The following is a 57671-nucleotide window of genomic DNA, read 5'->3' on the forward strand; positions in this document are numbered from 1 at the left end:
GAGATTTTTTTGTTCAAATAACTGTTTTGTTTCCATCTTTCCTTTAGCCCTTCAATATTTAATTTTGGAGTACGGATGAATTCACTTTTTTTACCACAAAGTCCTTCTAAAACCGCTACCGTATTATGGAAAGAAAATCCCATAGCGATGGTGTAAAAGGTGATAAATAACTGAATGTATTTTAAGAAATTCCAAAATCCTCCGCCATGAATATTTTTGTAAGTCACCCAATAACTGATGAAAAACAACACAGAGGTAAGGATAAAAAACAGCAGAAAATTAAACAATAAATGAAACTGCGGAAAAGTCTGCTTGATATACAGAACAGGAATACTCAAAATAGACATGACAAAAATAGCCATGAACATGGAACTGTTTAAGAGATGCAGAATTCCGTGGGTTTTGGTCTTAAACGAAATAGAATTTGATTGCAAGACTCTTTTGGCATTTTTACTAAAATTTTCAGCACCCCCTTTATTCCATCGAAATTGTTGGGAACGCGCAGCACTAATAATGGCAGGCAATTCAGCAGGTGTTTCCACATTTTCAAGGTATTTGAATTTCCAGTTTTTTAGCTGTGCACGGTAACTTAAATCCAAATCTTCGGTCAAGGTATCACTTTGCCAGTTGCCAGCATCCAGAATACAACTTCTACGCCAAACGCCAGCAGTACCATTAAAATTGATAAAATGAGATTGTGAGTTACGGCCTACCTGTTCTAAGGTAAAATGAGCGTCAAGCGCAAATGCTTGAATCTTTGTCAAAATAGAGTAATTGCGGTTCAAATGTCCCCAACGCGTTTGAACCACACCAATGTTAGGATCTTTAAAATAAGGAATGGTTTGTGATAACCAGTTTTTTTGAGGTACAAAATCAGCATCAAATATGGCAATGAACTCACCTTGTGCAACTGCTAAACCTTCCTTTAAAGCACCTGCTTTAAAACCCGTTCTATTGGAGCGACAGATATGTTTGATATTTAAACCCGTTTTAGCCAATTCATTGATTAACTCACGGGTCATAGCAATACTTTCATCGGTGCTGTCATCTAGGACTTGGATTTCCAATTTGTCTTTTGGGTATTCCATAGCAGCAACAGTACGCAACAACCGTTCTACAACATATTTTTCGTTGTACAAAGGCAGCTGAATGGTGACTTTTGGGTAGCTGTCTCCGTTGTCAAAATGGAATTTTAGGTCGTTAGCTGTCGTTTTTTTACTTCTTATATAATTAAATAGTAAGTTGAATTGCGATAATCCGTAAAAGAAAATCAAAACAATGGCCAGACAATAAATGATTAAAACAAGGTATGAAATGAATAACATAGAATTATTTGAAGGTGTATTTAAAAATCCAACTTATGATTTTGATGCCTGCCATCAGGGTTCCTTTAACAGTTCCGGAGACTTTTGAAACACCTATTCGATTTTTATAGCGAACAGGGATTTCCACATAAGTCATTTTTTGTCGGAGGACTTTTAATTGCATTTCCACAGTCCATCCATAGGTTTTGTCCTCCATTTTCAAAGCTAGCAATTTTTTATATTTGATAGCACGAAACGGACCTAAATCAGTAAAATTAGCTTTGAAAAACAATTTCATTAAAAAGGTAGCGAGCCAATTCCCAAAAACCTGTTGGGGTGTCATTGAATGTTTTTCGCGCAATTCAGCCACTCGAGCTCCAATAACAAAATCCACATCATTTTCAATAATTGGTGTGACTAGTTGGGTTAGTTCTTCTGGATAATCGGAATAATCGCCATCTAAGAAAACCACAATATCGGGTTTGGGTTCCTTTTGCGCTAGGTATTCTAATCCTTTCAAGCAAGCGTAACCATAGCCTTTTTTGGCTTCAGATAAAACGGTGGCACCAGATTTTTGGGCTACTGCAATAGTATTGTCATTTGAATTGTTATTGACCACAATCACTTCGCTAACGATAGATGGTATCTCACGAATAACATGACCGATGGCATTTTCTTCATTAAAAGCGGGTATAATTACCACAATTGTACTCATTCTTTGTTGTCTTTTTGGTAATCCATTAAGTTGTGCCATTCTTTTATTTTGATACCCATTTTATATTTTTCTGCCTTACAAATTTTTCCACTTTTGTAGAGTATAGAAAGTCCGTTTTGTTTGTTGTCTTTGTATTCACTTTTCCGAATAATTTCCTCATTCGAATTGTAAAAAATCCACCATTTGGTTTTTTTATTACCTAGATAATGGCCTTCCTCTTTTTTGAGTCCGTTTTCATAATAATAAAACCAATAATCGACTTTTTCATTTTGGTTCAGCCATCCTTGCGATTTTAGCTTTCCATTAGAATAATAATCTTTCGAATATTGTTTTTGTTCTGAAATCCCGAAAAAACAGAGGAATAATATAGGAATTATTGCGTTTGTCATTTTATATCCATATTTGAACTGATACTGGTTTTTTTAATTGTTTGAAAATTTTAATTTACCAGTTTGATCCTTTTAATCTGTGTTTCAAAACGTAATGTTTATTTATTGGTCCCTGAAATAGTTAAAATTATGTACTTGAGTACTTTTAGCTATTAAAAATGCGCTCTCTGATCCTGTAGACTTTAAGTCTGTAAGCCAAATCTATGGACTTTGAGTCTATTGTGGTTTAGTTTTGATTCACTAAATCCATTAAATCTACATCATTTCCTAATAAGATTTCGTTAGCGTTGATACGACCAGCCGGACTATCATTTTCTAGTTTCAAAACCCCACGAGGACAAACAGCGGCACAAATGCCACAACCTACACAGGAAGAACGCACAATGTTTTCACCTTTTTGAGCATAAGCGCGTACGTCGATACCCATTTCGCAATAGACGGAACAATTTCCGCAAGAGATGCATTGTCCTCCGTTTGTGGTAATTCTGAACTTTGAAAATAAACGTTGTTGCAAACCTAAAATGGCAGCCATAGGACAACCAAATCGGCACCAAACACGGCTTCCCATTATAGGATAAAAACCCACCCCAATCACGCCACTAAAAGCAGCTCCAATAGCAAATCCGTACCATTCTCTCAATTTATAACTATCGATAAAAAAGATGTTTTGATTGCCTGAAAAATAATTCATTAAGATTGAAATTATCATAATTGCTACCAAAGATAACATCGTATAAACAGCATCAGAATCCAAATCTTTTCTTTTGAAATAATACAAGATGGAAGTAAATACAGCTAGAAAAATGGTGATTCCCCAAACGAATTGCCCTCTGCTGATAAAACTCATTTCGGGATTATTGGACAAAAAAGTAAAGATGACCGCAATCGTACTCACGAAAGCAAAAACCAAAACCAAATGGATCATCCAACGTTCAATTTTCCAAGCTTTTACCGAGTTATCGCTCAAATGACGAAAGGAATCACCAGCAGTTTCCGCCAATCCTCCACAACCACATACCCAAGAACAATACCAGCGTTTACCGTAAAAATACGTCAGAATAGGGGAGATGATAAAGATTAGAGCTACCCCAAAAACCAACATGAACATTCCTAAATTCCCACCTTCAATCATGTTTTTCAAATGCCATTCGTCAAAAAAGTAATAATTCAACGGCCACATATTTTTCAAATCTTTGGTAAAATAGGCTTTGTCAGGATTTAGTTTTTCCAGTATTTCTGGAATCAAAAATGCAAATCCCAACTGAAAGAACATGACCGAAATGGTGCGTACCAATTGGTATTTATTATGGCGGTATTTTAAGATGAATTTATAGCCTAAACCTATAATCGCTATAGTATAAAGCGTTCCATACACAAACCATTGACTCGCTGGTTTTCCGTTTAAGAATAAACTCAATGGGTCAAAAAAGCCTACAATTCCACTGTTTGTCCCACCATCTTCATTCAGTCCTAAGTATTTTGGAAACCAATACAAAACCACATAAAAAGCGGTCAATACAAGCCCGATCATCCAGCCAATAGTTCCTTTGTGGGTGAGACTAGAGGTCCAGACATGATTGTTTTTGATGCCTTCGGGTTGGTTCAAATAGGTGCTGTTTGCATATAAAATGATGCCTGAAAAGATTGCAATAATGGAAGTAGTTAGCCAAATTTCTTTATTTGGGAAAGTCACATTAAAAAGTGCCAAAGTCAAGATGAATAGACCAATTAATCCCATGATAATTCCTGCTTTTTGTTTGCCATTCAATGGATTGTTATCGTGGGCGGCTAGCGATATGTTTTTGGGTGCTTTACTCATAATGATTTGGTTTTAGTTGGTTCACAAAATTGGGCGAAGGCTAGCTGAATTTCTTTGGTATGGGAACGAAATAATTCAGGGTCAAATTGGGCTTTTTCCAACTGATGTACTACTTCTTCCACGGATTTTTTGGTACTAAGCATGCTGTCAAAAAATTCATGGCGCATTCGAATTCCAAAAGTGTTAATCCCTAAAAATGTTCGGTCGTTTTTGTCAAAAGCAATCCGGATGGCTTTTTTGCCTCCTTTATGTTCCCAGTAAAATTGAGATTCATTTTCTTTTGGAGTTGCCCAAACCCAACCATAGGTTTGGTATTCGATGTCTAAAAATTTAGCCGAATTGAACCAATGTCCCGGTTTGTATTCCATAGGGTTTCCTGTTAAGGTTTGTGCCAAAGTTTCGCCCATCATTCTGCCTGTGTACCATACGGCTTCAACTGGTCTTCGGTCACCAATGGCTTCATGTTGTTCAGCACAATCACCGATGGCGTATATATCTTTGTGATTCGTTTCTAAAAACCGATTCACTTTCACACCACGACCTAGTTCAATTCCGGACTCATTCAAGAAATCGATATTGGGAGAAACACCAGCGGTTAAACCTACGATTTGACATTCGATAGTTTCATTTTTGTCTGTAATTATGGCTTTAGCACAACCATTTTCGTCTGAAATGATTTCTTTTAGGTTGGTGTCTAAGCGCAAATCAATATGATGTTCTAGGATATGACGATTAATCATTTGGCTTTCGTTCAAAGGTAAAACGCCACTCCAAAAACTTTTTTCACGAACCAAAAAAGTGACTGCGATATTTCGAGCTCGCAACATTTCGGCTAATTCAATTCCGATTAATCCACCACCTACAATTACGGCTCTTTGAGTTGTAGGAGCCCATTGTTCTAGGTTTTCTAAATCTTGTTTGTGGTACAAACCAGTTACACCTTTTAAATCTTGTCCTGGCCAGCCAAATTTGTTAGGTTTTGAACCTGTGGCAATTACTAATTTGTCAAATTGTAAAACCGTATTGCCGTCTAAGACAATTGATTTTTCTTTTGGAAAAACTTGAGTAACCGTTTTATGGATGAGGTTGATATTGTTTTTTTTCCAAAAATCATTTTCATACGGCTGGGTATGTTCAAACTTCATATGTCCCATAAACACATACATCAAAGCTGTTCGGGAGAAGAAATATTCCGTTTCTGAAGAAATAATAGAAATTTTCACCTCCGATTTTTTCCGAATGTGACGGGCTAGCGTCACTCCAGCGATGCCGTTCCCAATGATGACAATATGTTCCATTTTCTTAGTTTCAGTTTTTAGACTTGGTGTGTTCTTTCTGCAAGGTCTTTTTTAATCTTGTAGGTATTATTTAAATTGCCCTTCTGCTTAAATCGTCTTAAAATCTTTACCAGGAGTAAAAGTATCCGCTTCTACAGTAATAAATTTGATATTTGTAAGACTCGCATTTCCAATGTTTTCTCCAAATTCTTTCTCTTCACTCCAACCACAAAACTGCCATTCTGTGGCAAACGGAATACCATTTACCGTTTGGAAGTTTTTATATTGAATACCGTGAGGTTCTTTCTCGGCTTCGGTTTTTGATGCATTTGCAGTTACTATGTAAGCCAATTGTTCTACCAAGTGGGTTTCTTGGTTGGTATAAACCACATACCAATCTTCGGGAGCATCACCAGTTCCTGATGCAAAGGTTAGTTTTTGAGTTTCATATTGCTCTTTGTTGGTTGCGGGATTGTTGTATGGAGACCAAATGGTCCCGCCATCACTCATTTTGTAAGGGAATAAGAAAAAGTAAGACCAAGTATAAGCATCAAAACGAACCGATTTTTCTGAAGGAACGTCTGGGGAATAGAATACTTTGTCATGGTCGTAAATAATTTTAGCACCATTTCTAAATTCAATCAAACCTTTACTCGAATTGGTTAGCAAAGTTAGAGTAGCGTCCATGCGTTCTTTTCCTCCAAAAAAGAGTTTAAAATCAAATTGGATGGCTTCTTGACTGTTGAAGGCCTCTTTTTGATGTGCTTTCTCAGCTTTTGCTACAAAAGTTTCTTCTTTTTGCGGAGATTTACAGCCGGTCATAAAGAAGGTAAGGGCGATAATCGCAATTGTAGTTTGTTTGAGTAAATTCATTTTTGTGTATTTAATTTAGATAATATTTTTTTTGTAATAATCCAGTAAACTTGTGGATGAATGTCCCATTTTACGTTTGATATGGATGATGCCAAAATGGTATTGCAAGCGCCAAACGCCATTTTGTTGGTATTTACGAGCTGAGGTAATCACATATTGCGGGATGACAACAAATTGCTTTTTGGCATAGAGTCGTTCTATAATTTCATTGTCTTCATAAATAATGTAATTTTCATTAAAGCCGTTGATAGAAACAAATAATTTTTGGCACACAAACAACGATTGGTCACCACCACGGCAGATGATGTGGTTGAAGCGTGTAAACCATTGTGAAACAGATAAAACGGGGTGATTCCAGTTAAATTTCATGCGGAAACAACCTGCTAAATTGCCTTTTTCTATTTCTTTTACGATGGCTTTATCAAAGTTTGCAGGAGGAAAACTATCGCAATGCAAAAAATACAAAATGTTTCCCGAAGCTACTTTTGCCCCTCTGTTCATTTGCTTGGCTCGGCCTTTATATGATTGTATTAATTTAATAGTTTCTGAAGTTTTTACTTTTTCAAGCGAACCATCAGTGCTGCCACCATCTACTACAATAATTTCGTATAGAGTGTCTTTTGAAATTATCTTTTCAAGATACGACAAAAGCTGTTGAATGTTTTCAACCTCATTGTAAATCGGAATGATGATGGAAATTTTATTCATTCAAATTCCAGTTATAGTCTTTAAATGAAGTTTTTGCTTTCGAACTAATTTTGATGTTGCTATATTGATTTAAAAAATCAATTAAGGAACCTTTGGTTTTGAAATCAGCTGCAAACCAATTAAAGATTTCAGAGATTTCTATTTGGTTGGGGCTAATGCTGTTTTTGGACTTGTCATTGATGAAATCTTTGGCAACTTCGGCCAGTTGTTGGCTCAATTTGGCTTCCGTATAAGCTTCATTTAAAAGATTGGGACAAGAATAGGAGGCACAGTTGATAGCGAAATGAATTCTAGGCTCGTTCATTTTTCGAAGAATTTTATGTTCAACTTCTTCCAGACTGTATTTTTCGCCACCCAGACTAAAGAATTTCTTACCCCATGGATTGCTTATTTCTTTGATACTTTTGACAGGGTAATTGTCAATAATTAATTTTACCGTAAAAGCATTGTACACATTAATCCAATAGGCTAAAGTTGCATTTCTAGACCATGATTTTGAAGGAGTGCTTTGCGACAAAATTGCCAAATAGGCGTCTAATTCCTTTTGGTCTTTGATAAAGCCTTTGTAATTTACTTTTCCCGAATTTGAAACATGTTTTTTTAGTAGCACATCCCATTTAGCATGATCAACGGCTTTGATAGCTTCGTTAGAGCTTAAGAATATTTTTTTAGCGGTACTATTTGAATTTGTAACATTGTTACACATGGATATAAAAGGGGTTAATACTAAAAGTAAGAGTAACTTTTTCATGTTTGTTTTATTTGTTGTTTGTATATATAGTCGGTATTAGTGTCTTTTCCTGACACTATAAACTCATTTTTTTAGTGGATAAAGCTCTTGTTTTATAAAATCTTCTGGAAATTGATCGTCGTTTTCAAAGCCTAATTCGATGTTTTTACCATCAGTTGGAATGTAATTAGTGTCAAACAAATAATCCCAAAGACTCAATGAAATTCCGAAATTCACTCCGTATTTATTGGGGATTTTTTTGCTGTGGTGCCAAATGTGCATTTTAGGATTGTTGATGATGTACTTTAGGAAACCATAATCCCAACCAATATTGGCATGGTTCAAATGTCCAATAGCAATGCTAATGAAATGTACTATAAATACATCTTGAAGATTAACGCCTCCAATGATGATGATAGGAAGATACAAGAATGATTTGTATACGATGGGTTCCATCCAGTTGTATCTAAAATGGGCTGCAAATCCCATTTCTTTCACACTATGATGGGTTTGATGGATTTTCCATAAAAATGGAACGGTATGTAGCAATCGGTGTACATTCCACTGAATAAAATCGCTAATGAGAAAGAAAATTACTAACGACCAAGGACTTGGTAAATCAGAGAGAGAAAAGAGTTGGATAGAGGCTAATTCCAGTCCCCATAGGCCCAAAAAGTCGTTAATCAATTGCGCTGTTAGATTAGATAAGGCAATCAATAAAATAAGGTTGAGGAGAAAAAAATTAAAAAACAAATAGAATAAATCCAACCAAAAATCTTTGCGCAATATGGCTTGTTTTTTGCGCCAAGGAAAAAGCAATTCTAAAATCCATACTACTAAAGATATCGCTATTAAACCATAGAAATAATTATCCCAATTAGGAAATTGGATTTCATTGATCAAGTAATTATAATAACCTTGATAGGATTCAAGAAGGATGTGAAAATACTTTTCCATTTATTTTAAAATATATTTGCTTTTTTTTAAATCTTCAAAGGTGTCAATATCATTTAACGTTTTTAAAAAATAGATGTTAGCAATATTCAAATCACTTAAAGTATCAGCCATGATAGAGGCGGTACCCCATTTTTTATTTTTGAATAAGGATTTTTTTATTTTTTTTAAACCTAGTAAATAATAACCTCCATCTTCAGATGGGCCAATTATGATTTTCTTTTTTTCTAATGAATTGAAAGCTTGGTTAATAATCTCTGTCTCTAAATCAAATAAATCGCTGCCAATAATAACGCATTTTTGGTAGCCTTGGTCAAAGAGTGACTCAAATGCAGCTTGCATTTTCATTCCTAAATCACCATCAGTTTGCAATCTTTTATGAAAGTGTTTGTTGTCCCATATATCATTCTCAATGATTTCAGTGTCATAAAACACATATTTATCACAATCTAAACTTATAGTTTGTTCCATAGTGTGTTGCAACAAGTCTTTGTATACTTGTAGTGCTTTCTCGTTTCCAATTGATTTTGCTAATCGGGTTTTTACCTTTCCTAGTTCAGGATTTCGAGTAAAGATTATTAGGGCATTATTCATATATTTTGATTCCTTTGTTTAGATAAACACTCCATTGTTTGTTGAAAGCATGAATACTATCGGTTTCTTGTTTTTTTAAGTTGACTACTTTACCGCCTTTATTTTTGTATTCAAAAATACCGCCATAAAGATTGTATACTTGAGTGTATCCCATTTTTTGTAATTTTTCGCCAATTTGTTCTGACCGAACACCAATGGAACAATATACGATGATAGGTGTATTAAGGTTTTTGATCAGCTTGCGAATATTTTCGGGTTTGAAGTTTTTAAATCCTACGGGAATAGCATTGGGAATGTGACTCACTTTAAATTCTTCGGGCTCTCTTGCGTCCAGTAAAATAGAGTTGGAATTCTTTATAGCATTGATTTTAATATAAGGCACAGACTCCTTGTTGTATTTTTTTAATACATTTGGAATGCTTTTTTGTGCCCAACTGGATAAATTGAAGCACATTAAAAGTAATAATAAGAGAACCCGCGTCATTTGTTTTTGTATAAAGATATTAATTTAACAGACGAACATTAGTATTCTCCTGACATGTTTTTTAGGTTTTAACAAAAAATAAACCTTTGTTTACTTTAGAATTAACAAATGTAAAGTTGCTGTTTCTGTTGGTCTTTTGTTTCTTTTTGCAACGAAATATTAGAACCCATTTCCATAACATCTAACCAATTAGTTAAAATGGTTTAATTGTCATAAAATGAAGATGCAGGAACTCTTGAAAAATAATTGTTTGCTGTAACTTTTATTTTCATTTTGAGAATAATTTGGGACGGAATCCAATAAATCTGTAAAAGATAAAAACGGTAAAATAAACGTAAAATTTGAATATTTATGAATTTTTTCAAAAAGGCAATTTTTAGTTCGATATTTTTATTGAGCATCGGGAGTGTATCTGCACAAGACAAAGTGATTAAATTGTATCAGGGAATTGTCCCTAATAGCAAGGCTTCTGCGGGTTATAAAGAAACAGCTGAAACTTCAGAAGATGGAAGTATTCGAATTAAAAAAATAAGTCAACCTGAATTATTAGTTTTTTATCCTAAAAAAGAAAAAGCAACTGGAGCAGCTGTATTAATTTGCCCTGGAGGGGGGTATCGATTGCTTTCCATGACTAATGAAGGTTTTTCGATTGCTAAGAAATTGAATGAAAATGGCATCACGGCCTTTATTCTAAAATACCGATTGCCTTCGGATGAAATCATGATTGACAAAACAATTGGTCCTTTGCAAGATGCGCAACAAGCCATAAAGTTAATTAGAGAAAATGCTTTGGAACATCATATTAACTCAAATAAAATTGGAATTATGGGGTTTTCAGCAGGAGGTCATTTGGCTTCTACAGCAGGAACTCATTTTGTTAAAATGGTTATTGATAATCCCAATAATACTAGCCTAAGACCAGATTTCATGGTGCTGGTTTATCCGGTTATCTCTTTTGGGGAATTTCAACACAAAGGTTCTAGAGAAAATTTAATAGGGACGAATCCTAACGAAGAATTGGTTAAATTATATTCTAATGAATTGCAAATAAGCAAAGGAACTCCCATTACTTTTTTAGTTCATGCCGCAGATGATAAAGCGGTACCTTACCAAAACAGCGTTAATTTTTATACGAATTTGAACCAAGAGGGAATTAAAAGTGAAATGCATATTTATCAATCTGGCGGACATGGTTTTGGTCTAAATAATAAAACAACAAAAGATTCATGGTTTCAGTCGATGATTTATTGGTTAGAAAATAATAAGATGATAAATGGCATTTAAACACCTTTTTAAAGCTCAGTTAAACTGGTTTTCAACTCCAAAAGAATCAACAAGGTTTGTGAAAAATCACACGATTTCAATTCATGGAAAAGAAATTCTACAAGTTTCAGCAGCCAAAGTATTCAAGGGAGATCCAAGTTTATACAATCCCGAAGATTTATTACTCAGCAGTGTGGTTTCCTGCCACATGATGTCATACTTGTATGTATGTGGTCAAAATGGGATTGAAGTGCTATCTTATATTGATGAAGCTGAGGCTACACTTGAAGTGAATGAAAACGGTTCAGGTCGTTTTGTAGAAGTTCGATTGTTTCCTAAAGTTGTCATTAGACAAAAAGAAAAAATAGCTTTAGCTAATGAATTGCACACCAAGGCCAATGAATTGTGTTTTATAGCTAATTCGTGTAGTTTTCCAATTGTTCATGAAAGTTGTTGTGAAGTAGTGTAAATAGTGAAGCATAAACCTGACAGCCGTTTGATTGTCAGGTTTTTTTTTCTTTCAAAGTAGGATCAGTATAAATATTTTGAGGCTGCTGAATTGGTTAAATTAAGTTTTTATTACGAAACCATTTTGCTGAAAAGTGGTACCTAACATATGCGAGAGTGCCAATACATACAAGCTTTGCAGTTGCAGATGTTCATTAGGATGACAATATTGAAACGGTTTTGAAATGATTGTAATGTAACATCAATGTGTTCTATAAATAAATATTAGTTTTTAAATAGGTAAGTTTTCTGCTTTTAAAATTAGCGATTAGTCAAAGATATCTATTAATCTAGTGCTAGGAATTTCTGGTTTCTTTCAGCTTATGGCCAACCATCCCAAAATACAGAATAATCACAAAACACACTAGCGGAATAATATACCCAGACTGGATATCATCGTGTTTCATATCAATCAAAGTTCCCATTCCGTAAGGAAGAATTGCCCCACCTACAATGGACATGACTAACCATGATGAACCCGTCTCTGTATTCGATTGTAAGCCTACTAATCCCAAAGAGAAAATGGTAGGGAACATAATCGACATAAAAAATCCTAACCCACCAAGGGCATAAATTACTTCAATACCACTTCCGTAAATAGCGATTACACACAAAACAATACTGATAAGGCAATAGATAGATAGCAAAATGTTATCTTTTACAAAACGCAAAAAGAAAGTCCCTATAAAGCGTCCTGCCATGAACAAGAAACCATAAATTCCAAGGTAATATCCTGCCGTTTTTTCATCCAGTCCAGCGCCTTGTTGTGCGATTCGGATAAAGAAACTCGTCACACATACTTGTGCTCCCACATAGAAAAATTGTGCCACAACCGCCCAGCTCAAATGCGAAAATCGTAAAACAGAAAAGAAACCTGGCTTGATTTCTATTTCAGTATGTGCTGGTTTCATTGAAGGCAAGTGCATGAAATAAAATAAGATGGCTACCAAAACCAAGACTGTTCCTAAAATGATGTAAGGCAGTTTTACCGCCGAGGCCTCTTCTAGTAAATAGGCAGCTCTTGTAGCATCTGGCATGGCGTCCATTTGCATAGGCGTAAAACTCTTTCCCGATAAAATAAACATAGAGCCAACAATAGGAGCGACCATTGCTGCTAAGCCGTTAAAAGAAGCTGCTAAATTCAATCGTTTGGAAGAGGATTCTGCTGGTCCTAAAATAGCTGCATACGGATTGGCACTCGTTTCTAAAATCGTCAAGCCACACCCGATCACAAATAAGGCAAACAAGAACAATTCATATGTTCTAGTATTAGCGGCGGGAACAAATAGAAAAGCACCTGATGCAAAAACTAATAGCCCCGTGATGATACTGTTTTTATACCCAAAACGCTTGATTAACATCCCGGCAGGAATTGCCATGATGAAGTATGCAAAAAACACAGCTGTATCAATCAACGTCGATTGTCGGTTATTTAATTCACAGGCTTTTTTAAGGTGTGGAATTAAAATGGAATCCAGATTGTGAGCCATTCCCCATAGGAAAAACAAACTGGTAATAAGGATAAAAGGCAACAGATAATTGGATCTTTTGCCTTGTTCTGTAGCCACTTCGTGAGTGTCTCCCATTTGGTTAGTAACTTGCATAATAACAGTTTGTTTGGATTAGATTTTCTTTTTAACGAGCAATAAATGGTCACATACAAGTACTACTTCTCCTCTTTGGTTGATGATTTCTACATGTTCTGTCACCGTTCCCATTTCAGGTTTTTTGGCTTCCCCTTTTTCTGAAATCGTAATTTCCGAATGGATTGTATCCCCGATGTGAACCGGTTTTACAAATCGCATGCGGTCATAACCTTTCGAAAAAGCTTCAGGATTAATTTCAGAGGCGGTCAAGCCAATACCGATGGCAAAAATCATTGTTCCATGTGCAATTCGTTGTCCAAAAGGTTGGGTTTTACACCATTCTTCGTCCATATGGTGCGGAAAAAAATCACCCGTATGTCCAGCATGAACTACAAAATCGGTTTCGGTTATCGTTCTCCCCAATGTGATACGTTTGTCATGGAGCTGGTAATCTTCAAAAAAAGTGGATTTAAAATACATGTTTTTTAATTAAAGGTTATAAGTTAAAAGTCATAAAGTCAAGTATATTTTTCCTTTATGATTTTCGTTTTTAGACTATTCTATTTGGGCGTTTTAACACGCTTTCCGCTGTATCTTTTTATTTTGTCATCCTGAGCTTGTCGAAGGACAAAATAAAAAGGATGCCGCTTCAATCGTTAACGCAGGCAGTCGGTATTAGAATTCGTTTAGTGGAATTCCAGCGTGAGTATTACTTCGGTAGCAGGCTTCTACTACTTTCATTGTGTCCACCACGTCTTGCACGCTAGTATGCAAAACAGTGTCTGACCCTTCTTTGTAACGCATTAAATTTGCCATCGTGCCTACAAAAGCTTCAGGAAACCAAGAACCTTCTAGCACTATTTTTCTCCATTCGTATTTTCCTTCGGCATTAGCAACAGCATACTCAAAAACGTCTTCTAAACCTGCGGGATAATTCATTAGTAATCCCATTTTGGCCTTGATAGCGCCTTTGGTGCCTTCCCATTTGATGTAGCTTTCCTCATGTTGCGAACCAAAATGATGGTCGTGATTGGTGTTGATTACCGCACGCATTGTATCGCCATAATCCATAATGATTGTAGAACGGCAAGAAGACAAATCTTTTAAGGGATGTTTCCAAGTCTTAGCTAAAACGGATGTAGGGTTCCCTACAAACGAGCGGATGCAATCTATATAATGTACTGAGTGGAACAATATTTCCAATCGCGGATGCACTTTAATCAATGGAAATAATTCCCAAGGGGTGTTTACCGTGACTTTGACTTCCATGTCATACAATTCACCAATAATTCCTTCCGAAATCAAATGTCTTGCAGCGGCGACAAACGAGGCAAAACGCAATTGGAAATTAATGGCTCCTACCAGTTTTTTTCTTTCGCAGACCTCTAGGATTCCTTTGGCTTCGACCAAATCATTTCCCATCGGTTTTTGAATCAAAACCGCAGCACCATCAGGCAATTGCTCTAGTATTTCAATGTACTGCTCAGGTAAAACGGTAATGTCATATACTGCATTATCTGGAGCTTTTTTTACAGCTTCAGCTAGGTTTTCAAACACATGTGGAATTCCATATTCTTCAGCCATTGCTTCAGCTTTGGCTCGCGTTCTATTGGTAATTCCAAAAACTTCAAATCCGGCCATTTTATAAGCAGGCAAATGCGCATCTTTTACGATACCGCTGGCTCCTATGATGACAATGGGTTGTTGGGTTTGGGGTAATTCAGGTTTATACTGTATTTGCATATTTAAATATTTTATAATCGCTAACATTTAACTTTTTTAAAGTCAGTGTTTAGATTGAATTTATTTGGTTAATCAATAGTTGGGTCGTTTTTAAAAGTTCTTGTGATGAAATATCAGAATTGATGGCCTTTAATACCATTTGGTCAATCAATTCAGCCACTTTTGGCCAATGCGGTGTTTGAGGTAAGGTCAAAGCGTTTTCGTGTAACATTTCCAGTTTGTGATAAAATGGAATGGAGGCATTGATTTCAGGATGGTTCCAAGTTGATTTTCTACAACCTATTCCGCCTTCTTGCGTCAACAGAGCATCTGATTCAGGAGTAATGGCAAAACGTAAAAAATCATAAGCCAGTTGCTGGTGTTTGCTTCCTGTTCCAATCGTGTACAACCAATACACGTTCAAAGATGCTGTATTACAATGCCTATCGTGAGGTAAATAAGTAATATCTACCTTGCCTTTTACTTTGGATTCTTTAATCACTTCGCACATCGAAGCAAATCCAAACCAATTAATAGTCAAAGCTGCTTCTCCTTTGGCGAAAGCCATGCCTGCTTCAACCGAATCAAATTGCTTGGATTTCGGATGCGTAGTTTCTGGATTGTTGACTATTTTTCGATAATAATCCAAAGCCTGTACTGCTTCAGGATGATTAATGCTAATTCGATTTTGTGCATTTAATAACGACCCCCTGCGAGTCCACAATTGCAGACAAAAATCAAAAACCATATTGTGACCATCAGGATAATTGGCAAACACACAACCGTATAAATTTTCATCTGGTCGGTTAAAAAAAGTAGCAATTTGGGTAAACTGCTCCCACGTTTTTGGCGGATGCAATTCGTAGCCAAACTGCTTTTGGAAATTTTCTTTTTCAATGGTATTTTCGAACAAGTCTTTTCGATAAATCAAACATTCTGGCCCGTCATGAAATGGCAACCCAAAGGTTTTTCCGTCGATTTGCTGCAAATGCAATAGCGACTGATGCCAACCTTCAGGGTAATTTTGGGGTGCTTTTTTTTCGATTAAAGAAGTTAAATCAACAACTGCTTTTTCATTAGCTGCCTCTAATATCCAGTCGGTGTTGATATCGGCAATATCCCAATCACCGTTTTTTAATCCTTCATTAGTAATGGTTTCTTCATACAAATCGTGTAATTCCATCGGAATCATTTCGGCTTCAATACTGAGATTGTTTCTTTGACAAAATAAATTCCATAGCTTTTGAAGAGTAGTTTCAAAAGGTTCAAATTTTCGAACAGCGATTCTTATTTTTTCCATAGCTAGAGGTTAAATTCTTTAGTAATTTGGTCGTTGTCTTGTCCCAATTTTGGTGAACCTTTGGTAGAAGTAAAACATTCCCCATCTATTTTGATTGGACATCTAGTGGTTTCATAGTTATAACCGTCTAGCATCTGTACTTTTTGAGTAAAATCTAAAACTCGAAAACCTTCTTCGGTAAACAATTCTTGATAGTTTAAAACTTTGGCACACCAAATATCGGCAGGTTCTAATAGGTTTAACCAATGCTCGTTATTTTTTGTTTGAAGATGTTTTGCCAAAATATTCTTGATGTCGTCTCTTAAATCAAATTTATTTTCAGGAAATTGTAATAATGCATCACATTGTAGGAGGGAAGCTAAAACAGGAATCGAGCCCATGGCTAAAGCCAAATACCCATTTTTAGTTTGATAAATTCCATAAGGTGCACCCAAATAAGCATGTGCATTGTTGGATTTGGTTCGCACTGGCAATTCGCCACCATCATTAAAATAAGTGGTCAACGTTTCAAACTGAAAATCAAAAGATGATTCCAGCATGCTGATTTCAACTTTTGCACCTATATTTTGGGTTACTTTACGGTACAAAGCGGCTAAAATTCCTTGTGCCAAATGGGCTCCAGCTAGCATATCCACAATAGACAATCCCATAGGAACTGGGCCATCTTCTTGATTACCACTCAACCAAGTCAAAGCCGTAAGCGATTGTAAAAGCAAATCTTGTCCGGGTAAATCCTTCAAATCTGGATGATTGCCATAGCCCGAAATGGAGGCATAGACTACCGTTGGGTTTATTTTTTTGACTTCTTCATAACTTAATCCCACGCGTTCCATAACCCCGGGTCTAAAGTTGTGCATAACGACATCGGCTTTGGCTAATAATTTTTTTAATTTTTCAAGTTCATGAGGTTGTTTAAAATCAATAGCAAACGATTCTTTGTTTCTGTTGATGGTATGAAAAACAGATGATTCTCCATTCATAATCAAATCAGAAGTATATAATGTACGGCAAATATCACCTGTATTAGGTTTTTCAATTTTGATGACACGAGCACCTAAATCCGCCAAACGCAAACTTGCCGATGGTCCCGAGAGGAACTGACTGAAATCTACAATTATATAATCTTCAAGTGGTTTCATGTTATTGTTTAACTGTTTAATCGTTTAACTGTTTAATCGTGAGATGCAGATTGAAAAATATTTTTTGTTTTTAGCCAAACTAAATACCATTCAAAAAATAAGTAAATCAACAAATAAATTCTTTCTGTATCTTTTTATTATCTGCACCTACTTTAGGTGCGGGTTTGGTACTTACAAGTATTTTACCGTCCAACTGAATAGGGTTTCGAGTAGTTACCATGGTTTTACCAGCTGCGTTTTTGACCGTTTGTTTCAGTTTCAAATCACGTACAAATGGTAGTATATTGAGGTCGTTGTAATTCAATATTTTTTCACACCAAATCCCTTTTTTTTGTAAAAGTGCTAACCAATGCTCGGTTGTATGTCGAATCAATCGATTGGTAATAAGTGTTCTAATTTCATCACGAGCATCAAACCATTGTTGTTTATCGGCATATTTTTTGAAATCAATTTCCAATACACTTCCTATAAAAAGTAAATCTCCCATGGCTAAAGCTAGATGTCCATTTTGAGTAGGATAGACTCCATAAGGGGCGCTCAAAAAAGCATGTGCGCTTCCGTTTACATTGCCTCGTTCGGGTAATTGTCCGCCATCGTTTAAGAAGGTAGTAATCGCTTCAAATTGCACATCAAGTATGGATTCGAGCAAACTCACTTCGACCAAAACACCTTTTCCTGTTTTGGCTCTTTTGAGTAACGCGGCTAGGATGCCTTGTACAAAGTGGTTGCCACACATCAAATCGGCAACAGCCAAACCAAAAGGGACGGGACCTTGATTTTTGGTACCACTTAACCAACTCAAGCCAGACAGCGATTGTAGCAATAAATCTTGCCCCGGTTTATTTGCCCATGGTCCTTTATCTCCATAACCAGTGATGGTACCATAAATGATTTTAGGATTTATCTTTAGTGTTTCTGCAAATGTCAATCCTATTTTTTCCATCACTCCAGGGCGGAAATTGTGCGTTATGATATCGGCTTTGGCAATTAGTTTTTGAACTAAAATTAAGTCGGAAGGATTTTTTAAATCGGCTGCAAAAGATTCTTTATTTCGGTTAATAGTATGAAAAAGTAAACTACTTTCGTCCACAAAAAGGTCTTTGATGCTCAACTGTCGACAAGCTTCCCCTTTTATTGGACGCTCAATTTTAATGACTCTCGCTCCTAAATCGGCTAATTTTAATCCCGCAGAAGGTCCTGCTAAAAATTGGCAAAATTCTAAGACAATTAATCCTTCAAGTGGTTTCATTTTTTATAAGTTTAAAGACTTTTTATAAAGGGTATTCATGGCTCTTAAAACTTCGGTTTCGTTCCCACCATTCATTAAATAGTCCCGAACCAGATCACCTGCATGATCTTGAAAGTACATATGTCCCGCATATCTTGGACGTAAGAAGGCTCTTTCCAAGGCAGGCAAAGTGTTTTTGAAATAATCGTGAGTCAATGCGTTGATTCGGTCGTTTTTCCAAGCCTGTAAATGCCCCGGCTGTCCGCCATTGTCGGCAAAAATAGTTTGCTGAACCTGAGATGAACCTGTAAATTCTGCATAGGCCAACGCTTCTTTTTGAAATGAGGAATAGGATGAAACGGCTAATCCTGTACCGCCCAATGAGCTAATCATCGGATTTCCGTTTAATGCCACTAAATCATAAAAATGCAATAGTTTTCGGCTATATCCTTCTCTCGAATAATTAGAGTATCCATAGGCAAAAGGACAATAGGCTATCTGGTCTGTGTTGACCATTTGCTCATACACTTGAATTGGGTTTCGATCAAAATTAGCTGGATCTATTAATTGTGCTAGTTCTCTATGCATTTGCAAAGCTTTGGTTCCAATTTCTTCTGAGATTACTTTTTCTTTAGAAAGAAACGGCGCTTCACCCATACTACAGCAATACGAATAAAAGGTCATTAAAGAATCGACAGGAATTCCAGCAAAGGCTACTAATCCTTTTTTGGCCAAAGCCAATAAATCATCATAAGTTTTAGGAACTTGTAAACCTTTTTTTTCTAGTAGGTCGAGTCGTGCTGACGCTACTGGAGTAGCTGCATCAATGGGTAAGGCCCAAAGTTTATTGTCAAAAACATAACTTTCATAGGAACAACCTACCGTATTGACTTTTTGGTCTTGAATGTATTCAGGAGATAAATAATCTGATAAAGGTAAAATGTTTTTTGTCTTCGCCCCAAAACCCGTCCAAGGATGGTCAATGACCATTAAATCAAACTTTTTAGACAAAGTTTCTATCGACGCATCAGCAAATTCTTGTAAACTTCTTTTCTCCCACTGAATCTCTATTCCAGGATGGAGTTCTGAAAAGCGTTGTGCAGTAGCTACCATGGGTAACAAGCCGCGAGTATGGTTCCATGTGATGCCTTTAAGTATCTTCATTTTATTTGGTAGTATTTAATAAATGTATTTTTTACATTTACAAATGTAAAAATAAGATTCTAAAGCAAAGGGTAATAGGAGTATTTTTTTTAGAAAAAGAGAAACTAATCTACTTTTAGTTAGAAATTGTACAAAAAAAGAGATAATTTTTTATGATACTTTTATTTTTACCCTATGATTTTAAAAATATATATCGGAAATTGATTTTTAATTTCTACATTTGTAAATGTGATTTATACATTTATTATTTTTTAAATAAAAATGAAGGATCCATTCATGTAAAATATTTTAAATTTTTAGAATGAAAAGTACAGTTCAAACAAATTTTTTTACTCCGCTGTTAAGTGTGCTAATTCTGATATTGTCATTTAATCAAGGAATTGCGCAAACTAATTTGAGTCATGAAAAAAATGTTTTAGAAATATCAAATCAATTGAAGTGGTCAGAACGAATGGCTTTGACACTGATGAAAAGCCATCCTAATTCGTATAATATTGATGATGCCAAAGCGCCGCATTGGGATTATGTACACGGATTAGTATTGTATGCTTTTGAACAATTATATAAAGAAAAAAAGGACGAAAAATACGCTACCTACATCAAGCAATATGCAGACGATTTAATTGATAGTGAGGGAGGGATAAAAACCTATCAATTTGAATCCTTTAATATAGATAATATTGTGGCTGGACGATTGTTATTTGATTTATATAACAAGACTCAGGATAAGCGCTATCTAATTGCGATGCAAACTTTGAGAAAGCAATTAGAGGAACAACCGCGTACGGCAAGTGGTGGTTTTTGGCATAAAAAAATATACCCAAACCAAATGTGGTTAGACGGTTTGTATATGGGTTCTCCATTTTATGCACAATACACCACAGTTTTTGAAAATGGTAAAAATTTGAACGATGTAGCCAAGCAATTTGAATTTATACAATTAAATGCAATCGATTACAAAACTGGGTTGCTATATCATGCTTGGGACGAAAACAAGAAGATGCCATGGGCAGATAAAACTACAGGAACTTCTCCAAATTTTTGGTCAAGGTCAATGGGGTGGTACGCCATGGCTTTAGTTGATGTGTTGGATTTTTTTCCAGAAAATCATCCTAATAAAAAGGTATTGATTGGCTATCTGAATGATCTAGCTAATGCTTTGGTTAAATTTCAAGATGCCTCAGGTTTATGGTATCAAGTGACTGATATGGGAGGAAGAGAAGGGAATTATTTGGAAACTTCTGGAACTTCAATGTTTGCTTATGCATTTGCTAAAGGGGTGAACAAAGGATATTTGCCTAAAAAATTTAAGAAAAGTGCTAAAAAGGCTTTCAACGGTCTGACTTCTAAATATATTACTGTCCATACTGATGGTCAAATTGTGATTACCAATGCTTGTGCTGTAGCAGGGCTTGGAGGAAATCCGTACCGTGATGGTTCTTATGAGTATTATATAAACGAAAGAAGAAAAGACAATGACCCAAAAGTAACAGGGCCGTTTATCTTGGCAGCATTAGAGCTAAATAAGTAAAATTAATTTTAGAATATAGATATGTTTTCATTGCAAAATAAAAAAGCGGTAGTAACAGGAGGAGGTAGTGGTATTGGAAGAGCCATAGCTACTTTGTTTGCCAAGCAAGGTGCTGAGGTACATCTTTTAGATTTAACAATCGAAAGTGCTCAAGATGCCGTTGATGAGATTCAAAAATCAGGAGGAAAAGTAATTTCCTACGCTTGTAATGTTGCCAATCACAAAGAAGTTATAGACATTTTTACCAAAATAGACAATATTCATATTCTAGTTAATAATGCTGGGATAGCGCATGTTGGAAAGGTAGATACCACTTCGGAATCTGATTTTGACAGAGTGATGGATGTCAATGTAAAAGGAGTTTACAATTGTTTGTATGCTGCAATCCCGCAATTCCGTAAGTCAAATGGAGGCGTGATTTTGAATTTAGCTTCTATCGCTTCGTGGGTTGGAATTCCTGACCGTTTTGCTTACTCAACTGCCAAAGGAGCAGTGATGGCAATGACTTTGTCTGTCGCTAAAGATTATATCAATGAGGGAATTCGATGTAATTCAATTTCACCAGCCCGAGTACACACATCGTTTGTAGATGGCTTTATTAATGAAAATTACCCAGGAAAAGAAGCTGAGATATTCGAAAAATTATCACTATCACAACCTATCGGACGAATGGGGAAACCAGATGAAGTAGCTGCATTAGCATTATTTTTATGTAGTGATGAAGCTGGTTTTATAACGGGTTCAGATTACCCAATTGATGGTGGATTTATAAAATTAAATAATTAGAAAAGAGTTGCTGAGTTTCTAAGTTTTTTATCTTAATTAATTCAGCATCTCAGCAACTTAGTAACTTTAAAAAAAACAAAAAATGAAATTAATACGTTTTGGAGCAATAGGTAAAGAAAAACCAGGAGTGCTAATTGGAGAAAAGAGATATGATGTGTCTTCTCTTGTCTCTGATTATAACGAAGCATTTTTTGATGAAAATGGTTTAGAAAAATTAAAAAAGGCTTTGGAAAGTAATCCTACTTTGCCAGAAGTTGACGCTGAGGTACGTTTGGGTTCTCCAGTAGCTAGACCTTCTAAGATTATTTGTATTGGTCTGAATTATGTAGACCACTGTCATGAAACAGGTGCGCCAATTCCATCAGAACCAATTATTTTTTTCAAATCTACGACTTCACTATGTGGACCAAATGACGATTTGATTATCCCAAAAAATAGTGAAAAAACGGATTGGGAAATCGAATTAGCATTTGTGGTTGGTAAAAAAGCAAGCTATGTGGAAGAAGCAGAGGCATTAGATTATGTGGCTGGTTATGCTTTGCTAAATGATTATAGCGAAAGAGCATTCCAAATTGAAATGGGAGGACAATGGGCAAAAGGAAAAGGTTGCGATACGTTTGCGCCTCTTGGCCCCTTCTTGGCAACCCAAGATGAAATTGCAGATGTAAACAATTTGCCAATGTGGTTGACTGTAAATGGAAAGAAATTCCAAAACAGTAATACATTGAACTTAGTTTTCAAAATTCCTTATTTAGTGCATTACCTAAGTCAGTTCATGACCTTAATGCCAGGTGATATCATCAGTACGGGAACGCCTCCAGGAGTTGGTTTAGGAATCAAACCAGATCCTATTTATATCAAACCAGGTGATGTAATTGAGTTAGGAATGGAAGGTTTGGGTTCAAGTAAACAAGTAGCTAAAGCGTATTCTAAATAGAATGAAATATATTGTTTGCAAAAAACCACAAGAGTTTCTTATCAAAGAGAAACCGATGCCAGAACCTAAAGAAGGAGAAGCACTTTTGAAAATTAGAAGGATTGGCGTATGTGGAACTGATATTCATGCATTTGGCGGAACACAACCCTATTTTGAATACCCACGAATTTTAGGGCACGAATTAGCTGCCGAATATGTAAAAGGAAATGCCAAAGGGTTTCAACCGGGAGATAAAGTAACTTTTATTCCGTATTTCAGTTGTGGCGAATGTGTGGCTTGTCGAAATGAATTAAGCAATTGTTGTGCAAATATTAAAGTTTTTGGAGTGCATATCGATGGTGGTATGGCTGAATATGTAACGATTCCAGAACAATATTTATTACACGGTCAAGGTTTGAATTTTGATGAATTGGCTTTGGTAGAACCATTGGCTATTGCGGCTCACGGTGTGCGTAGGGCAGCAGTTAAAGCCACTGATACTGTTTTAGTAATGGGAGCAGGACCAATCGGATTGGGATTGATACAATTTGCTAAAATAGAAGGTGCTAAAGTAATCGTGATGGATATCAATGATTACCGATTGAATTTTTGTAAAGAAGCATTGCAGGCGGATGAAACAATCAACCCACTGAATGAAGATGTGGCGACACGTTTGGCAGAATTAACAGATGGCGATATGGCCAATGTTGTTATTGATGCGACTGGAAATCAAAAAGTAATGAACGGTGCTTTCAATTATATTTCGCACGGTGGTCGTTTTGTTTTGGTTGGATTACAAAAAGGAGAATTGAGTTTCAGTCATCCTGATTTCCACAAAAGAGAATCCACTCTAATGAGTAGCCGTAATGCTACTACAGAAGATTTTGAATATGTAATGCAATGTTTAAAAGCAGGTAAAATTGATCCTAAAAAATTCATCACACATAGAGCAAATTTTTTGGATATGATTTCTGAATTTGAGAAGTGGATTGATCCAAAAAATAATACCATCAAAGCATTAATAGAATTGAACTAATCCTAAAAAATAAAAATTATGGATTTGAATTTAAAAGGGAAGATAGTAGTAGTTTCAGGTTCGGCCGGGAAAGAAGGAAGCATTGGAGAGACTATCATCAACCGATTGGCAGATGAGGGAGCTATTCCGGCTCTTGTTGACAGAAACAGCAGAGGATTTGGTTATGCCGAGGCTTTACAAAATAGAGGAATTGATTCGTTGTTTGTGCAAACAGATGTAACAGATCCAGTGGCGATGGAAAAAGCAGTTGCTGAAATTGTTACAAAGTATGGCAGAATTGATGCTGTAATTAATAATGTGGGTGTGAATGATGGTGCCGGTTTAGATGCAACTTACGAGGGATTTATGGATTCCTTAAAATTGAATGTAGTGAGTTACTTCTTGTTGGTAAAATTTGCACTTCCATATTTGAAGGAATCAAAAGGAAATATTTTAAACATAGGTTCCAAAGTGGCATTAACGGGTCAGGGAGGAACTTCTGGATATGCTGCGGCAAAAGGAGGAGTTCTGGGATTGACTAGAGAATGGGCAGTCGATTTGATTCAGTTTGGAATTCGTTCCAATGCTATTATTATTGCCGAATGTTATACGCCTGCTTACGAAGATTGGATTAAAACAGTTCCAGATGGCGAAACAGTTTTGAAAAAAATAAACAAAAGTATTCCGTTTGAATCCCGAATGACAAAAACGGAAGAAATCGCGGATGTCGCACTCTTTATAATTTCAAGCCGCTCTTCGCATACCACAGGGCAATTTGTGTTTGTAGATGGCGGTTACGTACACCTAGACCGTGCTTTAATCAGTGATGTAAATTAAGGCTATGAAAAGAATTGATTCGCATCAGCATTTTTGGAAATTCGACCCAGTCAGGGACAGTTGGATTGATGAATCGATGCAAAAAATCCAAAAGGATTTTTTGCCAGATGATTTGTTGCCGCTGTTGACCGAGAATCAATTTCAAGGCTGTGTCGCTGTGGAGGCACATCAATCAGAAGAACAAACCAAATTTTTGGTTGACTTGGCTTCAAAGAATGATTTTATTAAAGGTGTAGTGGGTTGGGTTGATTTGCGCGTTGAGAACATTTCAGAAAGATTACAGTATTTTTCTCCAAACAAAATCATCAAGGGATTTCGACATGTGGTACAGGCCGAAGCGGATGACTTTATGTTGCGGAATGATTTTAGAAAAGGAATTTCGGCTTTGGGCGCGTTTGATTTCACGTATGATATTCTCATTTTTCATCGGCAATTGCCAGCGGCTATCGATTTGGTAAATCGTTTTCCGGAACAAAAATTTGTCATTGACCATATCGCAAAACCCAATATCAAGTCGGCTGAAATCGAGTCATGGAAAAGGAATATTCAGGAAATTGCTAAAGCCCCTAATGTGGTTTGCAAAGTATCTGGAATGGTTACGGAAGCCGACTGGAATTCAAGGAATTTTCAAGATTTAAAACCCTATCTGGATGTGGTTTTTGAAAATTTCACGCCAAATCGTCTGATGTTCGGTTCAGATTGGCCCGTGTGTAATCTGGCCGCGGATTATTCAGAAGTAGTGCAGACACACGAGCAATATATGTCGCAATTTTCTATTGAAGAACAAAATAAAGTTTGGTTTGAAAACGCAAATTCGTTTTACAAATTAGATTTATAATAAGGTGGTTATTACTATATTTTAGAAAAATATATATATCAGGGAACTTTTGTTTCATAACTTTTTACCTTGTTTATTGGATTAGGATACATTTTTGGAGTATGTAGTAGTGTATCCATTTTTAAAATTTATGAATACAAGATTTTAATAAAAGTCAGCTATTTAACATCTTGTGAAAAATACAACAAAATGCATTTTAATTTAAAAAAGATTCTAATTGCTTTTATCCTCTTTTTTGGGGCACTATTTTCTGTGAATGCAGCCGAAATATGGGTTTCCACTAAAGGGAATGATGCTAATGTGGGTACGAAAACAAGTCCGTTAGCAACAGTTCAAATGGCTGTCAGAAAAGCGAGAGAATTGCGTCGCTTGAAAGATGCTTCTATCAAAGACGGGATTCGTATCATTGTTATGGATGGAACTTATCATTTGAATGAACCTTTGTTTATTAGACCTGAAGATTCAGGAACGGCAGATAGTCCTACAACTATTATAGCAGATATCAATGCAAAGCCTATTCTAACAGGAGGAATGGAGATTACCAATTGGAAACCCTCTGAAGTAGGAATCAATGGTTTGAAAAAGGGAATCGTTTGGGTAGCCGATGCGCCAACCAAAGCAGGTGAATTTATCAATTACCGTCAGTTGTGGGTCAATGGAAAAAAAGCAGTAAGAGCCAAAAGTACGGCTGGTAATGAAATGGATAGAATTCTTTCGTGGGACGCAGCCACGGAAACTTGTTGGATTCCTTATAAAGACAAATCCATTCGTTTTGAACCTGGAATGGAAATGTTTATTGTGCAATGGTGGGCAATTGCCAATCTTCGTATCAAAAATATCGAGGTAGTTAAAGACAGTGCAAGATTGTCATTCGAACAACCAGAAAGCCGAATTCAAAGCGAGCATCCTTGGCCAGCACCTTGGATTTCAAAAAACAATGGGAACTCGGCATTTTATTTAAACAACGGACTTTCGATGTTGAATGAAGCGGGTGAATGGTATTTGGATAAGAAAAAAGGGAAAATCTATTATATTCCTAGAGCGGGTGAAAATTTGGCTACAGCCAAAGTAATAGTGCCCGTATTGGAAAATTTGGTACAAGTTCAAGGAACTTTAGATACACCCGTACATCATTTTAATTTCAAAGGGATTTCTTTTGAATATAGCAATTGGTTACGCCCTTCACAACAGGGGCATGTGCCGTTGCAGGCTGGAATGTATTTATTAGATGCATATAAATTAAAAATACCAGGAACTCCTAATCAGGCTAGTCTTGAAAATCAAGCTTGGGTAGGAAGACCAAGAGCAGCGGTTGAAGTAAATTACGCAAATAATCTATGGTTTGAAAGTTGTCGTTTTGAGCATTTGTCCTCTACAGGTTTAGATTTGAATAAAGGAACGCATCATAATACTGTTAAAGGAAATCTATTCAAAGACATTGGGGGAAACGGAATTAATTTAGGGGTTTTCTCAGAAGAAGCTTTCGAAGCGCATTTGCCTTATACTGTAAAAGACGAAAGAGTCGTTTGTTCAGATGAGTTAATCGCTGATAATTTGATTACTAATGTGGCCAATGAAGATTGGGGATGCGTAGGAGTTGCGGCTGGATTTGTAAAGAATTTGACTATCGAGCACAACGAAATTTCGGATGTAGCTTACAGTGGAATTTCAATGGGTTGGGGCTGGACGCACACTGAAAATGTAATGAAAAACAACGTTATCATTGGCAACAAAATTCATCATTATGCCAAACATTTACATGACGTTGCAGGAATTTACACGCTTTCATCTCAACCGAACAGTTGCATTGAAGAGAATTATATTGACAAAGTCTATAATAGTCCGTATGCCCATGACCCATTTTTGTGGTTGTATTTATATACTGATGAAGGAAGTCAGGGTTTTACCATCAAAAATAACTGGATTCCAATTCAGAAAACACTAAAAAACAATAATGGTCCTCAAGGGAATCTTTGGCAAGACAACAATCAATTTGTAAGTACTAAGATTAAGGATAATGCAGGTATTCGTGCACCATATTCCCACTTAAAAAAAGAAGTGGTCGTTGACGCTAGTTGGGGATTGCAAGAAATGCCAAAAGCAGTAGCGATTGAATTAATAGGGAAAGATTTTGATATTGAAAAAATCAAATCCACTGTCAAAGGTTTCCGAATCGTAGGCGAAGAATTATACCAATGGGAAAATCATTTGGTTATTTATGGTTTGATGAATCAGCCTGAACGCACTAAAAGAAAATTAGGTTTAGCGTTTCCGAATTTAGAAATTAAAATCTATGAAAATCCAGTTTATGATTTCCAAAATTTTGAAAGATGTAAGGAATCAAAACCAGCATCCGAATGGGAGAATATTGTATTAACAGCCAATTTAGTTGAAGATCCCAAAATGCAAAAAGAATACGTTGATTATCATAAGACTCAATTCGAAAAATGGCCCGAAATTGCTAAAGGATTTTGTAACGCCGACTTTCAACAATTACAAGTTTTTAAAAACGGAAGACAATTGATGTTGGTCATCAGTATTCCAAAAGGGGAAAATTTCGATAAATTAAATCCGAAAACAACTAAAAATAATCCACGTGTGGACGACTGGAATGCCTTAATGAAAAAATACCAAACAGGAATTGAAGGAACAAAACCGGGAGAAACCTGGATTTTCTTGAAAAACATAAAATAAAAATCAAGCCACGAATTCACGAATGATACAAATATTTTTTGGTTACAATCTCACGAATTTCTATTTGAATTAGTGGAATAGTAACGACAAAAATTAAAAGAAATAATTAGTGAATTCGTGGCAAAACAATTTAAAATACGAATAAATGTTAAAAATAGCCATTTTAGGACTCGGAGAGGGACGTAGCACCATGTCAGCCGCTTTAAAAAGCGATAAGGTTGAATTAGTTGCGGTCTGTGATAGAAATGAAGAATTGTGTAAGCAGAGAGCAAGAGAATTTGATTTTCATTCTTTTACCACCAATTACGCTGATTTATTAACGAACAATGTAATCGATTGCGTTGCGATATACACGCCAGATCATTTACATGCAGAGCATGTGAAACAAGCGTTATTACACGGAAAACATGTGATTTGCACCAAACCTTTTATTGATGACCTTTCGGTTGCTAATGAGTTGTTGGCGTTAAGTGAAAAAACAGGAAAAAAGGTTTTTATCGGTCAAAGTTCTCGTTTTTTCGAACCAGCCAAAAGACAAAGAGCCGATTTTGAAGCGGGTTTAATAGGAGATTTAATTACGATTGAAGCGCATTATCACGCCGATCACCGATGGTTTTTGGAAAAAGAATGGTCCTTACAACACTCTTTTAAATGGTTGTACGGTGGTTTAAGTCATCCCGTTGATTTTATACGTTGGTACTTACCAAACATTGAAGAGGTAATGGGCTACGGAATGATTAGTAGTAACGGAAGCAAAGCAGGATTGAAAAATGAAGATACAATGCACTTTATTTTCAAAGCTACTGACGGAAGAATTGCCCGTGTAAGTGGAGTATATACTTCGCCAACTCAACCCGCACAAAGAGATAGTGGCATGAGTACTATTTTGAGAGCGACAGATGGAGCGAGTCAAGCAGATTATCACGAATTGCGTTATGCCATTACTGACAAAACAGGCGAAGAGAAAATCATTACTTGGGGTGATGCTACTTTAAAATATTATTTCCGTTTTGAAGGGCAAAGTCACCATGCAGGAGAATACCAAAATTATTTAGAATATTTTGCTGATTGCATCGAGCAAGGTATTGAAGCCTATCCTAATATGAAAGAAGGTATTGGAACCGTAGCTTTATTACAAGCAATGGATAGAAGCTTACAAACGGGACTTCCTGTAAAAGTAGCGTCTGTTTTAGCCGAATTTAATATCCCTCAATAAAGAACCGAATATGAATCAAATCAGTAGTTTTTTAGAACCCGTAGATTATATTGTTATCATAGGTTATCTATTAGTATTAATTGCTTTTGGGTATTATATCTCATTTGTAAAAAATAAAAAATCAGATGAAAACCTATTCTTAGCTGGAAATACTTTGGGTTGGACAAGTATTGGTTTGAATATGTGGGGAACGAATGTTGGACCTTCGATGCTGATTGCGTCGGCCAGTGTGGGCTTTACCACAGGGATTGTAGCAGGAAATTTTGCTTGGTACGCTTTTATCTTTATATTGCTTTTGGCAGTGGTTTTTTCGCCAAGATATTTAGGTGCCAAAGTCTTAACCTTACCTGAGTTTATGGGGAAACGTTTTGGCGATTCCACCCGAAACATTCTGGCTTGGTACACTTTGATTACCATTTTAATTTCGTGGTTGTCCTTGACTTTATTTGCCGGTGGTGTTTTGGTCAAACAATTATTGGATTTACCAATGTATCTCTCAGTGATTTTAATGGTGATTTTGTCTGGATTTTTTGCGGCAGCAGGAGGATTAAAAGCGATTGCTTATACCAATGTTTTTCAGATGCTTTTGTTGATTGGCGTTTCTTTATTGTTAGTTGTGATGGGCGTTCATAAAGCAGGCGGATTAGAAGCTATTTATACGCAAACACCCGGAACTTACTGGAATTTACTACTTCCGGCTGATGATGAAAATTATCCTTGGATTGCTATTTTATTAGGATACCCTATTATGGGCGTTTGGTTTTGGTGTACCGATCAATCGATGGTACAATCCATTTTGGGTGCTAAGAGTTTGAAAGAAGGACAATTGGGAGCCAACTTTATCGGATGGCTTAAAATCCTAGATGTGCCTTTATTCATCTTGCCCGGAATCGTTTGTTTTGTTCTTTTTCCAGAATTAAAAAATCCTGATGAAGCCTATATGACGATGGTTACTCAGCTTTTTCCAGCAGGATTAAGAGGGTTAATTATTGTGGTTTTGATTGCCGCATTAATAAGCACGATTGGTTCGGCTCTGAACTCGTTGAGTACCGTTTTTACAATGGATATTTATGTGAAAAAATACCAACCTGAAGCTTCTCAAAAAACGATTGTAAAAACAGGAAGACTCGTAGTTTTATTTGGATCTTTATTATCCATTTTCATCACATTAGGTATTGATAGCATCAAAGGATTGAATCTTTTTGATATTTTTCAATCGGTTTTAGGATTTATTGCTCCGCCTATGTCGGTTGTATTTTTGTTTGGTGTACTTTGGAACAAAACCACTACTAGAGCTGCTAATTTAGTGTTAACTTTAGGAACAGTTATTAGTTTAGGAACAGGAGTTTTTTTCTTATGGGTTTTCCCAAATCAAGTTTATCATTGGCCGCATTTCTTGCTGTTGTCATTTTACATTTTTGTGGGACTTTCTGTGTTGGCTTATATTATTACAATTACTGATAAAGCAGGACAAAAAGACCATCAAACCTTATTGCGAATTAATCCTGCGGCTAAACCCGACAGACAGGTCAAAATATTATGGGGGCTTTTAACTTTGGTTATGACAGCACTTTACCTTATTTTTAATGGACATTAACTTTAAATTGAATATGAAAAAAACATTTTCTTTAGTAAAAAATATTTGGCTTATTGTTTTTGTAATTGGTTTTTTATTGCAAGGTTTTTCAAGCTTTGGACAAACACAATTAAAGGAAAGCAAAGCCACTTGGATTTGGTATCCAGGTGATTTTGAAATTTGGTTAAGCAATAAAATGCAGGTAAGACGTACCGAACGCGAAGCCGTATTTCCTCCGCTTTGGCAATATTACAGTCCGTATGCCTTGGTCACTTTTCAGACCGAAGTCGATATTCCACAACCAGACGAGGTGAAAATCTATACAGAAGGCCCTTTTCAGTTGCTATTGGACGGAGTCCAAATTTACGGCCAGCCAAAATCATTAAAAATTCCTGCCGGAAAACATAAAATTTCCTTTAAAGTCTATAATCAGGAAGTTTTGCCCGCAATTTATATTGAAGGCAAATACGTTAAATCGGATGCTTCTTGGAAGGTAACCAATGAAGACAAACTATGGATTGATGAAAATGGTAAAGCCCAACAATCTGGTACGCCTTGGGTGCCTGTGGGTTCTTGGAATTTTGATGCACCAGAGACTAAACCTTCTGAGTTTAAATTAACAACTACACCTTGGAACGCCAAAAAAACAGAAAAAATAGGAAATGGCAAGTTGGTAGATTTTGGCAAAGAAACCTTTGGATATATCAAAATTCACGGTTTAAAAGGAAAAGGGAAACTAGCACTATATTATGGTGAATCTCGTGAGGAAGCTTTGGATACAACCAAATGCGAAACCTTAGATCATTTATCTTTTGATGGAAACCAACCTGAAACCTACACACATAATGGCTCGAAAGCATTTCGTTATGTCCAGGTACAGGCAGATGCAACGGTAAAATACGATTCGATTTCGATGTTGTATGAATATTTGCCATTGGATTATCGGGGTGCATTCAAATCTTCGGATGAACAATTGAATCAAATTTGGGATGTGTCGGCTTACACCATGCATTTAACCTCCCGTGAATTTTTTATCGACGGAATAAAACGTGACCGCTGGGTTTGGTCTGGCGACGCTTATCAAAGTTATTTAATGAATTATTATTTGTTCTTTGACTCAGCTTCTGTGGAACGAACACTGTTGGCACTTCGTGGTAAAGAACCGGTAACGGCGCATATCAATATCATCATGGATTATTCCTTATATTGGTTTGTGGGTGTTTACGATTACTATTTGCATACAGGCGATACAAAATTTATCGAAACGTTTTATCCTCGAATGAAATCCTTGATGGAATTCTGTTTAGAAAGAAGAAACAAAAATGGATTCTTAGAGCCATTAGAGGGCGATTGGGTTTTTATCGATTGGGCTGATGGATTACCCAAAACAGGCGAAGTGAGTTTTGAGCAAATGCTTTTAGCCAGAAGTATAGAAGCTATGGCAGTTAGTGCTGAAATTGCTGGTGAAACCGATGATCAAAAAAAGTATCAAAAATTAGCGTCTGATTTAAAAACAAAATTATTTGAGGTGTTTTGGGATAAAAAAGAAAATGTCATGAAGCACCAACGTATCGACGGCAAAATACAAGATGTTGTAACCCGATATGCGAATATGTTCGGTATTTTCTTCAATTATTTTGATGAAGAACAAAAACAAAGCATCAAGAAAAAGGTGTTGCTCAATAATGATATTCTTAAAATCACAACACCCTACATGCGTTTCTACGAATTGGAAGCCTTGTGTGCTATGGGCGAACAGGATTATGTGTTAAAAGAAATGAAAGATTACTGGGGGGGCATGCTAAAAGAAGGCGCGACTTCGTTCTGGGAAGAATACAATCCCAATAAAAAAGGCACCGAACATTTAGCCATGTACGGACGTCCTTACGGAAAAAGTCTTTGCCACGCTTGGGGTTCTAGCCCAATTTATTTGTTAGGGAAATATTATTTGGGTGTAAAACCAACTGCTCCAGGTTATACGCAATACGAAATCAAACCAAACTTAGGTGGATTACAATGGATGGAAGGAAAAGTGCCAACACCAAAAGGCGAAGTGGCTTTACATGTAAGCAAATCGGAAATCCAAGTGAAAGCGTCTGAAGGTGAAGGAAAATTGATTATTGAAAGTAAAAGTAAGCCAAAAACCAATTCGGGAACGGTTACCCAATTGGAGAAAAACAAATACCAATTGATTGTGAAACCGAAAGTAGAGTATAAAGTAAGTTATAAAGCACTTTAAGTTCTTAGTCTGTAAACTTCTAGTTTGTCTTTCCGACGGAGGAGGAATCTCCGCGAAAATATTCCGCAAAGATTGGAAATACTTTGTCGAGTTTCTTACGAAGATTCCTCCTCCGTCGGACTCGAGCGATAGCGAACAGGCGAAGCAATGACAAGATTGTGGAAATTCATTATCTAAAAAATTAAAAACCAAATGTTTTCAAAAAATACAACATACAACGTCAAATTTAAAACAGTTATCCTAATGCTATTAGCTGTTTGCATTCAAGTCTCAGCGCAAAACACCGCTTGGCAACCCGCTTCTTACGAAATCGTAAATCCGAATTATAAAAAGTTCAAAACAAAGCAATACGCCCATGTTTTTTCGAATAGTAAAAACAATATTGTGCAATTAGCACCTGAATTAGAAGGTTTACAAGGAATCGAATTGCCGTTAGAGGTTTATAAAAAAGGAACAAATGCACCTTTAAAATTGAGATTTAAAGAAAAGGTTGTCGTTTTGGTGGGAGCTTTTCAGGATAAGAGCGATAAGGGGTTCCTTCAATTGGATGCAACCCCATATACAGCAACCTTGTTACTCCAAAACGGAGTTACTATTACAGGTTTACCGCCTGTGAATGTTTATGCGCTTTCGTATGAAAAAGGAACGCATATTATTTTACCTGATGCGAAAGGATTATTCGCCATTTTGGGAGTGGTAAAAATGAAACAAGCCTTGGTGTCCAGAAATGCCGAAATGCTTGATGGCAGATTATGGAATCCAACTTACATCATCGAAGGATTTTCGGATGAAAAACCTTTATTTGAAATTGTTGGTGGCGAAAACAAACCCGTAATTGACGAAGGATTTCCAGGAACCGAAGGAATTCAGGGCGGATTTGAAGGCGGTCGCGTAGTAAAAGTAGGCGATACGTATCATATGTTTCCAACAGAAAGAGCGGGTGAGAAAGGAGTTCCGGATTATTATGACCGTGTGAAAACCAAAATCGGACATTGGACGAGCAAGGATGCGATTCATTGGAAACGCGAATCGACCATTTTACAAGCCAGCGGAACTTATGCCATCACCGAAGATGACAATCCCATGAACGACCGTCGTGCGGCAATTTGGTCCTATATGCCCGTTTTTAGCAAAAAAGAGAATAAATGGTACGGCTATTATTTGGCTTATACGGTACACAAAGAAATTCAGCCGAATCATTCCTTTGGACGTATTTGGCGTTGCGAATCGACTGTTGCAGGAATCAACGGAATTGCAGGTCCGTACAAAGATATGGGCATCATCATGGAACCGGGATTGGATTCTCAACCTTGGGAAGGGCGTCAAGGGGTTGCTTCTTTTTTTCCGTATCAAGTGGGTGACAAATATTTCGGATTTTATAGCGGAGCTTATCCATTTGAATCTTGGGCAGATTATCCTAAAAAATCAGGAAAAGGTTGGTTTGTGGCCTTGGCAGAATCCAATAGTTTGGAAGGACCATGGACTCGTTTGAATAAAGGTTTGGAACCAATTAAAAGCATTCATCCGCAATTTGTCGAGAATCCGATTGTAAGTCAGTTACCAAATGGGTTATATATCGCAGTATTTGACGGAGGACCGGAAGGCTGGGGACATCATTTACCGAATATGATGGGTTACACACTTTCAAAAGACGGTGTAAATTGGTCAGAAGCGCGTTATTGGCCTATCGAAACCAAAGTCAATAAATGGTGGGATATCATGCGTACGCCTTTGTGTTTAATTCCAGAAGGGAATGATATCTATACGATAGTTTATAATGCTATTGATTTGAACAAAAGGTTTCACCCAACGGGAATGGTAAAACTGAAGTTGAATCGTGAGGTGATGGATGCCCGATTGAAAGAAATGAAATAACAATAAAGAGCAACACAGATTAAACAGATTAAAGAAATAGTCACAGATAAGATTATTCGAAATTCTTTAATTTCTAAAATTCGTGTTCCAAAAAGGATTAAAGAGCAACACAGATAGGACTAATAAGAGAAATAAACACAGATTAATTTTTTAATTTCTCAAATCAGCGTTCCAAAAAAATAAGTAACAATATTCGAAAATGAATAAATTAATTAAATATGGTATAGTTGGCATTACAGCACTTTTAATACTAAGCTGTGCTACACATTACAAAAAAGGTGAAATTACCGATGCCATAATGAACGAAATTTATAACGAAATAAAAACGCCTTATAAATACGGATTGGTCATGGTGCCAACGGATAACTCGTATAAAATGGACTGTCCTTCTGTTTTTCGTAAAGATGGTAAATGGTTCATGACGTATCTGATTTATGATGGTCGTGGTTACGAAACCTGGCTGGCTGAAAGTAACGATTTGCTTAATTGGAAACATTTAGGAAAAGTAATGTCCTTTTCTAAAGATGAATCGGAATGGGATGTGAATCAAAAAGCAGGATATATCGCATTGCAAGATTATACTTGGGGAGGTTCATACGAATGGGAAAAGTATGATAATAAATATTGGATGAGTTATTTTGGCGGAAATACTACGGGTTATGAAGCTGGTGTATTATCGATTGGAATGGCATATACCAAAGAAGCACCAACGAAACCACATGAATTTCAACGTTTGCCAAAACCAGTTTTAACGCCAAAAGACCCCGATGTAAGCTTTTGGGATAACAGTACAATGTATAAAAACTCGGTTCTTGAAGACAAAGAACGAATTACAGGAAGCAAATTCATCATGTATTACAATGCCCGGGGTGATAGTATAAATCCCGCTAAAGGTGCTGAACGTATTGGGATGGCCGTTTCAAACGATATGAAAACATGGAAACGTTACGGCAAAAAGCCATTTTTGAATCACCATAGAGGAATTACAGGTGATGCTTTTATTCAACGTATCAACGATACCTGGGTGATGTTTTATTTTGGAGCTTTTTGGACAGGTTGGGATCAAGGTGCCTTTAACCGCTTTGCGGTTTCAAATGATTTAGTAAACTGGAAAGAATGGAAAGGGGATAATTTAATTGAATCTTCGGAGCCTTATGATAATCTATTTGCTCACAAATCATTTGTGGTAAAACACGATGGCGTAGTCTATCATTTTTATTGTGCGGTAAACAAGGCAGAGCAAAGAGGAATTGCCGTTGCTACTTCTAAAGATTTGGGAAAAAGTGACTTGAATTTTGTAGCACCTCCTGTGAAAGTTAAAAAGAATTAAGAATTAAGTTTTTATTTAGTCAGCGTTTAATTCAAAAAAAACTCTGCAAAGATCTGCCACCCGAGCGATAGCGAACAGGCGAAGCAAAAATGCGTGAAAAAGGATATGAAAAAAATTAAAATTATATTATTTACTCTTTTGGTATCAATTGCGGCCAATGCCCAACTGGTAACCGGTGAACCCGCTGGAGTACCTAGGGTACCTCAAAAATATACTTTCAATCCTTGGGAAAACCCGATGATTACGAGTATTAACAGAGAGCCAGCCAGAGCTACCGCTTATTCCTATGCAACAGTTGCCGATGCCTTGGAAGGGAACAGAAACAAAAGCAGAATTAAACTATTGAACGGCGATTGGGATTTTAAATTTGCCAAAAACCTTAAAGAAGCACCTGAGGATTTCTATAAAAAAGAAGTAAAAGGTTGGGACAAAATCGAAGTGCCATCCAATTGGGAAATGAAAGGCTACGGTCAGGCGATTTACAAAAGTGCGGTCTATTCTTTCCGACCTGTGAATCCGCCTTTTGTTCCTGAAGATGATAATCCTGTTGGGTCGTACCAACGCAAATTTACCGTTCCTGAAAATTGGAATGGAATGACGGTGAGTTTGCATTTTGGAGGCGTGAGTTCGGCATTTCAAGTTTGGATTAATGGTGATTTTGTAGGTTATGGACAGGACAGCTTCAATTCTTCCGAGTTTAATATTACGCCTTATCTAAAAAAAGGAGAGAATATTTTGTCCGTTCGTGTGATGCGCTACAGTGATGGTTCTTATCTGGAAGACCAAGACCATTGGCGTTTAAGCGGAATTCAGCGTGAAGTTTACATCATGGCAGAACCAAAATTGCGTATTGCCGATTTCTTTTACCAAACCAAATTAGACAAACAATATCAAGATGCGGTTTTCCAATTGCGTCCAAGATTAGACAATTTTACGGGTGATACCATTAAAAATCAAACTTTTGAAGTACAATTATACGATGCTCAAAACAAACCTCTTTTTGAAAAAGCTTTAGTTCGAAAAGCATCCGAAATTATTGAAGAAGTTTCGCCACGTTTGGACAAAGTACGTTTTGGATTTTTTCAGGAAACCATCAAAAATCCTTTGAAATGGAGCACCGAAAAACCAAATCTGTACACCTTGGTCATGATGCTGAAAAATCCTGATGGAAGTATCAGCGAAGTGAAAAGTTGTAAGTTGGGTTTCCGTTCTATCGAATTTTCGAAAGAGAACGGAAAAATGCTCATCAATGGCAAAGAAACCTATGTGTATGGGGTGAATCATCATGGGCATCATCCTGTTCGTGGCGAAGCGGTGAATCATCAGGATTTGGAAGAGGATGTGAAATTGATGAAGCAATTCAACTTCAATTTTGTGCGAACCGCCCATTTTCCAGACGACCCTTATTTTTATGATTTGTGTGATAAATACGGTCTAATGGTGATGGACGAAGCCAATTTGGAAACCCATGGATTAGGCGGACATTTGAGCAATGACCAGCTATGGACTCATGCCTATTTAGAAAGAATGACCCGAATGGTGCATCGCGACAAAAATCATCCCTCTATTGTGATGTGGAGTTTGGGTAACGAAGCTGGAAAAGGTCCTAATCACGCCGCTATGGCCGCTTGGGCACATGATTATGATATTACAAGACCAGTACATTACGAACCAGCTCAGGGAAATCCAAGATTAGACGGTTACATTGACCCCTTGGATCCAAAATATCCAAAAACGGTAGATCACTCTCACCGATTCGAAAATCCACAGGACGAGCCTTATGTAGATGTAGTAAGCCGATTTTATCCGGGAGTTTTTACGCCGAAGTTTTTGGTTGATCAAAAGAAGGATATGCGCCCGATTCTATTTGTAGAATACGCGCATTCTATGGGGAATTCTACAGGAAATTTAAAAGAATTATGGGATGAATTTCGAAATACTCCAAGAGTTATCGGAGGTTGTATTTGGGATTTAAAAGACCAAGGCTTGGTTCGAAAAGATCCAAAAACGGGACAGGAATACTTTGGTTATGGAGGTGATTTTGGAGAAAAAAAACACGATGGAAATTTCAACATCAACGGTCTGGTCGCTTCTGACGGAAGACCCAAAGCCGCCATGTATGAAAACAAATGGATTTATCAGCCTGCCACTTCCAGTTTGAGTACAGATTTCAAATTGACGATTCACAACCGACAAACGGTTCAAAATTTGAATGAATATATTCCAGTTATCAAAATTTTAGAAAATGGAAATATAATTAAAGAAGTGGTTCTAAAACCAATGGATATTCCTGTGGGAACTGATTTTTTTTTGGATGTCAATAAATATCTTCCGAAGATGAAATCGGATTTGGAGTATTTCTTGAATATCGAATACCAATTGACAAAAGACGAGTTTTGGGCAGCTAAAGGATACGCTGTAGCCACCGACCAGTTTTTATTGCAAAAAGGAGCCGAAGTTGTTTTGGCGAAAGCCAATCAAAAACAAAATCTAACTGAAACCAAGGAAACTATCACCATTAACGGAACGTACTTTAGCATAAGCATCAACAAAGAAACGGGTGCATTAAGTTCCTATCTGTACAAAGGCAAGGAACAGGTAAAATCGCCATTATTGCCTAATTTCACTCGTGCTTTAACGGATAATGACCGCAAAGGTTGGAAACCGCATAAAAACTTAAAACAATGGTTTTTGGCTAAGCCAATATTGAAAAACATCCAAACGGAGCAATTAGCAGATGAGATAAAAATCAGCAGCGATTATGAGATAATTAAAGACAGTGCGCAAGCAAAAGTAGTTTACAGCATTAAGCCCAACGGAATTATAAAAGTAGATTACCAACTAAAAGCTTCCGTAAAATTGCCAAACATTCCTAGAATCGGAATGCAAATGGGAATCAACCAAGATTTTGAACAAATTTCTTGGTATGGAAAAGGTGAATTAGAAAATTATTGCGACCGTAGTTTTGGATTTACTGTTGGAAAATATGCGTTACCAATTGACAAATTCATTGAACCCTATGTAATGCCACAAGAAAATGCGAATCGTACCGAAGTGCGTTGGATGGCTTTTACAACCGCTAATAAAAACACAGGTTTGTTAGTGGTTAAAGAAAAACAGGTTTTGAACATGAGCGCCTGGACTTATACCCAACAAAATCTCGATGAAGCCAAACATACTTTCGACTTAGTCAATCCAGATTTCTTGACGGTGAATATTGATTTAATGCAAATGGGTGTGGGAGGAAACGACAGTTGGTCACCGGTGGCAGCACCTTTGGAAAAATACCAAATTCCTTCGGGAGATTATAATTATAGTTTCTACTTAGTCCCTTTTGCGGAAGCTAAAAACGGATTGGAAATCAATTTGAAGAAATTGAAGTATTAGGTGATAATGATTTTATCTGTTTAAATCTGCGTGCCAAAATTTTTTCACGCAGATTCAGCAGATTCAGCGGATTTTTAAACAAATAAAGTAGAAAACTTGTTAGGTCTGCTTAATCAACGAATAAAACAATTGAAATGTTAAACAAAAAAATCATCTTTCTGTTTTTGTTTTTTGTGGGAATGCTTTCCGCACAGGAAATGCATCAGAAAGAGAAAAGCTTTTTTCAACCCACACTCGAATCCTCAAAGCCTTGGGTGTATTGGTATTGGATGAAATCGGCTTATTCTAAAGTGGGCATTACAGCCGATTTAGAAGCCATGAAGCAAGCCGGAATTGAAGGGGCTTATCTGATGACCATCAAAGGACCAAGCGAACCGCCATTAATCAGTCCACCTATTTTACAGTTGAGTCCTGAATTTTGGGATATGGTGCGTTGGGCATTTATTGAAGCCGACCGATTGAGTTTGAAATTAGCCTTTCATGCAGCCGATGGTTTTGCCGTGGCGGGAGGGCCTTGGATTACCCCTGAAATGTCGATGCAAAAAGTAGTTTGGTCAACGACTGAAATTCTTGGGGGTAATAAGCAAACTATAAAATTGGCTGTTCCTAAGTATTATAAGGATTATTATAAAGACATCGCCACTTTTGCGATTCCGATTAAAGAATTTGAAAGTAATTCGCGAAAAATAATGCCTAAGGTAACCACCTCCGACGGTAGCGATGCTTCTTTCTTGGCTGATGTCACAAAGGACGGTAATTTTAGATTGAATGAAAAAGGTTGGGTACAATATGAATTTGACAAACCGTTTAGCTGTAAATCGATTGTGGTGGAAACCGCTGGCAGGGATTTTCAGGCCCAACGGATGATTGTTGAGGTGAGTGATGATGGAGTGAATTTTAAATTTCATGAAAGAATGGTTGCGCCCCGCCATGGCTGGCAAAATATGGATTATGCCCATACACACGCCATACAGCCTGTGACGGCTAAATATTTCCGATTGGTGTATGACCCAGCAGGAACGGAACCTGGTGCTGAGGATTTGGATTTTGCGAAATGGAAACAAAATTTTAAAGTGAGTAAAATCACTCTTTCAAATCAGGCTCGAATCGATAACTATGAAGGAAAATCGGGTGCGGTTTGGCGATTAAGTCCAACGACTTCGGAAAAGCAAATTCCAGATATGGATGCTTTCGCAAAAGCTTCAATGATTAATATTTCTCAGTTTGTGGATGCTACTGGCAATCTGAATTGGAAAGTTCCCAAAGGGAAATGGAAGATTATCCGTATGGGACATACTTCAACAGGTCATGAAAATGCTACAGGTGGTGCCGGAAAAGGCTTGGAAGTGGATAAATTCAATCCAGATTTGATTCGTTTTCAGTTGGATCATTGGTTTGGAGAAGCCGTTCGTACCGCTGGACCAGAATTGGCTTCACGAGTGTTGAAAATTTTGCATTTGGATAGCTGGGAGTGTGGCAGTCAGAACTGGTCTGCTATTTTTCAGGGCGAATTTAAAAAGCGTCGTGGTTATGATATCGTGGATTATTTGCCTGTTATGGCGGGGATTCCTATTGAAAGTGCCGAAATTACGGAGAAAATTCTATACGACGTTCGCAAAACCATAGCCGAATTGGTGGCGGATAATTTTTATGGCACTGTAGCTGCCATTGCGAAAGAAAATAAAGTAAAATTCAGCTCTGAAAATGTAGCTCCTGTCATTACCAGCGATGCGTTATTGCATTACAAATATGTGGATTATCCAAGTGGTGAATTTTGGTTAAAAAGTCCTACCCATGATAAACCTTTTGATATGCTGGACGCAATATCGGGCGGACATATTTATGGAAAAGATATTATTCAGGCGGAAGCTTTTACGGCTTTGCGAATGGATTGGGACGAACATCCGGGGAATTTGAAAACCTTGGCCGACAGAAATTATGCTTTGGGAATCAATCGTTTTTTCTACCATGTTTTTGTACATAATCCTTGGTTGGACAGAAAACCCGGAATGACTTTGGATGATATCGGTACTTTTTTTCAAAGAGACCAAACCTGGTGGAAACCCGGGAAAGCCTGGTTTGATTATTGCCAAAGAGTGCAATTTCAATTGCAAAAAGGAAAACCGGTAGTGGATTTGGCAGTTTTTATTGGCGAAGATTTTCCTTCTCGCTCTTTTGCGCCCGATCGTTTGGTGCCGTTTATTCCAAATGTTTTTGGAAAAGTCCGATTGGAAAGTGAAAAAATACGTTTGGAAAATGAAGGACAACCTACTACCAAAATGCCTAAAGAGGTGACTTTTTCTAAAAATATGACCGATTTATCACAATGGGTCAATCCGTTGAATGGGTATCATTATGATTCCTTTAATCCTGATGTGTTATTGAATAAAGCGAAAGTCGTTAACGGGAAAGTTACATTTGAAAACGGAATCGAATATGGCGCTTTATTGTTTCCTGGGAGTCATAAAATGAGTCCAAACAAAATAATATCTTTGGCTGTAGCCGAAATAATATTACAATTGATTCAAGATGGAGCAACGGTTTTAGTCGGGGATAAACCAACTGAAATCCCAGGCTTTCAGTTGAATGACATTAAAGATAAATGGCAAAAAACAGTAGATGCAATTTGGAATCACGATGAAAACAAAACTTCTTGGAAGATTGGAAAAGGAAGAGTGATTCAATTACCTTATTTAGGGAATGATTTTGCTGAATTAGGAATGACACAAGATGTTTATTTTCTAGATTTAAAAAGGGAAGAAGCTGCAACAATAGCATGGATACATCGAAAATCAGCCGATGAGGAGATTTATTTCCTTTCGAATCAATTGGAAGAAAAAAGAAATCTTAATGTCTCTTTTCGCGAAAGTGGAAAAATACCAGAATTGTATAATCCTGTAACGGATAAAAGCACAGCTGTAACAGAATGGAAACTAGAAAACGGACGAACTATTATTTCGTTACAACTGGATAAAAACGAATCTTGTTTTGTTATTTTTAAGGAAAAAGCCAATTCGATTGCATTGGATACAAAAGGAACAGATTTTGAAACGTTACAAACTTTAGATGAAAACTGGGAAATTCAATTTGCCCCCAATTTTAAAGGTCCTGAAAAATCATTTAAAATTACTAAATTGCTGGATTGGAGTACATCTGATAATAACCAAATTAAATATTATTCGGGGACAGCGGTTTATACAAAAGAGTTTCATTGGAAAGGGAAAAGTAAAGATAAGATTTGGTTGGATTTAGAAACAATTGCAAATCTTGCTGAAATTACAATAAACGATATTGATTGCGGGACAGTTTGGACTTTTCCGTATAAAGTGGATGTTTCGAAGGCTTTGAAAAAAGGAAAAAACACTATCAAAATAAAAATTACCAATACTTGGGCAAACCGATTGATGGGGGATCAAACACTACCCGACAACGAACGATTGACGTGGACAACTGCTCGTTATAGACTGGAAGGAAAAGAATTACTCAAAGCGGGATTGTTGGGGCCAGTTAGGATTGTAAAAGAAAAGAAATAAAAAATAACCACAGATTAAAAAGATTTGCTTCGCCTGTTCGCTATCGCTCGGGTTCACAGATTATAAAATCCTTTTAATCATTTAAATCTGTGGCAAAAAACAGAAAAAAAATGAAGAATATTAAACACGTTTTTATAGTTATCGCAATGTTTTTGTTAAGCTTTCCAATGAATGCTCAAATCAGATTATCCGCTTTATTTTCAGATAATATGGTATTGCAACAAAAAACCACTGTCCCTATTTGGGGATGGGCAATCAAGAACGAAGAACTTTCGGTAACTACTTCTTGGGATTCTCAAACGTATAAAGTTAAAGCCGATATAAGTGGAAAATGGAAACTTTCAGTCGCTACACCTAGCGCAGGTGGGCCTTATGCTATTGAACTGACTAAAGGAACTGATAAAAAGGTATTGAACAATGTTTTGATTGGTGAAGTTTGGTTGTGTTCGGGTCAGTCGAATATGGAAATGCCAATGAAAGGTTTTGGCGGTCAACCCGTATTAGGAGGAAATGAAGCAATTGTAAAATCAACGAATTCTAACATTAGATTTATAACTGTTCCAAGAGCTACAGTTCTTGAACCGCAAGAAAATTTTGAAGGCAAATGGGAAGTTTCCGCACCTCAAACTACAGCCAATTTTAGTGCTACGGCATGGTATTTTGGGTCGCTTTTGCAAAGCGTGCTGCAAGTTCCCGTGGGATTGATTCAGGTGGCTTATGGTGGTTCCAATGTGGAAGCTTGGATGAATCAAGAGATGTTGAGGGAATTTAAAGAAATGAAAATTCCAACTAAAAAAGAAGATTTGGCTTCTAATCCTAATCGCGTGCCAACCACTTTGTATAACGGTATGCTTTCGCCAGTAATTGGTTATGGCATTAAAGGTTGTATTTGGTATCAAGGAGAATCTAATTATGAAAGACCTTTTCAATACAAAGAGTTATTTAAAAAAATGGTGGGAAGCTGGAGAAAGTTGTGGAATCAAGGTGAGTTTCCGTTTTATTTTGCACAAATTGCTCCCTTTGATTATTCCCGATTTCATCACAAAGACAATAAAAAAGAATACAATTCGGCTTTCTTGAGAGAAGCACAATTGAAAGCAGCAAAGGAGATTCCGAATTCTGGAATGGCAGTTTTGATGGATGTAGGCGAAGAAATCAGCATTCATCCGATGGATAAGGAAAAAGGGGGAAATCGTTTGGCGTATCTGGCATTAGCAAAAACTTATGGAATTCAAGGTTTTGAATTCGAGAGTCCAAAATATAAAGGTATAGAAATTGTTGGGAGTACGGTCACGATTTCATTTGATGATATTCCCAACGGAATCACAACCTATTGGAAAGAGTGTACTGGATTTGAACTAGCTGGTGAAGATAAAGTTTTTCATCCTGCACAAGCTACTGTTAGAACCAAGTCGGTTGTATTGTCTTCTGTAAAAGTGGCAAAACCTGTAGCGGTACGTTATTTATTTAAAGACTTTGCAGTACCCACCCTCTTTAGTGGAGGTGGATTACCTGTTTCTTCTTTTAGAACGGATGATTGGTAAAATATCGAGTATCTTGAAAGGTTTTCAAAACCTTGTAGGTATAATATAAATTAAACACCTACAAGGAGGTAAGACTTTGCAAGAATAAAATAATTTTTAACATATTAATACAGAGAGAAATGAAGATGCTATTCATTTTTATGTAACTTTGTGGTTTAAATAATAAGTGTGAAAAATACAATAATCTTTTTTTTCCTTTTTGTAATGCTTGTTGCTAAGGCACAATCACCTGTGGTAGAAAGCTATAATCCTGTTTGGAATACACAAAGTCTAAACGCATCCGAGTCAATGCCTTTGGGGGGTGGTGATATTGGATTGAATGTATGGGTGGAAAAAGGCGATTTGTATTTTTATTTTTCGCGTTCGGGTACTTTTGATGAGCACAATACTTTACTTAAACTAGGGAGAATCAAGGTGAGTTTGACTCCTAATCCTTTCAAGGATAATGAAGGTTTTCATCAAGAATTGGTTTTGAAAGAGGGGTGTATTACAATTACTCAAAGAGGGACTAAAATTAAACTTTGGGTGGATGTGTTTAATCCTGTAATTCATTTGGATTTAGAAAGTAAAACGCCTTTACAAATGACTGCTTCTTATGAAAATTGGCGTTATAAAAACCGTGAGTCCAAAGGAAAGGCAAACAACGCTAATTCTTATAAATGGGCACCGCAGGGCGAAATAATCACTTATAAAGATTCAGTTTCATTTGAAAATAATGGCGTAAAATTTTACCACCGCAATAGAGCTAAAACCGTTTTTGATGTGGCGGTACAACAACAAAAAATGGAATCAGTCAAAGACCAAATGATGAATCCATTGGCACATCTTACTTTTGGAGGTTTTATGCAGGGCAAAAAACTAAAACCAGACGGGAAAAACACTGGAATTTATCAAGATACTGATTTTGAAGGCTATTCTCTTTCAAGTCGTAAACCGTCTAAAGTTCATTCTTTACAAATACAATTGCATACCAATAAAAATAAAGATGCCACTCTTTGGGATAAAGAATTAAAAAAACAAATTTTGAACTATTCTAAAGTCGAAAAGAAAGCTGAAACTACAACAATTGCTTGGTGGCATAATTTCTGGAATCGCTCATTTATTTATACCCAAAAATCAAAAACGGAGAAAGATAGCGTTTTCCAAATTGGACAGAATTATCAATTGTTCCGCTATATGCTAGGCTGTAATGCTTATGGAAAATATCCAACCAAGTTCAATGGAGGATTGTTTACGGTTGATCCTGTTTATACCAATAAAGATTTGAATTTTACACCCGATTTTAGAAATTGGGGAGGAGGAACCATGACGGCTCAAAACCAACGTTTGGTTTATTTTCCAATGCTTAAAAGCGGTGATTTTGATATGATGAAATCTCAAATAGATTATTATCTGAGTTTGCAAAAAAATGCCGAATTGCGTTCACAAGTCTATTGGAAACACGAAGGAGCTTCTTTTACGGAACAATTAGAAAATTTTGGATTGCCCAATCCAGCCGAATACGAATGGAAACGACCAGCAGATTATGACCCTGGTATGGAGTACAACGCTTGGTTAGAATACGAATGGGACACCGTTTTTGAATTCTGTCAAATGATGTTGCAACAAAAAGAATATGCTAATGAGAATATTGAAAAATACAATGGGTTTGTCATTAGCTGCCTGCGTTTTTTTGACGAGCATTACCAATATCTAGCCAGACAAAGAGGTCGAAAAACATTAGACAGCAACGGACATTTGGTTATTTATCCAGGTTCAGGAGCCGAAACTTACAAAATGGCGTATAATGCTAATAGTACCATTGCGGCTTTGCAAGTTATTAGCGAAAAGCTATTGCAACTTTCTGTAAAAGAATTAACGAAAGAAGATCAAGAATATTTGAAAGGTTTTCAAAACAGAATTCCGCCATTAAATTTTAGGGATTTTGGAGGTCATAAAACGTTGGCACCAGCCAAAACATGGGAACGAATCAATAATACTGAAGTACCACAATTGTATCCAGTGTATCCATGGGGAATTTATGGGATTGGAAAATTGGATTTGGAAACGGCACGGAATACATGGAAATACGATACCGATGCTATAAAATTCAGAAGTCATCTAGGTTGGAAACAAGACAATATTTTTACAGCAAGATTGGGATTAACCCAAGAAGCCGCAAAATATACCTTATTAAAAATGGCGAATTCTGAGAGACGATTTTCTGCCTTTTGGGGCCCAGGTTTTGATTGGGTGCCGGATCATAATTGGGGAGGTTCGGGAATGATAGGTTTGCAAGAAATGTTGTTACAGGAATCCAATGGGAAAATTTACCTCTGTCCAGCTTGGACAAAAGACTGGAACGTACATTTCAAATTGCATGCAACACAAAATACCACCGTGGAAGCTAAGGTTGAGAACGGAATTTTGAAAATAACAAAAGTAGTTCCTGAAATAAGGAAAAAAGATATCGTAAACCTGTTGGGCAAATCAGAATCTGAAAAAGTAAAAATAAATTAAAAATAGAACGACCTCATTTTCTGCTCCCTCTCTTTCGGGGAGGACCGGACTGGGGATAAATTAGATAAAGATGATAAAAAATTTAGTTAGTGCTTTGGCTTTGGCAATGATAATGACTACCAATGTACAAGCACAGTCGGTAGAGAAACAGCCCGTGAAAGTAGATTTTGATTTTGCTGGGCGTCGATTGGATGAAGTACATGATAGTAGTTACGAATCTTGGGTTTTAAATGAGGCGAAAGAGGCGGAAAAAACATTTAATAATGTCAATTTTAAATTGAAAGGAAACTTCAATTCTAAATGGTATAAATTGGGTATAAGTGCTCCTTTTTACAATAAGCTAGGCGCTGACGGATTGGTGACAGGTGAAAATTTGGAGTTGACTATTAGCGGATTGACGGAAGGAAAACACACACTTTTGACATTTCACAATGCTTTTGATGTGATTAAAGAAAAGCGTTTTTCATCCATCAAGATTTATGTCAACGGAAAATTTGTAGAAACGGTAAATGCCACCCAAAGAGCCAATGCTAAAATCGATGCAGCGATGGCGTATATAACTTTTAATGTAGACCAATCACATCAAGCAAAAATTCGTTTTGAAATGGATGCCACCACAGATGCTAATGTGGTAAAAGAAATTGTCATCAACGGATTTGAATTGGATACGCCTAATTTGATGAATCAGGCGCGTATGCCAAAACCTGAAAATAGAGACGAACATGTTGTGGCTGTAAATAATAAAACCATCTTAGAATGGACATCTTCAAATAATGCTGTTGCTCATCAATTGTTTTATGGGCAAGATGAAAAAGCAGTAGCCGAAGCGAACGAATCCTCTACAGCATACAAAGGAAAATTTACCAAAAACAATCATGAAGTAACCGATTTATATAGTGGTTCTACTTATTATTGGAGAGTAGATGCTATTGATGCCAATGGAAATGAAACACAAGGAAATGTTTGGTCATTTAAACCAGCACAACTGGCATTTGTAGGTGCCGAAGGCTATGGTCGATTTGCTATTGGGGGGCGTGGTGGTAAAGTAGTTGCGGTGACAAATTTGAATGATGATGGCCCAGGAAGTTTGCGTGATGCAGTGAATCAAGAAATCGGACCTAGAACAATTGTTTTCAATGTGTCTGGAAACATCCAATTAAAATCTAGATTGGTAGTCAATCAACCATATATTACTATTGCTGGACAAACTGCACCAGGAGAAGGAATCACCATTAGTAGAGCACCAGTAGGATTAACAGGAAATGAAGGAATCATTCGTTTCTTGAAAGTACGTATTGGTGGCGGAACTACTTTTGACGGTATGGGATTAACGGGAGCAAATTTTAGTATTATCGACCATTGTTCGATTAGTTGGACTATTGACGAATCTTTTAGTTCCCGTGGAGCACATCATATCAGTTTGCAACGTACCTTGATTTCTGAGGCTTTGAATGTTGCGGGACATGATAAATATCCTGCAGGTCAAATGCACGGCTATGCAGCGACTATAGGAGGTGATATTGGAAGTTTTCACCACAATTTATTAGCCCATAATTACGGTCGTAACTGGAGTATTGGCGGGGGATTAAATGGAGATGGTTACTATTCAGGTAAAATAGATATTCGAAATAATGTCGTGTATAATTGGGGTGGCCGTACTACAGATGGTGGCGCTAACCAAGTGAATTTCGTCAATAATTATTACAAACCAGGAGCTTCAACCAAAATATTTGTTGCGTTAAACGCACAAATTGAAGGGGTAGGGAAAGGAAAGCAACAATATTATTTTGACGGAAATGTGATGCCAGGCTATTTTGATGAAAAAAATCAAGAGAAAGGTAGAAAATTCACTTTGTCAAATAAGGCGACTGTCGATTATGATGTGTTTTTGTCGAAACCTTTCTTTGAACCTCACGTAAAGCCGCAATCGGCTCGAGCGGCTTATAAAGATGTGCTTTCGGATGTAGGTGCCAATCAACCGTTTTTTGACAAACACGACCAACGTATTATAAAAGAAACCCTTAAAGGAACTTATACTTTTAAAGGCAGTAAAAGCGGTTTGCCAGGTATGATTGACAACGAATCCGATGCAGGAGGATGGCCAGAATTCAAAAGTGAATCTCGTTCTTCAGACTGGGATACTGACCAAGACGGATTGCCAAATTGGTGGGAAAAAGCAAAGGGTTTGAATGAAAATTCGAAACTAGGTGATTTCTCAGATGCCAATGCTGATACGGATAAAGACGGTTTTACACAATTGGAAGAGTATTTGAATTGGTTGGCACAACCTCATTATTTTCTAAAACCAGGTGAGAAATTGACTTTGGATGCTACAGCCTATTTCAAAGGATATGAAAACAAACCTAATTTCGTGATTTCTGAAATCAGCAATGGAAAAGGAATTGTGAGAGGTTCGACGATTGAGTTTGTTGCACCTTCTGATTCTAGATTTGGTTCTTTTGTAATAAAAGTTACTGACAAAGACGGCGATTCAATGAGTAGAACATTCAATGTATTTGTGAAATAAATAGTCATTAAAAAAATCTGCTAAAATCTATTTAAATCTGCGTGCTCTAATTTTTAACGCAGATTTGCTTCGCCAATTCGCTGTCGCTCGGGTTGCAAATTTACACGGATAATAATTATTCAAGATGAAAAAGAATATTGTAATAGTAGGGTTGCTTTTTTCCAATGTTTTAGCTTTTGCACAAAACAAAGGATTAGTAGCCAATTCGAATAGTCCTTATTCCAAATTACAGTCTGTTAATCTACAGGACGTACAATGGACGGGAGGTTTTTGGAAAGAACAATTTGATATTGAAACCAAAAATACCTTGCCGTATATGTGGGATTTATATCATGATGAAAAAGTAACTCATGCATATGCCAATTTTGAAATTGCAGCAGGTTTGCGAAAAGGAAGTTTTAAAGGACCTTCATTTCACGATGGTGATTTTTATAAAATTTTTGAAGGTATGGCGGCCACTTATGCGGTTACCAAAGATGAAAAACTGAACAAGCAGATGGATCAAGCAATTGCGTTACTTGTTAAAGTACAGCGTAAAGATGGTTATTTGCACACTCCCGTTTTGATTGAAGAGCGTTGGGGAACTTTGGGACCTGAAGAGTTAAAAAAACAACTGGGGTTTGAGAAATACAATATGGGACATTTAATGACTGCCGCTTGTGTGCATTATCGTTCCACTGGAAAAAGCAATTTTTTGAATGTTGCCAAAGGAGTAGCCGATTTTTTATATGATTTTTATAAAAAAGCATCTCCTGATTTGGCTCGAAATGCCATTTGTCCTTCGCATTATATGGGGATTGTAGAAATGTACCGTACGACTAAAAATCCCAAATATTTAGAATTAGCCAATAATCTAATTGACATTCGAGGAACCACAAATGATGGTACAGATGACAATCAAGACCGAATCCCGTTCAGACAACAAACTACCGCTATGGGGCATGCCGTAAGAGCAAACTATTTGTATGCTGGTGTAGCCGATTTGTATGCCGAAACGGGAGAAAAGAAATTATTGGAGAATTTAGAATCCATTTGGGAAGATGTGGTGTATCGCAAGATGTATATAACAGGTGCCTGCGGTGCTTTGTACGATGGGGTTTCACCTGACGGGACTTCGTATGATCCTACTGTAGTGCAAAAAATTCACCAAGCATACGGAAGACCCTATCAGTTGCCAAATGCTACAGCTCATACGGAGACTTGTGCTAATATTGGAAATGTATTGTGGAACTGGAGAATGTTGCAAATTACGGGTGAGGCTAAATATGCAGATATTGTGGAATTGGCTTTGTATAACAGTGTGTTGTCTGGAATTAGTCTAGAAGGAAAGGAATTTTGTTACAACAATCCACTGAATGTTTCTATGGATTTGCCTTTTCACCAGCGTTGGGGAAATGAAAGAGAAGGTTATATTGCCTTATCCAATTGTTGTGCACCCAATGTAACTAGAACTATTGCTGAGGTGAGTAATTACGCTTATAGTTTTGTAAAAGGAGGACTGTATGTTAATTTATTTGGAAGCAATTATTTGCATGCAACTACTTTAGAAGGTGAAAAAATAGACATTGAACAACAAACCAATTACCCTTGGGACGGAAAAATTACCATTAAAATCAACAAAGCACCTAAAGAAGCTTATACTTTTTTCTTGCGAATTCCAGGATGGAGTCAAGGAGTAGCTGTTACAGTCAATGGGATAAATATTGATGAGACATTATCTTCAGCAACTTATTATAGACTAGCTCAAAAATGGAAAAAAGGAGATGTAATCGAATTGGATATACCGATGCCTGTGGAGTTACTACAAGCCAATCCATTGGTAGAAGAAACTAAAAATCAAGTGGCAGTCAAGCGAGGACCTGTTTTATACTGTTTAGAATCGAATCAATTGTCTGATAATAAGAGTGTAAATGAGGTTTTTCTTGATGTTAATTCTCAATTTACAACTGATTTCACTTCAATTGCAGGACGAAAATTAATGGGTATAACGGCAAGTACGTTTATAGATACGACTACAAACTGGAATAAAAAATTATATCAGCCTTTGTCTAGAAAAATACTTAAACCCCAAACTGTGAAGTTAATTCCTTATTTTGCCTGGGGCAATCAACAAAAGGGCGAAATGTCAGTCTGGTTTGCATATTAAATTTTAGTTTTTTTGTTTGTCTGTTAAGTCCTTGCTATTGAAAGTTACAATTTCGATAGTAGGGATTTTTTATACGGTATTAAAAATATTTTTTTTATAAATTAGATGTGATCGCTTACTTTCTTCAAAAGCTTTAATTTATTTTTTATTACTTGTCTGTATTCATAGTTTTAAATATCTAAAACCTCGTCTTGGTTGATATTGGGTTTAAGTAAAAAAAACATTCATAAATAAAATTGTTTGTAATCTTTATAATTACAATAGGTGTTTTTTTGGGTTTATTCTTATTTATTATTAATTTTTATTACTTAATGTGTTTTTTATGTGTTAAAATTTAGTGATTGTATTAAAAACAAGATACTTTGGTATTGTAGTTTTAATTAATAATTGTATATTTGACACATAATAAATAAATGTATTTTTAACATTTAACTTTTAATCCTGATTTTTAGGGAATAAGATATAGTTTAGAGAACATTTTTTAATTATAACCAACCAATTAATAATAACTAAAACAAACATTTATGAAACGAACACTTACAAAGGGATGGAGTGTTATTTTATTTGTACTGATGAGTGTAATTAGCTATGCTCAAAGCTCAGGAGATCAAGTAACAATCACAGGAACTGTTAGAGATAATAGTGGGGAACTTTTGCCAGGAGTGAATGTAACCGAGAAATCATCCAAGAATACGTCGGTTACTGATTTTGATGGGAACTATCAAATCACAGTAAAAAAAGGGGCGACCTTAGTTTTCTCTTTTATAGGAATGAAGAAAAAGGAAATTCCATTAGCAGGAAGAACCACTTTGAATGCTGTTTTGGAAAATGATTCAAATGAATTGAATCAAGTAGTGGTAGTAGGATACGGAACTCAAAAAAAGCAAAATCTTACAGGAGCTATTGTTACAATAGATCCAGAGAAAATACAAGATTTGCCAGTGTCAAATTTAGCCGAATCATTACGAGGACAAATTCCTGGATTATCTGTTGATGGTTTTGGAACAAGACGTCCTGGGGAAACTGCAGGCTTAGAAATTCGTCAAAATTTCAGTTTTTCAAAAGATGGAGGATCAACTATTCCATTAATTGTAATCGATGACATGGTTCAGATTGACCCTCAAAACGGGAAACCTACATTAGAGGCTTTTAATAGACTAGATCCGTCAGAGGTGGAAAGTATCACCGTTTTAAAGGATGGATCGGCCGCTATATATGGTTCTCGTGCTTCACAAGGTGCAATTATTGTAAAAACCAAAAGAGGAAAAGCAGGGAAAACAAAATTCTCTTATTACAGTCAATTTGCAATTAATGATGCAGTGAGTCATGGTAAGACTTCAAGTGCTTATGAAAGTGGAATCTATAATAATAGAATACAAGAAGCTTTGGGAGCTAACTTAACTACTAGTGCTAACTATTATTCTCCTGCTGAATTAGAGGAGATGAAGACTTTAAATTACAACTGGTTAGATAAAGCTTGGAAAGCAGCAGAACAACAAAGACACTCTTTAACTGTAAGTGGAGGAAATGATAAAGCGACTTATTTTGCAGGGTTAACTTATTTTACACAAGGAGCTAATCTTGGAGATCAAGATTTTCAAAAATGGAACTTTAGAACAGGTGTAAATGCAAAAGTTTCTAAAGATTTTGATTTATCAGTTTCAGTTTCTGGAAACTCAGGTGATATCGAAAAATCATTTACAAAATCATCAAGTAGTATTAGAAATGGTTTTGCAAGTGCTTCAACAAATGCAGAGCAGGCTGATTACGGATTCTTATTACACATGCCAAAATTTGTTCCTATTACAACAATTGTGAATGGTAACGAATATTATATGTCACCATTTCATCGTACTGACCGTAATTTAGGAGGAAATCAAGATACTAATTCATCTATAGCTGGTTGGAATTATTTTGCATTACAAAATAGTGGATCCAAACAAGTTGAGTCTGATTTCTCATACAATGTAAATGCTTCTTTAAGTTATAAAGTGCCATTTATTAAAGGATTATCCGTAAGAGGAGCATTCGCTAGAAGTCAAAGCTCATCAGAAACCGAACAAGTTGCTTTGCCTTTTACTTTGGCTAGAATAACCAATTTTACAGCTGCTGGACGTCACTTGGCTAGTGCTGCTACTGATGCTAACTACAATATTAAAAACAATACAAAACAAGCTAGGGTTGTTTATGATAACACAGGTAATAAAAGTGAACAGGCTAACTTTTTTGTGAATTATTCTCGCACTTTTGGAGATCATGACATTGATGCGATGTTTTCTATTGAACGTTCAGAATCAAATTATAGTTTTGCACGTTTGTATTATGAAAATCCAGGTAAAGATTATTTAGGAACTTATGCTACAGCAGGTACTTTAACTTCAAATTCTTATAACCAAAAAGGAGAATCTGGAACACTTTCTCGTTTGGGACGATTAAATTACAGCTATAAATCTAAATATTTATTACAATTAATTTTCAGACAAGATGCTTCTACAAAATTTGCTCCAGAGAATTATTGGGGGACTTTTCCAGGACTTCAGTTGGGTTGGATAGCTTCGAAAGAAGATTGGTTTCAAAAAGCTTTGCCAGGTGTTGATTTCTTAAAATTGCGTTATTCTATTGGTAAAACTGGAAATGATAATATTAATCCTTGGAGATGGGCTACTTATTATGACGTAATTACAGATAAAGGAGCACAATTTGGGTCTGCTGGAGGAACATTAGGAAGTGGTTTGGCGCCAAGAGTAAATCCAAACAGAAATGTTGGCTGGGATACTCATATTAAAAGCAATTATGGGATTGACTTTAATGTTTTGCGCAATCGATTACAAATTTCAGCAGACTATTATTTCGACAAAGGAACTGAAATGTTAGTTACTTCAGCAGGACAACTTAATGTGCCTATTTCAGTAGGTGGAGGATATGCTGAAGAGAATATTGCTGCAGTAAATTCATGGGGAACTGAGTTTCAAGTGAAATGGAGTGATAATATTAAATCTGATTTAAGTTATAATGTGGGAGTAAACTTTGGATTGTTTGCTGGGAATGAAACTATAGCGTATCCTGATGGAGCTTTGCTTCACCCATCTAATAATGCAACAAGAACAGGTTCAACAACTTTTAACCCAACTTGGGGATTGAAGACATGGACAGGTACTTCAACAGGTGACGGTATTTTGCGTACAGATGAGGATGTTCAAAACTATTGGAATTATCTAACAGCAAATGCAGCCGCTTCAGGAATTCCAGGAGCAACGCCAAACTTTTTAGGTGTAACTACTTTGGCTGGTGTAAAAAAAGGAATGTTAGCTTACCAAGATATTGCGGGTGCTTTTAATAGTTCAGACGGTACTCAAGCGGGCGCTGATGGTCGAATTGATAAAAATTTAGATTACGCTGACATTGGAGCAAGTAAAAGATCTTATGGTTTTACAACTAATTTAGGAATGAAATACAAATCAGTTTATGTTAGGACTCAAATTGGAACTTCATGGGGAGGATCACGTAGTATAGATGTTGTAGATCAATACACAAGTACAAATGATGCTTTTTGGAGTCGTGAATCTTTCTGGTCAGATATGTATGGTTATGATAATTTAAATGGTAAATATCCAAATTTAGCATTTAGAGATAATTTATCTGTTCCTTCCGATTTCTGGCAAATCAATACTTTCCGTTGTAATATTAGAAATCTAACAGTTGGTTTTGATTTTCCACAAGAATTTCTTTCGCAATTAAAAATTGCAAAAGCATCTATAGGTGTAACAGGTAATAATCTTTGGGATCTTTACAACCCTTTTCCAGATAAATACCGTAATATGTATGATAATTCATTGTCAGGATATCCTACACTAAGAACTTGGTCGGTTAATTTAAACATCTCATTCTAATTTAATTAAAAAACTGATTATGAAAACAATTAATAGATATATAACCTTAGCACTTTTAGTAGTTTTAGGTGTTTCTTGTAGTGATGATTTTTTGCAAGAAAAGAAAAACTATGGTCTATATGACGATACATTCTATGAAAACCCAGAACGTGTCGATTGGTATATTAATAAATTATACTATAATTATTTTGCTGGTTACACCAGCCCACAGGCAACGTTAGTAGGTTCGTTTACAACGGATCAATCTAGATTAACGGAAGAAATGGGTGGGATTTTAGATAATCCAATTGGAAGACTGATTAATCCAAATTTCACTTTTTCAACTTCTAATGATGTACCAACGGGGTATTATGGAACCAAATTAGAGAATAAAGTTAAAAATGAACCGTATCATAGAATTCGAGATTGTAACAATCTATTAGAGAATATTGATTCGAAAGGAGCTAATTTATCACAACTTTACCGTAATCGTGCCAAAGGACAAATGTACTACCTGCGTGCCATTCAGTATTTTGATTTAATGCGTACTTATGGTGGTGTTCCAATTGTTACAACTGTTGAGAATGCTTCCTCTACTGATGTAACCATTCAACATCCAAGAGCAAGTGTAGCTGAAGTGGTTGCACAAATTACAAAAGATTTGGATTTGGCAGCAACTTTGTTGCCTGGACAATGGGATGCGCCTAATTATGGTCGTTTCACAAGAGGAGCGGCTTTAGCTCAAAAAGCTAGAGTATTATTAACTTTTGCTAGTCCGTTGTTTAACAAAAACTGGGATTCATCAAATGAACGTTGGGATGCAGCTTTACAAGCTGGATTAGCGGCAGAAACACAATTAACTGCGGATGGCTTTGGATTGTTCGGTACTACGGCAAAAGATTGGCAAAACATGTTCTTGATCAACAATACTTTTTGTAAAGAGGCCATTACAGTTCAATTATTAGGTAGTGGTCAAGGTAATATTATTGTTAATAATGGTTGGGAAAAAGGACTTCGATTAGTTAGCCAAGGTGGTGGTGGTGGTCTTGAAGCCCCAAAGGAAATGATTGATTTGTTTCCTATGGCAAATGGTACTAAACCAACCGTAGCCAACAACTATGATTCCTTCCTTTTCTTCAAAGATCGTGATCCTAGATTTTATAGAACTTTTGCCTTTACAGGATCTAAATGGGGTTTTAAAGAAAATGCAACTCATACAATTTGGTCTTATCGTTGGAATAGTGCTCCTAATACTGGTGTGTCCACTTATAGTGATAACAATAGAGAATCGAGTCCTGTATTTGTCCGAAAAATGTCAGACCCTGTAGCTAGTAATTCAAGCTATGAGTTTTCAGGTACTGATATTTTTGAATACCGTTATGCTGAATTGTTGCTAAACATTGCTGAATGTTATGCCGCTAAAGGAGATATTGCAAATACTGTGGCTTATATTGGTAAAGTGAGAAACCGCGTAGGAATTCCTGCAGCAAATAATTATGGTCTAGGCACATTAGCAGACAAATATGCAGCAATTAATGCTGCTTTATATGAACGTAG

General features: G+C 36.5%; 40 protein-coding genes (2 of these 40 running past the window's edge). 22 read left to right on the forward strand and 18 right to left on the reverse strand.

Annotation, left to right across the window (positions count from 1 at the left end):
* From ACNH59_RS10010 to ACNH59_RS10060, 11 genes are all read right to left on the reverse strand, one after another.
* Window positions 1–1325: the 5' portion of a cellulose synthase family protein gene (locus tag ACNH59_RS10010; protein ID WP_418262405.1), read on the reverse strand. It extends 157 nt beyond the left edge of the window; only the first 1325 of its 1482 coding nucleotides appear in the window; the start codon lies at window positions 1323–1325; its stop codon lies beyond the left edge, outside the window.
* 4 nt (window positions 1326–1329) lie between these two features.
* Window positions 1330–2019 (reverse strand): glycosyltransferase family 2 protein, encoded by a 690-nt coding sequence (locus ACNH59_RS10015; protein ID WP_418264888.1) that lies wholly within the window; start codon window positions 2017–2019, stop codon window positions 1330–1332.
* A complete protein-coding gene (locus tag ACNH59_RS10020; protein ID WP_418262406.1) occupies window positions 2016–2408 on the reverse strand; it encodes a toxin-antitoxin system YwqK family antitoxin in 393 nt (130 codons plus the stop codon). The genes ACNH59_RS10015 and ACNH59_RS10020 overlap by 4 nt, the downstream gene beginning before the upstream one ends.
* 226 nt (window positions 2409–2634) lie before the next feature.
* On the reverse strand, window positions 2635–4227 hold the full coding sequence (locus ACNH59_RS10025) for a 4Fe-4S binding protein (protein ID WP_418262407.1): 1593 nt from the start codon (window positions 4225–4227) through the stop codon (window positions 2635–2637).
* The gene (locus ACNH59_RS10030) at window positions 4224–5525 is read right to left on the reverse strand and encodes an NAD(P)/FAD-dependent oxidoreductase (RefSeq protein ID WP_418262408.1); all 1302 of its coding nucleotides are present in this window, start codon (window positions 5523–5525) and stop codon (window positions 4224–4226) included. The genes ACNH59_RS10025 and ACNH59_RS10030 overlap by 4 nt, the downstream gene beginning before the upstream one ends.
* A gap of 87 nt (window positions 5526–5612) precedes the next feature.
* Window positions 5613–6377 carry a hypothetical protein gene (locus tag ACNH59_RS10035; RefSeq protein ID WP_418262409.1) on the reverse strand — a complete coding sequence of 255 codons (765 nt, stop codon included), beginning with the start codon at window positions 6375–6377 and terminating at the stop codon, window positions 5613–5615.
* Window positions 6378–6392: 15 nt separating this feature from the next.
* Window positions 6393–7085, reverse strand: a complete 693-nt coding sequence (locus ACNH59_RS10040) for a TIGR04283 family arsenosugar biosynthesis glycosyltransferase (RefSeq protein ID WP_418262410.1) — start codon at window positions 7083–7085, stop codon at window positions 6393–6395.
* Window positions 7078–7836: a DUF547 domain-containing protein gene (locus ACNH59_RS10045; RefSeq protein WP_418262411.1), complete on the reverse strand. Its 759-nt coding sequence runs from the start codon at window positions 7834–7836 to the stop codon at window positions 7078–7080. Before ACNH59_RS10045 ends, ACNH59_RS10040 begins: the two co-directional genes overlap by 8 nt.
* 63 nt (window positions 7837–7899) lie before the next feature.
* A complete protein-coding gene (locus ACNH59_RS10050) occupies window positions 7900–8772 on the reverse strand; it encodes a sterol desaturase family protein (RefSeq protein ID WP_418262412.1) in 873 nt (290 codons plus the stop codon).
* Window positions 8773–9363 (reverse strand): TIGR04282 family arsenosugar biosynthesis glycosyltransferase, encoded by a 591-nt coding sequence (locus ACNH59_RS10055; protein WP_418262413.1) that lies wholly within the window; start codon window positions 9361–9363, stop codon window positions 8773–8775. It abuts the gene before it with no gap.
* The gene (locus ACNH59_RS10060) at window positions 9356–9817 is read right to left on the reverse strand and encodes a rhodanese-like domain-containing protein (protein WP_418262414.1); all 462 of its coding nucleotides are present in this window, start codon (window positions 9815–9817) and stop codon (window positions 9356–9358) included. Before ACNH59_RS10060 ends, ACNH59_RS10055 begins: the two co-directional genes overlap by 8 nt.
* Window positions 9818–10198: 381 nt before the next feature.
* Between ACNH59_RS10060 and ACNH59_RS10065 the strand changes: the two genes are divergently transcribed.
* Window positions 10199–11131, forward strand: a complete 933-nt coding sequence (locus ACNH59_RS10065; protein ID WP_418262415.1) for an alpha/beta hydrolase — start codon at window positions 10199–10201, stop codon at window positions 11129–11131.
* Window positions 11121–11579: an OsmC family protein gene (locus tag ACNH59_RS10070; protein ID WP_418262416.1), complete on the forward strand. Its 459-nt coding sequence runs from the start codon at window positions 11121–11123 to the stop codon at window positions 11577–11579. Before ACNH59_RS10065 ends, ACNH59_RS10070 begins: the two co-directional genes overlap by 11 nt.
* Before the next feature lie 334 nt (window positions 11580–11913).
* Here ACNH59_RS10070 and fucP read toward each other — a convergent pair whose 3' ends face one another.
* From fucP to ACNH59_RS10105, 7 genes are all read right to left on the reverse strand, one after another.
* Entirely contained in the window at window positions 11914–13221 is a 1308-nt protein-coding gene (gene fucP / locus ACNH59_RS10075) for an L-fucose:H+ symporter permease (protein ID WP_418262417.1), read from the reverse strand.
* Between the two features lie 18 nt (window positions 13222–13239).
* Entirely contained in the window at window positions 13240–13683 is a 444-nt protein-coding gene (locus ACNH59_RS10080; protein ID WP_418262418.1) for a MaoC/PaaZ C-terminal domain-containing protein, read from the reverse strand.
* A gap of 195 nt (window positions 13684–13878) precedes the next feature.
* Entirely contained in the window at window positions 13879–14946 is a 1068-nt protein-coding gene (locus tag ACNH59_RS10085; RefSeq protein ID WP_418262419.1) for a Gfo/Idh/MocA family protein, read from the reverse strand.
* 49 nt (window positions 14947–14995) lie between these two features.
* Window positions 14996–16225 (reverse strand): extracellular solute-binding protein, encoded by a 1230-nt coding sequence (locus ACNH59_RS10090; protein WP_418262420.1) that lies wholly within the window; start codon window positions 16223–16225, stop codon window positions 14996–14998.
* A 2-nt stretch (window positions 16226–16227) separates the two neighbouring features.
* A complete protein-coding gene (locus tag ACNH59_RS10095) occupies window positions 16228–17364 on the reverse strand; it encodes a CaiB/BaiF CoA transferase family protein (protein WP_418262421.1) in 1137 nt (378 codons plus the stop codon).
* Between the two features lie 106 nt (window positions 17365–17470).
* Window positions 17471–18613: a CaiB/BaiF CoA transferase family protein gene (locus tag ACNH59_RS10100; RefSeq protein WP_418262422.1), complete on the reverse strand. Its 1143-nt coding sequence runs from the start codon at window positions 18611–18613 to the stop codon at window positions 17471–17473.
* A gap of 3 nt (window positions 18614–18616) precedes the next feature.
* Window positions 18617–19756, reverse strand: coding sequence for an ABC transporter substrate-binding protein (locus ACNH59_RS10105; RefSeq protein ID WP_418262423.1), 1140 nt, complete (start codon window positions 19754–19756; stop codon window positions 18617–18619).
* Window positions 19757–20057: 301 nt separating this feature from the next.
* On the opposite strand from ACNH59_RS10105, the gene ACNH59_RS10110 reads away from it, so the two are divergent.
* The 20 genes from ACNH59_RS10110 to ACNH59_RS10205 all read left to right on the forward strand — a co-directional run.
* On the forward strand, window positions 20058–21287 hold the full coding sequence (locus ACNH59_RS10110) for a glycoside hydrolase family 88/105 protein (RefSeq protein WP_418262424.1): 1230 nt from the start codon (window positions 20058–20060) through the stop codon (window positions 21285–21287).
* A 21-nt stretch (window positions 21288–21308) separates the two neighbouring features.
* Window positions 21309–22073, forward strand: a complete 765-nt coding sequence (locus ACNH59_RS10115) for an SDR family NAD(P)-dependent oxidoreductase (protein WP_418262425.1) — start codon at window positions 21309–21311, stop codon at window positions 22071–22073.
* 82 nt (window positions 22074–22155) lie between these two features.
* Window positions 22156–23010 carry a fumarylacetoacetate hydrolase family protein gene (locus ACNH59_RS10120; protein WP_418262426.1) on the forward strand — a complete coding sequence of 285 codons (855 nt, stop codon included), beginning with the start codon at window positions 22156–22158 and terminating at the stop codon, window positions 23008–23010.
* A gap of 1 nt (window position 23011) precedes the next feature.
* The gene (locus ACNH59_RS10125) at window positions 23012–24025 is read left to right on the forward strand and encodes a zinc-binding alcohol dehydrogenase family protein (protein WP_418262427.1); all 1014 of its coding nucleotides are present in this window, start codon (window positions 23012–23014) and stop codon (window positions 24023–24025) included.
* 18 nt (window positions 24026–24043) lie between these two features.
* Window positions 24044–24841: an SDR family oxidoreductase gene (locus tag ACNH59_RS10130; RefSeq protein ID WP_418262428.1), complete on the forward strand. Its 798-nt coding sequence runs from the start codon at window positions 24044–24046 to the stop codon at window positions 24839–24841.
* A 4-nt stretch (window positions 24842–24845) separates the two neighbouring features.
* A complete protein-coding gene (locus ACNH59_RS10135) occupies window positions 24846–25679 on the forward strand; it encodes an amidohydrolase family protein (protein ID WP_418262429.1) in 834 nt (277 codons plus the stop codon).
* A gap of 189 nt (window positions 25680–25868) precedes the next feature.
* Window positions 25869–28373 carry an L-rhamnose mutarotase gene (locus ACNH59_RS10140; protein WP_418262430.1) on the forward strand — a complete coding sequence of 835 codons (2505 nt, stop codon included), beginning with the start codon at window positions 25869–25871 and terminating at the stop codon, window positions 28371–28373.
* A 145-nt stretch (window positions 28374–28518) separates the two neighbouring features.
* Window positions 28519–29589, forward strand: coding sequence for a Gfo/Idh/MocA family protein (locus ACNH59_RS10145; protein WP_418262431.1), 1071 nt, complete (start codon window positions 28519–28521; stop codon window positions 29587–29589).
* 10 nt (window positions 29590–29599) lie between these two features.
* A complete protein-coding gene (locus tag ACNH59_RS10150; protein ID WP_418262432.1) occupies window positions 29600–31186 on the forward strand; it encodes a sodium:solute symporter family transporter in 1587 nt (528 codons plus the stop codon).
* Window positions 31187–31199: 13 nt separating this feature from the next.
* A complete protein-coding gene (locus tag ACNH59_RS10155; RefSeq protein ID WP_418262433.1) occupies window positions 31200–33404 on the forward strand; it encodes an alpha-rhamnosidase in 2205 nt (734 codons plus the stop codon).
* A 243-nt stretch (window positions 33405–33647) separates the two neighbouring features.
* Window positions 33648–35279, forward strand: coding sequence for a hypothetical protein (locus tag ACNH59_RS10160; RefSeq protein ID WP_418262434.1), 1632 nt, complete (start codon window positions 33648–33650; stop codon window positions 35277–35279).
* Window positions 35280–35478: 199 nt separating this feature from the next.
* Window positions 35479–36609, forward strand: a complete 1131-nt coding sequence (locus ACNH59_RS10165; protein WP_418262435.1) for a glycosylase — start codon at window positions 35479–35481, stop codon at window positions 36607–36609.
* 105 nt (window positions 36610–36714) lie between these two features.
* Window positions 36715–39996, forward strand: a complete 3282-nt coding sequence (locus ACNH59_RS10170) for a glycoside hydrolase family 2 TIM barrel-domain containing protein (protein WP_418262436.1) — start codon at window positions 36715–36717, stop codon at window positions 39994–39996.
* A gap of 134 nt (window positions 39997–40130) precedes the next feature.
* Window positions 40131–43529: a glycosyl hydrolase gene (locus tag ACNH59_RS10175; protein ID WP_418262437.1), complete on the forward strand. Its 3399-nt coding sequence runs from the start codon at window positions 40131–40133 to the stop codon at window positions 43527–43529.
* Window positions 43530–43639: 110 nt separating this feature from the next.
* Window positions 43640–45073, forward strand: a complete 1434-nt coding sequence (locus ACNH59_RS10180; protein WP_418262438.1) for a sialate O-acetylesterase — start codon at window positions 43640–43642, stop codon at window positions 45071–45073.
* A gap of 168 nt (window positions 45074–45241) precedes the next feature.
* A complete protein-coding gene (locus ACNH59_RS10185; RefSeq protein ID WP_418262439.1) occupies window positions 45242–47572 on the forward strand; it encodes a DUF5703 domain-containing protein in 2331 nt (776 codons plus the stop codon).
* Between the two features lie 70 nt (window positions 47573–47642).
* A complete protein-coding gene (locus ACNH59_RS10190; protein ID WP_418262440.1) occupies window positions 47643–50099 on the forward strand; it encodes a T9SS C-terminal target domain-containing protein in 2457 nt (818 codons plus the stop codon).
* Window positions 50100–50223: 124 nt separating this feature from the next.
* The gene (locus ACNH59_RS10195; protein ID WP_418262441.1) at window positions 50224–52245 is read left to right on the forward strand and encodes an aceric acid hydrolase; all 2022 of its coding nucleotides are present in this window, start codon (window positions 50224–50226) and stop codon (window positions 52243–52245) included.
* A gap of 524 nt (window positions 52246–52769) precedes the next feature.
* Window positions 52770–56135: a SusC/RagA family TonB-linked outer membrane protein gene (locus tag ACNH59_RS10200; protein WP_418262442.1), complete on the forward strand. Its 3366-nt coding sequence runs from the start codon at window positions 52770–52772 to the stop codon at window positions 56133–56135.
* Window positions 56136–56154: 19 nt separating this feature from the next.
* Window positions 56155–57671, forward strand: the 5' portion of a protein-coding gene (locus ACNH59_RS10205) for a RagB/SusD family nutrient uptake outer membrane protein (RefSeq protein ID WP_418262443.1). It continues 469 nt past the right edge of the window; the window shows 1517 of its 1986 coding nt (coding positions 1–1517); the start codon lies at window positions 56155–56157; its stop codon lies off the right edge, out of view.

Origin of the sequence: Flavobacterium faecale (genome assembly GCF_048320115.1) — a bacterium.
Classification (GTDB): domain Bacteria; phylum Bacteroidota; class Bacteroidia; order Flavobacteriales; family Flavobacteriaceae; genus Flavobacterium; species Flavobacterium faecale_A.

Coding starts and splice junctions, on each gene's coding strand:
- ACNH59_RS10070 (WP_418262416.1), top strand. CDS start 11,121: ATGGCATTTAAACACCTTTTTAAAGCTCAGTTAAACTGGTTTTCAACT.
- ACNH59_RS10200 (WP_418262442.1), top strand. CDS start 52,770: ATGAAACGAACACTTACAAAGGGATGGAGTGTTATTTTATTTGTACTG.
- ACNH59_RS10040 (WP_418262410.1), bottom strand. CDS start 7,085: ATGAATAAAATTTCCATCATCATTCCGATTTACAATGAGGTTGAAAAC.
- ACNH59_RS10120 (WP_418262426.1), top strand. CDS start 22,156: ATGAAATTAATACGTTTTGGAGCAATAGGTAAAGAAAAACCAGGAGTG.
- ACNH59_RS10090 (WP_418262420.1), bottom strand. CDS start 16,225: ATGGAAAAAATAAGAATCGCTGTTCGAAAATTTGAACCTTTTGAAACT.
- ACNH59_RS10150 (WP_418262432.1), top strand. CDS start 29,600: ATGAATCAAATCAGTAGTTTTTTAGAACCCGTAGATTATATTGTTATC.
- ACNH59_RS10100 (WP_418262422.1), bottom strand. CDS start 18,613: ATGAAACCACTTGAAGGATTAATTGTCTTAGAATTTTGCCAATTTTTA.
- ACNH59_RS10085 (WP_418262419.1), bottom strand. CDS start 14,946: ATGCAAATACAGTATAAACCTGAATTACCCCAAACCCAACAACCCATT.
- ACNH59_RS10035 (WP_418262409.1), bottom strand. CDS start 6,377: ATGAATTTACTCAAACAAACTACAATTGCGATTATCGCCCTTACCTTC.
- ACNH59_RS10025 (WP_418262407.1), bottom strand. CDS start 4,227: ATGAGTAAAGCACCCAAAAACATATCGCTAGCCGCCCACGATAACAAT.
- ACNH59_RS10165 (WP_418262435.1), top strand. CDS start 35,479: ATGAATAAATTAATTAAATATGGTATAGTTGGCATTACAGCACTTTTA.
- ACNH59_RS10125 (WP_418262427.1), top strand. CDS start 23,012: ATGAAATATATTGTTTGCAAAAAACCACAAGAGTTTCTTATCAAAGAG.
- ACNH59_RS10195 (WP_418262441.1), top strand. CDS start 50,224: ATGAAAAAGAATATTGTAATAGTAGGGTTGCTTTTTTCCAATGTTTTA.
- ACNH59_RS10170 (WP_418262436.1), top strand. CDS start 36,715: ATGAAAAAAATTAAAATTATATTATTTACTCTTTTGGTATCAATTGCG.
- ACNH59_RS10095 (WP_418262421.1), bottom strand. CDS start 17,364: ATGAAACCACTTGAAGATTATATAATTGTAGATTTCAGTCAGTTCCTC.
- ACNH59_RS10175 (WP_418262437.1), top strand. CDS start 40,131: ATGTTAAACAAAAAAATCATCTTTCTGTTTTTGTTTTTTGTGGGAATG.
- ACNH59_RS10030 (WP_418262408.1), bottom strand. CDS start 5,525: ATGGAACATATTGTCATCATTGGGAACGGCATCGCTGGAGTGACGCTA.
- ACNH59_RS10060 (WP_418262414.1), bottom strand. CDS start 9,817: ATGTGCTTCAATTTATCCAGTTGGGCACAAAAAAGCATTCCAAATGTA.
- ACNH59_RS10160 (WP_418262434.1), top strand. CDS start 33,648: ATGCTATTAGCTGTTTGCATTCAAGTCTCAGCGCAAAACACCGCTTGG.
- ACNH59_RS10050 (WP_418262412.1), bottom strand. CDS start 8,772: ATGGAAAAGTATTTTCACATCCTTCTTGAATCCTATCAAGGTTATTAT.
- ACNH59_RS10055 (WP_418262413.1), bottom strand. CDS start 9,363: ATGAATAATGCCCTAATAATCTTTACTCGAAATCCTGAACTAGGAAAG.
- fucP (WP_418262417.1), bottom strand. CDS start 13,221: ATGCAAGTTACTAACCAAATGGGAGACACTCACGAAGTGGCTACAGAA.
- ACNH59_RS10110 (WP_418262424.1), top strand. CDS start 20,058: ATGAAAAGTACAGTTCAAACAAATTTTTTTACTCCGCTGTTAAGTGTG.
- ACNH59_RS10155 (WP_418262433.1), top strand. CDS start 31,200: ATGAAAAAAACATTTTCTTTAGTAAAAAATATTTGGCTTATTGTTTTT.
- ACNH59_RS10135 (WP_418262429.1), top strand. CDS start 24,846: ATGAAAAGAATTGATTCGCATCAGCATTTTTGGAAATTCGACCCAGTC.
- ACNH59_RS10105 (WP_418262423.1), bottom strand. CDS start 19,756: ATGAAGATACTTAAAGGCATCACATGGAACCATACTCGCGGCTTGTTA.
- ACNH59_RS10180 (WP_418262438.1), top strand. CDS start 43,640: ATGAAGAATATTAAACACGTTTTTATAGTTATCGCAATGTTTTTGTTA.
- ACNH59_RS10015 (WP_418264888.1), bottom strand. CDS start 2,019: ATGAGTACAATTGTGGTAATTATACCCGCTTTTAATGAAGAAAATGCC.
- ACNH59_RS10145 (WP_418262431.1), top strand. CDS start 28,519: ATGTTAAAAATAGCCATTTTAGGACTCGGAGAGGGACGTAGCACCATG.
- ACNH59_RS10020 (WP_418262406.1), bottom strand. CDS start 2,408: ATGACAAACGCAATAATTCCTATATTATTCCTCTGTTTTTTCGGGATT.
- ACNH59_RS10130 (WP_418262428.1), top strand. CDS start 24,044: ATGGATTTGAATTTAAAAGGGAAGATAGTAGTAGTTTCAGGTTCGGCC.
- ACNH59_RS10045 (WP_418262411.1), bottom strand. CDS start 7,836: ATGAAAAAGTTACTCTTACTTTTAGTATTAACCCCTTTTATATCCATG.
- ACNH59_RS10065 (WP_418262415.1), top strand. CDS start 10,199: ATGAATTTTTTCAAAAAGGCAATTTTTAGTTCGATATTTTTATTGAGC.
- ACNH59_RS10140 (WP_418262430.1), top strand. CDS start 25,869: ATGCATTTTAATTTAAAAAAGATTCTAATTGCTTTTATCCTCTTTTTT.
- ACNH59_RS10080 (WP_418262418.1), bottom strand. CDS start 13,683: ATGTATTTTAAATCCACTTTTTTTGAAGATTACCAGCTCCATGACAAA.
- ACNH59_RS10115 (WP_418262425.1), top strand. CDS start 21,309: ATGTTTTCATTGCAAAATAAAAAAGCGGTAGTAACAGGAGGAGGTAGT.
- ACNH59_RS10190 (WP_418262440.1), top strand. CDS start 47,643: ATGATAAAAAATTTAGTTAGTGCTTTGGCTTTGGCAATGATAATGACT.